Consider the following 57,671-nt stretch of genomic DNA (forward strand, 5'->3'; position numbering starts at 1 on the left):
TAACCAATTTAAAATATGTATCTAAAATTATCTATTTTGAGTCGTATACACAAAGTGCTATTGCTGTCTGTTTGTTTGATTATTTCTACAAGTTGCTCAAGTGATGATGAATTAGACAGACCAACGCCTACAAATACGTCAACTCCAACAACTCCAGACCCGACGCCACCAGTTGTAAACTTTGCAGATATTGATTTTACAGATTGGAAAGTCACACTTCCTGTTGATGAAAACAACGACGGAAAACCTGACGAATATCAACCAAACGAATTAATAAACTTTGGCTATCAAACTTTAGCGCCTGTACAACCTTATATGTATGATGATGCAGATGATGAATCGGTAGTTTTCTACACGTTTCCAGAGGTTTCTACGACAAATAGTTCGTATTCGCGTACGGAATTACGAGAATTAATAAATCCTTCAAACTCAAGAGAAAATTGGACGTTGCTAGAAGGTGGAATTATGCAAGGTCGCTTAAAAGTGGTTGACGTTTCAGAAAATTCCAACTCAAGTGATACGTATCATAAAGTGATTGTGATGCAAATTCACGGAATCATTTCGGAAGCAGATATGGCAACACATGGTTTCTCATCAAACAATAGTCCGCCATTAATTAAAATCTATTGGAAAGACGGATATGTTTGGTCGCACAAAAAATCATTAATCGATGAAAGCACTTCTGGCGATGATTTACTAGAGACTTCAAACAGTACTTGGTACGACATTAAAGAAAATTTAGGGTATGTTGGTTATGATGCTTTCGATTTTAAAATTGAAGCTTCTGACGCAAAAATTACTGTTACACTCAATAATGAATCTCCTTTTATATATGAAGATGTGAGTCTGGACAAATGGCCATTTGAAAACTATTTCAAAGCAGGTAATTACTTAACAACAACAGATGCTAATGCATTTTCTTATGTAAAATATTATAATCTATATCTAACTCATTAAAATAAAAATAAAGGTACAGATATTAAAGATTTAGGAATTATTTCTAAAAACTAACTATGAAAATAAGACATAACACAATAGTAAAATTTGCAATAGTTGCGCTTGTTTTTACAATATTTTCTTGTGAAAAAGAAGCGGAGACTGTTTCTGACAATAAAAAATCAACTTCAACTTCACAACAACATCCTAATTTAATATTAACAGTTCAAGGTGTAAAAGACATTAGAGCGCAATTGGGTAACATTCCAATTTTTGATAACACCTTAAAAGTGGTTCAAGAAGAAATAGACGCAGAAATTGCAGCAGGAATAGAAACACCAATTCCAAAAGATTATTCAGGCGGTTACACTCATGTTCGTCACAAGCGCAACATGATAGTTTTACAAAAAGCAGGCGTTTTATATCAAATTTTAGACGACGAAAAATATGCCAAGTATGTAAAAGATATGTTGATGCAATACGAAGAAATGTACAAAACATTGCCATTGCATCCAAAAACTCGTTCGTATGCTAGAGGTAAATTATTTTGGCAATGCTTAAACGATTCCAATTGGTTGGTTTATGTGAGTCAAGCATACGATTGTATCTATAATTACTTATCGGAAGAAGAACGCAACAAGCTAGAAACCAACTTATTCAGACCATTTGCAGATCATATTTCCATAGACAGTCCGCAATTTTACCAAAGAGTACACAATCACAGTACTTGGGGAAATGCCGCTGTTGGTATGATTGGTTTGGTAATGAATGATGAAGAATTAATTGATCGTGCTTTATATGGAATTAAAGATTTAAAATTAGATACCAAAGAAAAAGATGATGATGGAGGATTTTTAAATAAAGACGGAAAAGCAGGTTTTCTAGCAAACATAGAAGAACCTTTTTCGCCAGATGGTTATTACAATGAAGGTCCATATTACCAACGATATGCAATGTATCCTTTTTTAGTTTTTGCGGAAGGATTACATAATGTAAAACCTGAATTGAAGATTTTTGAATACAAAGAAGGTGTACTTTTAAAATCGATTAATGCACTTTTAAACTTATCGGATGCAGATGGAGATTTTTTTCCGTTGAACGATGGTCAAAAAGGAATGTCCTATTACAACAGTGCTTTAGTGACTGCGGTAGATATTTCGTATCATTTTGGAGAACAAGATCCAGGATTATTAAGCATTGCAACAGCACAAGACCGCGTATTATTAGACGATTCTGGTTTGGCAGTTGCACTTGGTATAAAAAATAGGAAGGCAAAACCATTTGACAAAAAATCAATCAATCTATCCGATGGACCAAATGGAACACAAGGCGGCGTTGGGATCTTAAGAAATGAAGACATCGAACTTGTTTTCAAATATGCTGCACAAGGATCCAGTCATGGGCATTATGATAAATTATCGTATTCATTATTCGAAAAAGGAGAAGAAATACTTCAAGATTACGGATTGGCACGTTTTGTAAACATTGAGCAAAAAGGTGGCGGTAATTACTTAAAAGAAAACAAAACGTGGGCAAAACAAACTATTGCACACAATACACTAACTCAAAATGAAACTTCTCACTTTAATGCAAAATATGAAATAGGAAGTCAAAACCATTCCGTATTACATTACTTTTCTTCAGAAAATGAAAACGTTCAAGTTGCAAGTGCAAAAGAAGTAAACGCATATCCTGGAACCGAAATGCTTCGAACTATGGCAATCATTAAAGATGAAGATTTCGAAAAACCATACATGTTAGACATTATGAAAGTGGTTTCTAATAAAGCGAATCAATATGATTTTCCATATTACTTTTTAGGTCAAGTAGTAACTACCAATTTCGAATACAAAACACCAGAAACTTTAAAAACTTTAGGAAGCAAAAACGGATACCAACATTTATATGTAGAAGGAACAGCAAAAACTACTGCGGATAATACTAAATTTTCTTGGTTAAACAAGGGGAAATTTTACAGCTTAACAACGGTATCTAACACGAACGACGAAATACTATTTACAAGAATTGGTGCAAACGATCCAGCATTCAATCTAAGAAGAGAAGCTGCATTAATGGTAAGAAGGAAAAATACTAAAAACACACTTTTTGTTTCAACAATAGAAGCACATGGTAGTTACAGTCCGGTTTCAGAATCTGCGGTAAATTCAAACAGTAGTATCAAAGAATTAAAAGTTGTTGTTAATACTGAAGATTATACAGCAATTGCAATAACCAATGTAAATGGAATTACGAAACTATTTATAACTGCAAACAAAGATGCTTCAAAAGAAGCGACACATACATTAAAAATAAACGATGTAAACTATACTTGGAAAGGTGGATTTACATTTCAAAAAATCAATTAATCATAAAAAAATAAAAACAATGAATCGATTTAGTGAAAAGTATATCATTTCAAAAGATATGAAATGGGAAGAGCTTGGAGGAGGCGTATCAAGAAAGTTCTTAGGGTATGATAATCAAATTATGATGGTAAGAGTGAAATTTGACAAAGGAGCATTAGGTTCCCCACATCAACATTTTCACACACAAGCTACTTATTGTGTTTCTGGTAAATTTGAATTTGAAATTGATGGAGAAAAGCAACTTGTAGAAGCAGGAGATGGTGTATATATAGAACCTAATTTATTGCATAGTGCAGTTTGTTTAGAAGAAGGAGAACTAATTGACACATTTAGTCCTGTAAGAGAAGATTTCTTAAGTGGAGATGCGGTATCATATTTTGGAGATAAATCATAAGGAAAAAATCTGCTAGCCACTACGAGAAGTTGAAACAGTTTAGTTGATTATGGAAATTCAGTGTACATTCCACATCATATACTGCATGGAGCAGTTTGTACAGAAAAAAGAATCTTAATAGATGTGTTTAGTCCTATTAGAGAGGACTTTATGAAATAATTACATTAAACGGGTTAAAATTTAACGTTTTATTAATAAAATTCACGAAAACGTTGGAATTAACAAAATTTTATACATATATTTGGTTAACCAATCTGGTTAACCAATTCATTAATCATAAAAAAAGGATAGGTGCACGCCTATCCTTTTGGAATATTACTTCTTTGGAAGGGAAGTAAAATTATACATAATTGCTTAACGCAACTTGCATACCGCTAAAATACAAAAAAATAGTATGGTAGAATTGTAGCTTTGAGTAATTAGTCAAATATTAACTAATTTAAATAACCTATTATGAATTTAAAAAGTAAGCTGACCTGCATTGCAATGTTGCTCTTTTGCGTCACAATGTATGCGCAGGAATCTTTTACCCTAAAGGGGAAAGTCGTTGCCACATCGGACAGTCAACCTGTACCTGGTGTAAATGTGCTTAATGTAAAAACATCGAAAGGTACTGCAACAGACTTCGATGGACTTTATCAAATTGTTGTGACTCAAGGTGATGTTCTACAATTCTCGTCTATCGGATTTGTAACAAAAACGGTGACCATTACAGATCAAAAAACACTTAATGTTTCCTTAGAAGATGATGCTTCAGCACTTGATGAAGTTGTGATTGTTGGGTATGGTACACGTAAAAAATCACATCTTACAGGATCAGTAGCACAAATAAAGGGTAAGGATGTTGCAGCTGTACAAGCTACACGTGTTGATGAAGCACTAGCCGGTAAATTATCGGGTGTTTTGATTCAAAATACAAGTGGAGAGCCTGGTGCAGATTTAAAGATTCAAGTAAGGGCAGCTTCATCTATTTCAGGTGATTCAAGTCCGTTAATTGTTGTTGATGGGTTTCCAATTTCTGGAAATTTAGCAACTGTTAACCCAAACGATATTGAAAGTTTGGAAGTTTTAAAAGATGCTGCTTCTTCAGCTATTTATGGTTCTAGAGGTGCAAATGGTGTTATCTTGGTTACAACCAAAAAAGGTAAGACAGGTAAAACTACCTTTAGTTATAATACGTATTTTAGTACATCAAGTAAGTACCAAAGGGACAATCTAAATATGAATGCTAACAAATGGGCTAATACTATAGAGAGTAATATAGCCAACGGGAGTTTTGATGTTTCTGAGGTAGATCCGGCTTTATTAAATTATAGAATAAATGCTTATAGAAATTCACCTGGTGCTATAAGTCCAGAAGAATGGCTTTTTCAAAACGGTAATAGTACAAGTCATGACCTTAGTATGAGTGGTGGTAATGAAAATGTAAAATATTTTGCATCTATTGGTTATCAAGATACTGAAGGTATTGCAATTACTCAAGAGTTTGAAAGAATTAATGCGCGTTTGAATATCGATGCTAAATTGGGCGACAAGTTAAAAGCAGGATTAAGTTTTAATGGATTTAAATCTGATAGAGCAATACTTGCTCATGATCAAAGAGATCTTTTAAGAGCTTATGGAGTACATCCTATTTATCATACCGCAGAATCTATTGCATTCGTTCAACAATTGGATGTTGAAGCTCAAAATTTGGGGTTATCTCCATTTGACGATGGTTACAGAGGAGGTAGTTTAGGTGTTGATTTAGGTGTTAATAGTAGCATCTATACATTACAACCTGGTGATACTGCACAAGACTGGCATTATGGAAGATCTGGTAATGGTATTGGAGGATCAGGAGATGCAGGTCCTGCAACAAAGCTTGACAATGCAGAACGAACACAACGAACGTATTTCGCTAATGTTAATACGTATTTACAATACACTATTATAGAAGGGTTAAATATAAAAACTGTTTTAGGAGCAGATGTTAACGATACTCAAGACTATTATTACCAAGGACTTGAGGCAGATTCTAGATTACGTACTAATCAAACTGACTTAGATCAGACAGACGTAAAAAGATCTTCAATATTAAGTGTAACTACGTTAGATTATTCAAAACAAATAGGAAAGCATGATATAGCTGCTTTAGTTGGTGTAGAATTTCAAAATTTCTACATCGATGGAACTGCATTAAGAGGTACAAATGTCCCATATGGCGATATTGTTAACTATAATTTGTTAGATCCTGCAGATATTACTGTAACGGAAAGAGATGAGGAAATTAACAGACAGAGTATTTTTGGAAGAATTAACTATGCGTATGACAATCGTTATTTAGCATCTGTTTCAGTAAGAAGAGATGGTGATTCTCGTTTTGGAGCCAATGAAAAACATGCAACATTCCCAGCACTTTCTTTAGGATGGAATGTGCATAACGAATCTTTTTATGAGTCAGAACTTCTATCGCTATTAAAACTAAGATTTAGTATTGGTTCTCTAGGAACTACTGCTTTTTTAGGAGCTTATGATGCGTTAAGTCTTTTAAATTCTGGACCATCAGTATTTGGGAATGCATTTGGAATCCCTAATAATATTGCAAACCCAGATTTAACTTGGCAAACCAATACAGAGACCAACTTTGGTACTGATTTAGGGTTTGTAAATAATCGTTTTAGATTAAGTGTAGATTATTACACATCTAATATTGAAGACATCTTGCTTAGTAGAAGTGTTTCTGAAGTCTTAGGTACAACAAGTGTACTAATTAATTCAGGTGATGTTGAAAGTACTGGTTTGGAATTTGAACTAAGTGCAACTATCATAAATAATGATGACTTCTCTTGGAATGTTAGCGGTAACTTATCTACAGTTAATACAGAAATTAAAGACCTAGATGGTTTAGACGAATTACCACCAACTGTTTACGGTCAAAGTGGTAGAGGTCCAGAATTTAGAAACTATGTTGGTGGAGAAATAGGTGAAATGTGGGGATTAGAAACTACTGGAGAAATTGAAATGATTCATGTAGCAGATCCAACAAGAACCGTTGGTGCCACTAGTGGAGAATATTATGTAAAAGATCAAAATGGTGATGGTGTAATAAATAGAGACGATTATGTTAAAATAGGGCAAAATACACCAGATTTTTATTGGGGTTTCAATAGTCAAATGAAATATAAAGATTTTGATATGTCACTTCAATTTCAAGGATCACATGGAGCAGAAGTTTTCAATATTGACCCATTATATTGGCAATCACAATTTGGTGGAAGATTACGTGATAGTTTTGATGCTAATGACGATGGTATTGCTGATGCTAATGGACGCCATTTTACACGAGCAAGAGATCAAACAGATGCTGTGATACAAGATGCATCATATGTAGCATTAAGAAACCTAACTATTGGTTATACACTTGATAGTGATTTAACTAATAAATTTGGTATCAGTTCTCTTAGAGTTTATGCTGCAGCAACTAATTTATTATATTTCTGGTCAAGTGATTATACATCATTTAATCCAGAAGGTATAGAAACTACCAATGGAGGTTATTTAGGACCTACAACTTCTGGTGTTCAAGTAGGAGCAAGTCCAGTTGCACGAAGTTTTACTTTCGGTTTAAATGTTAACTTTTAAATAAAAAAAAATGAAAAATATATATTTATTATTAGGATCGTTGCTGTTTATAACAGCATGTTCATCAGATTTAGATCAAGTGCCACCTAATATCGCTAGTTCAGATTCTTTGACAGATTTTACCGGAGTTTTAAATGCTGCATATTTTTATCAGCTTGGATCTGTTACGCCAATGGCAGTAATGGGTGACTTCAGAGCCGATAACGCTTTAATGGATGAAGAACCATATCCTGCATTTGATAGATACAACGGTGATTTATTTGATGGAACTCTAAACAATCAATTTTTTCGCCCTTTCTATTCAGCTTTATACAAGTCAATATTAAGTGCTAATAATGTAATTGAAAATTCTTCAGATGCTACTCAAATAGCAGAAGCTAGATTCTTAAGAGCTTTATCTTATTTCAAATTAGTACAAATGTTTGGTGATGTTACTGTAAATTTATCTGCTGCACCAAGCGTAACAGATACCTCTATTTTAGTAAGACAACCAGCTACTGATGTTTATAACAATGTTATCATTCCTGATCTACTAGATGCAATAGCTGTTTTAGATAATTCTGGGTTAGCTAGTGGACGAGCGTCTTTAATTGCAACTCAAAGTTTATTAGGTAAAGTGTATGTGCACATGGGTAATTTTAATCTTGCGCAACCATATCTTGCAGATGCTGTAAGCCAAGCTTCTGGAGCAGGTGTTATTTTACAAAATAACTATGCTGATATTTTTGTTAATGATTTAAATTCAGAAATCATATTTGCAACTCAAGTATCAAGCTCTATACCAGATGAATATGGTTTTTCTGAGTTTTGGGAATGGTCTTTTGGATTGGATACAAAAGCGTTAGATCCATTAGATCCATCTCTAATCACTGCATTTAATGTTAGTGAAGCTGGTGGTAATACAGATTTAAGAAGAGTGGTAACTATTGATGAGGCAAATTCTTCATCTCCAAAATTCCCTCAAACAGGTGGCGCAGATCACGATTTTATAGAAATGAGATTAGCGGATGTCATATTATTATATGCGGAAGCATTAAATGAAAATACAAGTACACCTGCTGCCATCATACAATTAAATAAAGTTAGAACTAGAGCAGGTTTGCTAAACACAACTGCAACTACTCAAACTGCAGTAAGAACAGCAATTGCTAATGAAAGAAGATTAGAATTAGCTTTTGAAGGACACAGATGGTTTGATTTGGTTAGAACTGGTACTGCTACAACAGTATTAGGTTTTACAGATACTAACTATTATGTAGCACCTATTCCAATTTCAGAAATAACATCTAGCTTTGGAGCAATCACTCAAAATCCAGGATACTAATATTTGATATCTCTCTTTCTTTGTAAGTCGTCATATTTTGACAAGTACTTACAAAGAAAGAAATCAAATATCGACTTGAGTCATTGGAAAATAACTGTTCCAATAGCAAATAAAAAATGAAGAATCTTTGAAAACTATTTTCAATCACATGATGAAGGTTCATTTGCAAAAGTTCGGTATTACAATTTAGAAGTAACACATTAATATTTAATAAGTTAATTAATTTGAATAAATGCTTTTTGTTGAGTTTTACTGGTCTAATTTAGATCAGTAAGGTTCAATAATTTTTTTTCGAGTTTTAAGAGTGCATTCATCTATAATACTATAAATTTGATATACATAATTTGGTAAACCAATTAGAGAATTTAACGTATGAAATTAGATATCCTAACAAAGACAGAATCATTCGATGTTCAAAAAACGATTATTTCTAAAATAAGAGATTTAATCAATTTAAAAAACTTGGAACCTGGCGACAAACTTCCATCGGAACGTATGTTATCTGAAAAGTTTGAAGTCACGCGAAGTAATGTTAGAGAAGCTATTCAAAAACTTGAATTTTATGGATTACTAAAATCAATTCCGCAAAGTGGAACATTTGTAGCAAACATTGGAGTAACCGCATTAAATGGTATGATTGAAGACATTCTTCGTTTAGAAGAACCAGACTTTAAATCGTTAGTAGAAACCAGAATTTTACTTGAACTCAAAACAGCTCGATTAGCAGCATTGCGAAGAACAGATGAAGATCTTGTTAAAATGAAAGAAGCTTTAGATGCGTATTCTGAAAAAGTTAACAACGGCGAAGATGCCGTTCAAGAAGATTTACTATTTCACCTAGCCATCGCAAAAGCTTCTGGGAATAGCACGATGAACACATTCATGCTTATCATTACACCAGAAATCATTACAAACTTTGAAAAATATCATGTGTGTGATAAAAGTTTAGCGGAATTAGGAATTGTAGAACATCAAAGTATTTTTGATGCAATAAAAAAGCAAGATCCGCAATTAGCAAAACAAAAAATGAAAGAACATTTTAAAATATTATACCAATACTGTTATAATACTTAAATGAAAACAAAATATCCAATTTTGAAGATGCACGGCTTCAACATTGCAATACAAAATATACGAAGGGAAGTAATTTTATAGATAGAAACGTAACACACATTTCTTCAACATACAAATTACACACAAAATACACAGGAGCGAATTTGCTCAAAAATCATCGTACAATGCTTGTTCTCACAAGGATTTGTATCACTGATGCATAAAAATTATGAAATTAAAAGGATTAAGATGGTGGGTTATAGGGCTAATAGCTTTAGCAACTGTTATTAACTATATCGATAGGCAAGCTTTGGTAGTTTTATGGCCAAGTATTGCAGAAGATTTATATCCAGATAAATCTACAACGGAAAGAAAAGAAATTTATGCGCTAATTTCGGTAGTCTTTATGTTTTCATATGCATTTGGACAATCTATTTTTGGAAAAATATTCGATAAGGTTGGAACAAGAATAGGTTTTGTTTTATCCATTGGGTTTTGGTCAATATCTACCGCACTTCATGCCTTAGCTAATGGTGTATTAAGCTTTGCTTTCTTTAGATCAATACTAGGAATATCTGAGGCAGGAAACTGGCCAGGAGCAGCAAAAGGAAATGCAGAATGGTTTCCTTCAAACGAAAGAGCTTTTGCACAAGGATTGTTCAACTCTGGTGCCGCAATAGGAGGTATTATAGCGATACCAACCATTGCTTTTTTAACCGTTTATTTTAGTTGGCAAATGATATTTGTCATCGTAGGTCTCATTGGTTTACTCTGGTTAATTCCTTGGTTAATATTAGTAAAAGCACCGCCAAAAGAGCATCCTTGGTTAACAGCAGCTGAAAAAGCACATATTCTTGGTGGTCAAAAATTAAAAGAGAAAGAAGTAGCTATCGAAAAATTAGAAGAATACAATCCTTCTACAGGAGAATTACTTTCACGCAAACAAAGTTGGGGAGTTATTATTGCTTCTGCAGCAATAGATCCAATATGGTGGTTATTCGTATTTTGGATTCCAATATACTTATCAGAAGTATATGGTATGGACGTAAAAGCAATTGGTATTTACGGTTGGGTTCCTTATGTTGGCGCTATGTTAGGTGCTTGGTTTGGAGGTTTATATGCTCAAAACAGACTAAAAGCTGGATGGAATGTCAATAAAACTCGTAAAGTAGTGATAACGCTTGGGTGTATTATTATGCTTCCAGCTTTATTAGCCTTGTCAAGCCCAGGTTCACCTATTGCGGCAGTATTAATAATGGCTGTCGTTCTATTTGGTTTTCAAACAGCCATTGGAAATGTACAAACATTACCAAGTGATTTATATGGAAAGAAAACAGTAGGTACGCTTTCTGGTTTTGCAGGTACAGCAGCAAAATTATCTGGTGCAGGTTTAGTAGCTTTAGTACCAATGTTAACAGTTGGCGGTAATTATGCACCTGCTTTTATAATTGGAGCAGTATTAGCATTTATAGTAATAGCGAGCGTTTGGATTTTGATTCCTAAAATTGAACCATTAAAATCAAAAAGTTAACTAAAATATTTATTCAAAATAAAATAAAAATCAAAAAAAATTAATATGAGCAATAAAGGAAAAATAGCTGTAGTTACAGGAGCTACAGGAGGAATTGGATTTGAAGTAGCAAAAAGATTAGGGAATGACGGATATACAGTAGTTTTAAACGGTATTGACGACAAAGCAGGAGCAGAACGAGTTAAAGAACTTACTGACGCAGGAATCATTGCTGAATATCTAGGATTCGATGTTACAAAAGAAGATGCAGTAACCACAAACATTAAGAAAATAGGTGACAAATACGGTAAAATAGATGTGCTAGTAAACAATGCTGGAGGTTTAGGTGGAAGATCTCGATTTGAAGAAATGACAACTGAATTTTATAGATTTGTAATGGCACTCAACTTGGATTCTGTATTTTTTGCTTCAAGAGCAGCAATTCCATACCTTAAAAAAGGAGAACATCCTTCAATCATAAACTATACATCAAATGCAGGATGGACTGCTGGTGGACCAGGAGCAGGAATTTACGGAACATCAAAAGCGGGTGTGCATGCAATAACGAGAGCCTTAGCAAAAGATTTAGCTGAATACGGTATTCGAGTAAATGCAGTATCTCCAGGAACAATTGATACGCCATTTCATGCACAAATTAAGGCAACGAAGCCAGAAGTTTTTGCTTCGTGGGCAAACAATATTATGTTAGGTAGATTAGGTCAGCCAGAAGATGTAGCCGGCGTTATCTCTTTCTTAGCAAGTAAAGATGCATCATTTATCACGGCGGAAACTATCCAAATTGGTGGCGGACAAGCATTAGGAATATAAAAAATATTTCATTTTTTGATAGTAATTTGTAACTATCAAAAAAGTCAAAATTTCGTCAAGCCGAACTTGATTCGGTTTCTCATCATTATTGAAAATCAGTATAATGAGATTCTGAATCAAGTTCAGAATGACGCCTTGTAAAGTTTTTTTGGTAGCAAGTAAGCGTTATTGTTTTTAAACAGTAACGCTTATTTTTTTTGAGAAGAATCGCGTTCAATCAATTCTGCATCTAAAATAATTTTATTTAAGGTCTGTTTTACAGTATCCATCTTAACACGTTCCAAAAAAGTTTGAGCTGCCAATTGACCAATTTGGGCACTATGTTGATTAATACTTGTAAGCGTTGGAGTTACCAAAGATGTAAAAGGTTCGTTACCAAAACCAACCAAGCAAATATCATTTGGAACACTAATATTGTTTTCTTTCAACAATTGCAACGCTCCTAAAGCGGCATAATCACTAGCGATATAAACAGCATCTGGCGGATTTTTCAATGCTAATAATTCTTGCATTTTCAAGCGTCCATCTTCCAACGTTAAACTACTTTCAATTAGTAAATCATCTTCATGAGGTAAGTCATATTTATGAATTGCATCAATATAACCTCTAATTCTATTATTAAAAATTCGAGTATGTCTAAAACCGCCAATATGTGCGATACGTTTGCATCCTTTTGAGATTAAATGCTCTACAATCATAAAACTACTATCATAATCGTTTATTCCAATATAATCAACATTCAAGTCGTTTTCACCTCTATCAAATAATATCAATGGAATGCCTTTAGATTTTATTTTTTCATAATAGGAAAGATCAACAGTTTCATTCGCCATAGAAGCAATAATTCCATCAACTTGCGTAAAAAGTAACGTATCAATACTGCTACATTCTTTTTTAAAAGACTCGTTAGATTGTGTAATAATAATATTATAACCTTCTTTCGTAAGTACTTCTTCTATATTTTGAATGACCGAGGAAAAAAAATTGCTACTAGTTCTAGGCACAATTACACCCACTAAATTACTTTTTCCACTTCGCAATGCACTTGCCAAGTGATTTGGTTGATAATTCAATTCCTTAGCAACACGCTTAACAGCAGCCTTCGTTTTTGCACTTATTCTAGAATCATCATGAAGCGCTTTTGAAACAGCCGCCGGAGAAATATTCAAAACATTTGCAATGTCTTTTATAGTAGTTCTTTTTTTATTCACTTAGTTTTTATATATTTGCTTAATCGTTTAAGCAAAAATAGCATTTTACGCCACAAAATCAAAACATAGTTGTTTTGATTTATTTTTAACAATCTGCTTAAACGTTTAACCAAAAAGATATTTAACCAATTTAAGACCTATAAAAGATGAGTAAAGTAGTCACTTTCGGAGAAATTATGCTTCGTTTAGCACCTCCAGGATTTTTAAGATTTTCGCAAACAAATAACTTCGATGTAGTATATGGTGGAGGAGAATCTAATGTAGCTGTTTCTTTAGCTAATTATGGAGTTTCAGTTGATTTTGTAACAAGATTGCCCAACAACGATATCGGACAATGCGCGATGATGGAAATGCGGAAACGTGGTGTTGGCGTTGATAAAATTGTTTATGGTGGAGATCGTTTAGGAATCTATTTCTTAGAAACTGGTGCCGTAAGTAGAGGAAGTAAAGTTGTCTATGACAGAGCGCATTCAGCTATAGCTGAAGTTGAATCTGGAATGATTGATTGGGATTCAGTTTTTGAAGGCGTAGAATGGTTTCATTGGACAGGAATTACACCTGCAATATCGCAAGGAGCAGCAGACGTATGTTTAGAAGCAGTAAAAGCAGCAAGTGCAAAAGGAATTACAATTTCGACAGATTTAAATTACAGAGCAAAACTTTGGAATTACGGCGGAGATCGTGAAGCAATTATGACGGAATTAACGTCGTATTGTGACATTATCTTAGGAAATGAAGAAGATGCAGAAAAGCATTTCGGAATTCATCCAGAAGGTTTAGATGTTCATAAACACGGACATGATGTAAAAGCAGAAGCTTTCTTATCAGTTTGTAAACAAATGATGGAAAAATTCCCAAGAGCTAAAAAAGTAATTACAACGTTAAGAGGTTCTATTTCTGCTTCACACAATACGTGGGCAGGCGTTTTATATGATGGTTCAAAAATGTATGAAACACGCCAATACCAAATTACAGATATTGTAGATAGAGTTGGTGGTGGAGATTCATTTATGGGCGGATTAATCTACGGATTGCTAAAATACCCAGAAGATGACCAAAATGCACTAGATTTTGCAGTTGCAGCATCTTGCCTGAAACATACAATAAAAGGAGACGCGAATTTAGCAACCATAGCTGAAGTAGAGAAATTAATGGGCGGAGACGCTTCTGGAAGAGTCGCGAGATAAAACATCGATTTATTTATTTAACGAATAAACAAATAAACGATTCAACAAACACACATTTATAAATGGCACAATATTCAAGAATAGAAGTAGCACACGTAATGAAGGAAACAGGATTGGTTCCTCTATTTTTTCACAATGATTTAGAAGTAAGTAAAAAAGTGCTAAAAGCATGTTATAATGGTGGCGCGCGTTTACTAGAATTTACAGCGCGTGGCGATTTTGCACATGAAGTTTTTGGAGAATTAACTAAATATGCCGTTGCCGAATTACCGGGAATGATTATGGGCGTTGGTTCTGTAACTGATGCAGCGTCTGCTTCAAGATTCATGGCTTTAGGAGCTAATTTTATTGTAACACCAGTATTACGAGAAGACATTGCAATTGTTTGTAACCGACGAAAAGTATTATGGTCACCAGGTTGCGGATCGTTAACAGAAATTGCAAGAGCGGAAGAATTAGGTTGCGAAATTGTTAAATTATTCCCTGGTGGAATTTATGGACCCAATTTTATCAAAGCCATCAAAGGGCCACAACCTTGGACAAGCATTATGCCAACAGGCGGCGTTTCTCCAACGAAAGAAAATTTAGAAGCTTGGTTTAATGCTGGCGCAACATGTGTCGGAATGGGTTCAAAATTAATTCAGAAAAAGGAAAACGGCGACTTTGATTTAGAGAAAATTGAATCTTTAACTAGAGAAGCACTTCAGATTATAAAATCACTACGAATATGAATCTTACGCAATCTGCCATTACGTTAAAGGAATTATCGCAACTATCGGGTTTTTCAATTTCTACGGTTTCAAAAGCGTTGAATAACAAATTTGATATCAGTTTAAATACGCGAAAGGCAATTCAGAAAATTGCATTGAAACATGAATATGTTCCTAACAACTATGCGGTTGCATTGCGTAAAAAACAAACAAAAGCCATCGCGATTATTATTCCGCAAGTAAATACTACATTTTACAGTTGTTTTTTGCATAATATAGAAAAAGTCGCATCAAAATTTGGCTATCGCATTGTGTTGTTTCAATCCTTTGAAAAGCGCGAACGCGAGCAGGAATGTTTAAAAATGATCAATGATGGAAGTGTAGATGGCGCAATTGTTTTATCGTCTAATTGCTTAAAAAACGAAACTTCTGGCAGAACAAATCAGTTACCAATTCAGTGCATTCAAATTTCAGACGAACTTCAAAATGAAGCACTTAAAAAAGAATGTGTTTTAAGTTTTAGTAAATTACTAAATCGTATTAAATAATTATAGAGAAAGTAGCTAATGTAGTAAACCAGTTGAGATACTAATTAGTAGCTATAAGTAATTAAAAACCAATAACTAAGATATTTTCTAGTTGTTGGTTTTTTTTGTTCACTGATACTATTGATGAAAGAAAAAATCTTTTATCATATAAAAAAAATAGTAAACTTCATGAATACTTTAAGACAAACGGGAAGTAATTACCACAAAAAATTTCTGAATAATAGCTAAAAATTGGTCAGAAAGTATAAAAATGACTAATTTTGTACTAAGTAGGATTACTTCACAAATGTCCTAAAATAATTTGTTAGATTTAGGGAATGACCTTGGATTTGTGAACAATATCAACAGAAAAAAGGATTAATATTTTGAATTCTAAAGAACAAAACTCTGCAAATCTTCAATCATTAAATGATTTAATCACTGCTCTTTGCGAAGAGGAGAGGACAAATTATGATAATATTATACGTTCTGCGAATTTGCCAAATGGCGATTTTACTGACTATAGCTCATGGTCTGATGAATGTTACGCCCGAAATTGTATTATTGAAAACGAAGAGTTTGAACTGATTCTATTATGTTGGGAAGCAGGACAAAAAACAGCGATTCACGATCATGGTGGAGAAGAATGTTGGGTGAAAATTATTCAAGGTGAATTTAAAGAAACAAGATACGAAAAAGACGAAACTGGTGCGCTAATCAGTACTTCTTCACTAATTTCAAAAGCAAATAATGTTACCTATATGATAGATTTTATGGGCTATCATTGCTTAGAAAATATCTCCAAAAAAAGAAGCATGTCTCTTCATCTATATGCAAAACCAATACGTAATTGCAATGTATTTGATGAAAAATCAAGCCAATTCATAAGTAAGAATTTGTCTTATGATACGTTTCCTTGTGATTAGCAAAAAACTTAAAAAAAAATGAATGTCTGATATAAATAGTGATATTACTTTGTTTAATGAGCTTATTGAAATCTTATTAAAAGAAGAAGAAAATAACCCAGTTGCTGACCGAATTGAAGCAAATAAACTATACGATGCTGTTGATTTATCACTAAATGATTCAGCAATGATGGATGATGAGTTTAAGGTTGCGCTTCAAAACGTTCTGATAGCTACTCCAAAAACGGCAACAAATTTATTTTTTAATCAATTATTTGGTGGAAGACAAAGCAAAGCTGTTTTAGGTGATTTACTTGCCGTAATGCTAAATAACAGCATGTATACATACAAAGTTGCGGGTCCTCAAGTTGGTATTGAGCAGGAAATTATCAGAAAATCTTGCGAGTTAATTGGGTATGGAACGCAAAGTAATGGAACATTTCCAACAGGCGGATCTATGAGTAATTACATGGCGTTGGTTATGGCGCGAGATGCTAAAGATCCTGAGTGTAGATCAAAAGGAATGTCCAAGCCAATGGTCATATACACTTCCAAAGAATCACACTATTCGAATGCAAAAAATACAAGTTTTACAGGAATAGGAAGAAATAATATTCGCCACATAGAAGCCGATTCAAAAGGACGAATGATTCCAGAAAAATTAGAAGCGCAAATCATTGCCGATCTGAATGATGGATATGTGCCAACATATGTGAATGCTACGGCAGGAACAACCGTTTTAGGTGCTTTTGATCCGATAGACAAAATTGCTACGATCACAGAAAAATATGATATTTGGCTACATGTTGATGGCGCATATTGTGGAAGTGTAATTTTTAGCGAACACTATAAACATCTTGTAAAAGGAATGGAAAAATCTAATTCATTCAGTTACAATGCACACAAAATGCTTGGAACGCCTTTAACGTGTTCTATTATATTAGTCAACGATAAAAAACATTTACACAATTCGTTTAGTATTGAAGCCGATTACTTGTATCAAACAGACGGAGATGATTTTAACCTAGGTAAAACTTCGTTTCAATGCGGAAGAAGAAATGATGCCTTGAAGTTTTGGACACTCTGGAAATCTGTTGGAACACTTGGTTTAAAGCAAATTGTTGATCATCAATTTGATTTGGCAGCTACTGCACGCGATTACATCAAAAATAATTCTGATTACACTTTATATAGTTTTGATGACTCAATTTCTATCTGTTTCAATTACAAAAACATTGATCCAACAATACTCTGCACTGCACTATATGAGCATCAAATTACTGTTGTAGGCTTCGGATCTTTCAATGCCGACACTTTCGTGAGATTGGTCACTGTAAATGCAAACAATACCAAACAAGACATACTAAACTTCTTTAAAGTACTTGAAACATTCGTTGAGGAAAACCCAGCTCTTATTGCTAAGTAACTATTGAAAAACTTTAAATCAGTTCAATTATCTAATTACAATTGAAAGTACTAAATTCATCGAAAAATTTGACACTCAAACATTCTCTGAAAATCTAATTTTCCCTTATAAAACAACCAACGTGCTTGTAATGAGTCAAATAAAAGTGTACGAATTGTGACGAATGTTTTACAAAAAATAATCAAATTCATTAATTAATGTAAAATAATCAGTATATTCCTTGATAATTTAACCATAAAAACTAAAATCATGAAAAAATCACTTTTAAATTTGAAAGGCGTTCAAGAATTATCTAAAAATGAGCAAAAAAATATTGCTGGAGGTTGGCATTTAATCCGTAGATGTGGCGGAGATGGTTCATTTATATTCGTTGATGGGAAAAAAGTTTGTTGTTATGTACCATGGAGTGGTTACTATCTTTGCTAACATTTTTTCAATTAAATTTTTATATCAAACCGCTTTAAAACTATTTTAAAGCGGTTTTTTATATAGGATACATTCTCCGTTAATTTAACTTAACGTAAATCCTGTTATGTAAATAAGCGACTAATCAGTTCCTACATGATGTTTTATAGCTAAAATACTTTACTAATTATCAATAAGATGAACAGCTTTTTTATTTTAAATCATATTGCACAACAGATAGATTATACATATATTTACATGAATAATAAGTAAATAATTTTGCTTTCTATAAATTCTCTATATAGCTAAAATAATAATAAAACTGATTTACTTTCAGAAGATTCTATAGCTGCAATTTCTTAAATGACTGCATATCAATATTTAGTAGCGGCTTCGTCATTTGTATGTTGTATGTAGTAAAACTGCAAACCCTTAAAAATTACTTCATTTAACAGTTCTAAACTACATGTTTTTTAATGAATTTTTTTTGTTCAAATTCTGAATCATCGCTAGTATTTATATTTTTTATTAATTCAAAATAATAATAAGTGACCTCATAATAATTTTTGTGTCTTAGTAGTTGTCGTTATAATCTATGAAAATGGACTATTTAGACTTTAACAATATCAAAATGGAATTTTTAAAATGATTAAAGAAATAACTAAATCTCAAGAACTCTTCGAAAGAAGAAAAAACGCTGTGGCAAATGGCGTTGGTGTTTTTAATACAGCGACTGTAAAAGAGGCAAAAGGAGCTATCATTATAGATGCTGACGGACGCGAACTTATCGATTTTGCAGGAGGTATTGGAGTAGTGAATGCAGGTCACTGTCCAGAGTCAGTTGTAGCTGCCATACGTGAGCAAGCAGGGAAATATCTACATACCAGTTTTAACGTAGTTACGTATGAACCTTACATAGCTTTATGTGAAGAACTTGCAGAAATTTTACCTCATGGTGAAAAAACAAAAGTCATGTTGGTTAGTACGGGTGCTGAAGCTGTAGAAAATGCTATAAAAATAGCGCGTCAAGCAACAAAAAGACCCGCAATACTTTGCTTTACAGGAGCGTATCATGGTCGTTCCTTAATGGCTATGACGTTAACTAGCAAAATTAGCTATAAGTATGATTGTGGACCATTTGCGCCTGAAGTATATCGTCTTCCTTTTCCGAATTTTTATAGATATCACGGAAAACGAACTATGGATGAATTTGTGGAAGACGAACTCAAACGACTTCATGAAAGTGCGCTGAATCTTGTAGATGTAAAAAGCGTAGCTGCCGTAATTTTAGAACCTATTCAAGGTGAAGGCGGATTTAATGCCATTCCTAAAAAGTACCTAGAAGGATTGCGAGATTTTTGCGACTTGCATGGTATTGTCTTAATAATGGATGAAGTGCAAAGTGGATTCTGTCGTACAGGACATTGGGCAAGTTGGCAGCATTACGGTGTACAACCCGATATTAGTACGTACGCCAAATCTATGGGTTCTGGATTACCTATTGGCGCAGTCATTGGGAAAGCAGAAATAATGGATGCTGCAGCTATTGGTTCCATTGGTGGAACTTACATTGGAAGTCCTATATGCTGTGTTGCTGCATCTGCTACCATTAAATACATGAAAGAAATTGATTTGAATGAAAAAGCAGTCAAAGTTGGTCAAGTCATTATGGCTAGATTGCAAAAATTAATGAAACAACATTCGATAATCGGTGATGTAAGAGGTGTTGGAGCAATGATAGCCATTGAGTTTGTTAATAACGGAGATCCAACACAGCCCAATTCCGAAATATGCCCTCAAATAGTAAGAGGTTGTGCCGATAATGGTTTAGTAGTAATAAGTGCAGGAACTTATAAAAATGTACTACGAATTTTATCACCTTTAGTAATTACAGACGAACAATTAGAAAAAGGGTTATTCATTTTGGAAACCGAAATTAAGAAAGCAATACACAATATATGAAACCATTCGCAATAGCAGGAATACAAATGAAAGTATCAGCTGTCGTTTCTAACGTAGAAATGATGAAGTTGAAAATTGATATTACCATGAATCTTTATCCGTGGACACAAATGATTGTGTTTAGTGAATTATGTGCTTTCGGACCGCTAACACATGCAGCACAAGCAATACCTAATAACTTTGAAGCAGAAATGCGAGCAAAAGCGAAAGAATATGGAATATGGTTACTACCTGGTTCTATATTTGAGAAAAGTGAAGGTAAAATTTATAATACCGCAACAGTTATCAATCCAAAAGGGAAGATTATAAAAAGATATCGCAAAATGTTCCCATTCTATCCGTACGAAACAGGAATAACACCTGGGAATGAATATTGTGTATTTGATGTGCCAAAAGTAGGAAGATTTGGTATTTCTATTTGTTATGATATGTGGTTTCCAGAAACGATTCGTACCTTAACCACTATGGGAGCAGAAGTTATTTTGCATCCAACGATGACAGGAACTATTGATCGCGAGATTGAATTATCGATCGTTAGAGCAATGGCTTCTGTAAATCAATGTTATTTCTTTGATGTCAATGGATTGGATACAGGAGGTTGTGGTCGTTCTATTGTTTGTGGACCAGATGGTCGTGTACTACATCAATCTGAAGGAACGGAAGAAATTATTCCATTAGAGTTAAATATTGATCGTGTAAAAAGAAGTCGCGAACTAGGTATTTTACGCTTAGGACAACCGCTAAAAAGTTTCCGTGACCATATTAAGAGCGGTAAATTTGCAATTTATCAACCCAATATACCAACACCTTACTTAGATTCTTTAGGGCCGTTGATAAAGCCAACACGATTAGATAAACTAGCCGAATTAAAAATTAAGGAAACTACGTTAGAAAAGCAAACTGCTCCAATTCACTATAAAGGAGATACAATTAAATAAAAAATAAAAACAAATGGGTGATCTAAGATCAGGCAAAAAAGCAGAAAAAATAAAAAATTATATAAGTTGGTTTGAAATACCTGCAATAGACTTTAAGGAAGCAGTTAACTTCTATCAATATATTTTTGGAATTACCATGCAACAGAATATTACAGCTTCTAATGCAATGGCATATTTCCCTACAACCACAGGTATTGGCGGTGCTGTTGTGGCTGGTTCAGGGTATGTGCCTAGTGATTCTGGTTCCTTGATTTATTTGAATGGTGGTGTGAATCTAAGTTTAGTTCTTGATAAAGTAGAGCCAGCTGGAGGACGTATCATTATGCCAAAAACATTAATATCTGAAGAAGCTGGATACTTCGCTGTCTTTATTGATTCTCAAGGAAATAAACTAGCATTACATTCTAAAAATTAAAAACCATATCAAAAAAATAATGTTCAAGTTCATACTAGGTTTCCTTCTCTTTTTTCTTTTCCAAAAAGGAACGGGCACGTTTACCTTTGCTTATGAATTTTGTTGACTTCTGCTAGTTTAAAATTTATACCATTTATTGTTTTAACTTACTGTAAAAGAGAATAACTAATGGTATTACTTAATAAATTAATTTCATCCTCATTTTATTTAATAAGATGAACTATAAGAACATCAATGACAAAAAACCAAGGAATATTAAACACCAAATTAAAAAGCTCACCTTATTATAACATTGGTCAGTTACGAGTAGACTACTGGAATAAATTGAAAATTGAAAGTTCAGAGTTAGCGCGTTGTAATAAAGGTTCAGCAAATGAAAAAGCACACAAGGAATCAGTAAAAAATTTGATCAAGGACTTAAAAGGAGTCGAATGTTATTTTGCTTCGCCAGGAATTGGGCGTATGCTAAAATTAGAAAATTCACTTTCTAATCATGAACATACTTCGTTATCAAATCTAATAGCTGAAACTACCAAAGATTTAGTAGGTGATAGTTACAGAAGCAATCCTGATTATATAGATTATGATGAGCATAGTATTGAATCTGTCGAAGAACATGAACAACAGAACAGTGTTCGGAAAAATCATTTTGAGGTATTATTTATAGATGACATTTCTGAAAAAGAAGAAAGTAGTTTAAAACGTAGCCTTATGTCATTACGGGCAGCGAATGACAAATTTACGTATGGAGTCGTTGTACAACGATCTTTTCAAGATGCGCTGATTGCCTTGCACTTTAATCACAATATCCAAGCAGTTGTAGTACGATATGCGCCGCCGTATCGTTCTAAAGAAATTTCACCGCTCATAAAACCATACATTCAACCTGTTACAAACCTTAATTTTTCTTCAAAATCTGAAACTGATCTTGGGCCATTAATAGGAGAACTAATTGATCGATTCAGACCAGAATTAGATGCCTATTATGTAACTGACACATCACTTGGACATTTAAAAGACAGTACGATCAAGCGTTTCAAGCGTATCTTTTATCAAACAGAAGACATACTAGAACTCCATCTAACAATTCTTCAAGGTATTGAGGAACGATTTGAAACTCCTTTCTTTTCTGCTTTAGTCGAATACAGCAAAAAGCCAACTGGTGTTTTTCACGCGATGCCAATATCAAGAGGAAATTCGGTTTTCAAATCGAGATGGATTAACGACTTTGGCGATTTCTATGGTAGAAACATGTTTTTGGCAGAAACATCTGCAACAACTGGTGGTTTAGATTCTTTATTACAACCAACTGGGCCACTTAAAAAGGCGCAAGAAATGGCGAGAGATGCCTACGGTTCGCAATACACTTATTTTGTGACCAATGGAACTTCAACAGCAAACAAAATTGTGATGCAGGCACTTGTTGAGCCCGGAAACGTAGTGCTTATTGATAGAGATTGTCATAAATCGCACCATTACGGATTGGTTTTAGTAGGCGCTTATCCAGTATATTTAGATTCATATCCAATAGAAAAATATTCAATGTATGGAGCTGTGCCTTTAGGACAAATTAAAGGTAGATTATTACAATTAAAAGAAGCAGGCAGACTGGATAAAGTGAAAATGTTATTGCTTACCAACTGTACGTTTGACGGAATGGTGTATAATGTGGAGCGCGTTATGGAAGAAGTCTTAGCTATAAAACCAGACATGATATTTTTATGGGATGAAGCTTGGTTTGCCTTTGCAGGATTTGCAAATAATTACAAACAACGTACGGGAATGTATGTTGCTAAAAAACTCTACGAAAAATACAATAGTAGTGGCTACAGAAAAAAATATGCTGAATACACAAAAGGGTTAAAAGAGGATGAAACTTCTTTACTACCAGATCCTGATAAAGTACGTATACGAGTATACGCCACACAAAGTACGCATAAAACACTGAGTAGTTTCAGACAAGGTTCTATGATCCATATTTGGGATCAGGATTTTCGTAGAAAAAGTGAAACCACATTTTTAGAAGCGTACATGACACATACGTCTACATCGCCAAATTATCAAATGTTAGCTTCATTAGATGTTGGAAGGCGTCAAGTTCAACTAGAAGGGTTTGAGTTGGTAGAAAAAAGTATTGAAATGGCAATGGTTTTTCGTGCAAAAGTGAATAACAATCCGCAATTGAGTAAGTACTTTGATATATTAACGGTACATGATTTTATTCCAAACAAATACCGACAAACTGGACTGAAAGAATATTATACCAAACATGAAGGTTGGAATCTTATGGATGATGCTTGGGAACAAGACGAGTTTGTACTCGATCCAACAAAAATAACCTTACATATTGGTAAAACTGGTGTTGATGGTGATACGTTTAAGAACAAATACTTGATGGATAAATTCAATATCCAAATCAATAAAACATCTAGAAATACGGTATTATTCTTAACGAATATAGGAACCACCAAAGGAAGTATTACGTACTTAACCAACGCACTATTAAAAATTGCAGATGAACTGGATGAAGAGTTTAAGTCATTAAGTGCTAAGGAAATGGAAATTAGGCAAAACCGAATTCATTCCTTAACAAAAGAAGTGCCTCCACTACCAGATTTCAGCTACTTTCATCACTCATTTCAAGCGGTTCCTGGAGTTCCAGGAGGCGATTTGCGTGCCGCTTATTTCTTGGCATACAAAGAAGAAAACTATGAGTACATTCCATTAAACGATTGTTTAGATGCGATGCAAAATGATAAAGTTTTAGTAGCTTCTACTTTCGTAATTCCATATCCTCCAGGATTTCCAGTGCTAGTTCCTGGTCAAGTAGTAAGTGAAGAAATCATCAATTTCATGACTGCGTTAGATGTGAGTGAAATTCACGGATATCGTGCCGATTTAGGATTGAGAATCTTCAAAGAAAGCGTATTAAACAGGCATAAAACAGCAACGTCTTTTGGCGGAATGAATATCAAAAATAATAATTAACCATTAATTAAAACAAAATAAATAGTATGGCTACTAAAAAAACAACACCAACTAAAAAAGCTGCGTCAGCTAAAAAGGCAGTACCAACTAAAAAAAGAACAACAGCAAAAAAAAGTAAAACTGTTGAGGTACTTGACGGCGTTCCAGATATAAGACGTTTCTTTTACAAAAATGAAATTCCATTATACTTTATCAGTGCGACTAATTTTAATATGTTAGGAACAGATGAATGGATTAAAGGATTCAAATTTATCTGTAACATCGAATGTTTTGACGGACAACACCCAAATGTTTTTTCTCCAAAAGAAGAAATTCCTCATGACGATTTTACGTGTATCGAAGACATCAATAACTACTTATTACAACATCCAGAAGTACAGGATTACTTAAAAACAAGAAGTACTGGCAAAAAAGCAGGGAAAGCAATGTTTCTAATGTTCAATGAAGAAACCGAAAAGCTTGCTAAAAAATTGGGCTTAGAAATAATGTTCCCAAGTGCAAAAATGAGAACTTTTCTAGATAACAAGGTCAATACCAATCGTATTGCGGAAAGAGCAGGAGTTCCATGTGTGCCTTATGTGCTTTCTCGTGTAAAAGACTATGCTCATTTATGTGAAGTTTCAAAAGTATTAGGAAAAGATCTTGTGATACAAACACCTTTTGGAGATTCTGGTCACACCACGTTTTTCATCACGAATGAAGAAGAATTCAAAAAACATGAAGAAGAGATTATAAAAGAGAAGGAAGTAAAAATCATGAAACGGATCAACTGTAAAGGTTCTGCAATTGAAGCGTGCGTTACAAGACATGGAACTCTTGTGGCACCTTTAATGACAGAATTGGTTGGTTTTAAAGAAATGACACCATACAAAGGTGGTTGGTGTGGTAATGAAATCTATCCAGATGCATTTAGTCCACAATTAAGAAAGAAAGCAGCAAAGTACACGCAATTATTTGGAAATCAACTAAGAGAAGAAGGATACAAAGGATATTTTGAATTAGATTTTCTGATAGATCAAGACAATGGCGAAATCTATTTAGGTGAATTAAATCCACGAGTTACAGGCGCAAGTTCAATTACAAATCACGCCGTTTTCGCTTTGGCAGATGCACCACTTTCTATATTCCACATTATGGAATGGATGGATGTTGACTACAAACTAAATGTAAACGCAATAAACAGACGTTGGGCAAAACAAGCAAACATTGATAGTTGGAGTCAACTAATCATAAAGCACACAGAAGATACTGTTGAATATATCTCTGAAGCTCCAAAATCAGGAATCTACAAAATGTTTGATAACGGACACATTCAATTTGACCGTTTAGATACGCACAGAAGAGCTGTGGAAACGGAACAAGAAGCGTTCTTTTTACACATTTCTAAAAAAGGAGATTACTTATATGAAGGTGCAGACATCGGAATTTTAGTATCAAGAGGTCGTATGATGACGGATGATTTCAAACTAAACGATCGCGCTAAGCAATGGATAAAAGTTATCCGAAGTAAATACGTATCTCAAATGGTAGAAGACAAAAGAGTACCAGTTGGACTTACAGGTAGCTTAACAAAATAAAATAATTGAGTTATACACTTAAGTAATTGTATAAAGTTATAATTATCAGACACTTAATTTTGCTTAATGCCATTTAAAGGATAATCTTTATAAGAGTTTAGCTTTTTAAGCATGGAATATGCAGTTAACCATTTGATTATCAATAAAGAACTAAGTGTATAACTCAATAAAATAAATAGTATTTGCTCATAAATAGTATTCAAATTAGGCTGTCTAAAAAGTCAAAATTTCGTCAAACCGAACCTTTAGACTGTCGCTCAAGACAGGCTTGATTCGGTTTCTCATCATCATTGAAAATCAGTGTAATGAGATTCTGAATCAAGTTCAGAATGACGCTTTTAAAACTTTTAAGACAGCTTTAAAATTAAAAAAAACAATGCAATTAAATTTTAAGACGGTTTCAGAACCTACAATAGCAGGAGCCAAATGGAAAGGATTATTTGATACCTATTGGGCAGGATACAAAACGTGGTTTTTGTCAAAAGACACGGTAAATACACCAGATTTAAAGACTTCACAAGATGCGCTAAAAAAATACATGCCTAAAATGTGGTCAACGTATGAGCATCTGTGTGCACTAACCAATGCTGATCCAGTTAAAGCTCGTTTTCTAACAGGATTTCAGCCGCCAGCATACATAAGTGCTTGTGCGCAAGCAATTATAAAAGCAGATGAAATTCAACTAGTTCGCAATTATGATTATCATCCAGACTTACTCGAAGGCACAATACTGCTCAGTAAATGGAATGATCAGAAAGTTATGGGAACTTCCGATTGTCTCATTGGAATTGTAGATGGTATGAACGATTCAGGACTTTGTGTTTCTCTAACTTTTGGTGGCAGAAAAGAAGTTGGTTACGGATTCGGGATTCCTTTCATTCTAAGATATGTGTTAGAATTTTGCAAAACCACAGCTCAGGCAGTAAAGGAATTAAAAAAAATTCCGTCGCATATGTCATATAACGTGACTGTGGTTGACAAAAAGGGAGCTTCCAAAACAGTAATGTTAGCTCCTGACAAAAAACCATTAGTTACAAATGATGCGTTCGCTACAAATCATCAAGGTGAAATAGATTGGCCTGAAAATGCGCAGTTCAATCAAACAATAAAGCGTTACAACTTCATTAAAAATTACTTAAAATCGAAAAATATCAGTGCTAATGAATTAGCGAAAGCTTTCTTACATTATCCTTTATATAACACAAAATTTACAGAAGGGTTTGGAACGTTATATACCTCAGTGTATCAGCCAGAAAAGTTAATCATGAAAGTTCTTTGGCCCAATGTAGCCATAGAAAGAAGTTTTGATGATTTTGCTGAAGAAAATATCCTGATTAACTACAGCACTATTAGTCAGCCAGTGATTTCTGAGAATGCGTGGGAACCAGTTACAGCAGAAACCCCAGATTACAGATGGCAAGATGCAGTTGTAGATTCGCTAGTGAAGAGTATGGCCGAACAGAAGACAAAAAAGAAACAAAAAGAGCTTCGGGATCGTTTAATGCCTGGAGGCGAAATAGCTTGGGAAGTATTAGTAGATTACTGGAACGAGCCTGTCAAATATTAATTTGGTGTATTTAATTGTATAAACTATGGAATTCAAAAGTATCAATCCTTACAATGGTGAGGAAGTTGGGTCGTATACTGCGCTGTCTGAAGATGAATTAAATGAAAAGCTAAACAGAAGCCAAATTGCTTTTAAATCTTGGAAAAACGTTTCCATTACTGAACGTTGTCAGCTTATAAAAAAAGCAGGTCAAGTATTGCGTGATAATGTAGAAGAATATGCCAAAATGATTACACTGGAAATGGGGAAACCTATTTCAGAATCTCGCGGGGAAGTGAATAAATGTGCTTTGGTTTGTGATTATTATGCCGATAACGCGAAATCTTTTTTAGCTGATGAAATCATCGAAACAGATGCATCACTTAGCTTTGTAAAACACGATCCAATAGGAACTGTTTTAGCAATAATGCCCTGGAATTTTCCTTTTTGGCAAGTATTTAGATACGCAGCGCCAACATTAATTGCGGGAAATACAGGTTTATTAAAACACGCACCTAATGTATTTGGTAGTGCCAAATTAATAGAAGAAGTATTTACAAAAGCTGGTGTACCAAAAGATGTTTTTCAAAACCTAATTGTTCACCACGACCAAACAGAGAACATAATTTCGCATGATGCTGTACGAGCAGTTACGCTAACAGGAAGTGAAAGAGCAGGTTCGGCTGTTGCCGAAATTGCAGGGAAACATATCAAAAAAACACTGTTGGAACTTGGTGGAAATAATGCTTTTATTGTTTGGGAAGATGCAGATATTGACAGTGCTGTAAAAACGGCTATCACTGCGCGCATGCTAAACTGTGGGCAAAGTTGTATTGCAGCCAAACGTTTTATCTTACTAGAAGCTATATATGATGAATTCGTCACAAAATTCACCAAAGCGGTACGTGATTTAACATCAGGAGATCCTTTAGATGAAACTACAAAAGTTGGTCCATTGGCACGTAAAGATTTAGCAGATGAACTCAACAAACAAGTTAAAAAATCTATAAAATTAGGTGCTGAATTACTCCTTGGCGGAAATCAAAAAGACTGTTACCACGAACCTACAATTCTTGGGAATGTAACACCTGGAATGCCAGCTTTTGATGAAGAAACTTTTGGTCCGGTAGCGGCTATGATAAAAGCAAAAGATATTGAACACGCTTTTGCACTTTCAGAACAATCCAAATACGGACTTGGTGTTACGGTCTGCACAAAAAATATAGAAAAGGCTATTGAGTATGCTGATAAAGTTAGTGATGGCGCTTATTTTATTAACGAATTGGTAAAATCGGATCCGAGATTGCCTTTCGGCGGAACAAAAAAATCAGGTTACGGACGTGAATTGTCAAAAGATGGTATTCTTGAATTTGTCAATAGAAAAACGGTCTACGTGAAAAAATAAATAGAAGTGTTTTTCAATAACCAATGAAGACATAAAAACCGCTTTAAAAATAGTTTTAAAGCGGTTTTTTTAGTGTCACATTTGTAACAGTTATATAGACATTAAATCAAACCAAAGGAAATTTTAACTCCTTGAATAATCATACCTGTACCAATAATAGCTATAATAAGTCCCATTATTTTTCCTATTACAGAAATTACGTTATTACCAACTATTCTTACAATGAGATCACTCAATCTAAAAGTGAAATAAGTCAATAAACTCATAAATCCAAATATAAGAATTACTAAAATTATATGTATCGTTTCAACATTGGACACAAAATTCATTGCGGTAACAATAGTTCCTGGTCCTGCTAAAATTGGAATTGCCAATGGTGATACCGCAATATTTTCATCAACATTTACATTATCAATACTTTTTACACTAGATGTTTTTGACTGTAACATATCAAAACCGATGAAAAAGATTAAGATACCTCCTGTAATTTTAAATGCAGGAATACTGATATTAAATAATTCGAAAATATATTTACCTATAAGTACAAAAATGGCAACAATGATAAAAGCTATTATGTTAGCTCGTTTGTTGATGTCTTCTTTTGTTTTTTTATCAGCACCTTGTGTTAAGGATACAAAAACGGTCATATTTGATATTGGATTGGTTATTGCAAAAAACGCCGTAAATACGGTAATTGAAAATGTAATTAAGTTATCCATTTGTATTAAAATTTAAATCTTGAAAAATCAGGCAAAATTACTTCTTTATTTCCAAAATAATTTTAATTTTTTGGAATATTTTATTAGATGATTTAATATAATAAATACGGAAACTAATTTTTACTAATCACAGCATTCAAAGTTAATAAAACAAAAAACTCAAGATTAAGTTCAATCCTGAGTTTTAAAACTTACAAAGTTTATGAGGTAGTGCCGTAAATTCAAATCAATAACAATTACGTTGGAAACTTAGCTCTAATAGCATCCAAACACAAATTATGAATACTACCAACATGCGTATGTTTTTTAGACATATCTGGTTTATAAGTTCCATCTTGGATTTCACCACCAATTTTTTGATACGCATCTCTAAAAGAAACGCCATCTACTACTAAATTATTAATGCTATCCACGGTAAAAAGGTATTGATATTTTTCATTTGTTAGATCAATGTCTTTCACGCGAACTTGCTGAATGGAATGATTAAATATTGCCAAAATATCTTTTACGTCTTCAAATGCCGCGATTATATTTTCTTTTAACAATTGAAAATCACGATGATAACCACTTGGTAAATTATTTGTAATCAAAATCATCTCAGTTTGCAAAGCTTGAATCTTATTACATTTACCTCGAATCAATTCAAAAACATCAGGATTCTTCTTATGTGGCATAATGCTACTTCCCGTAGTTAATTCATCGGGAAAAGTAATAAAATCAAAATTCTGACTCATATACAAGCAAATATCCATGGCAAATCGTGACAACGTATTACACAAACTTCCCAAAGCTGCGGAAATAGTTCGTTCACTTTTTCCACGACTCATTTGTGCAGCAACTACATTATACTTTAGGGTGCTAAAGCCTAATTCTTGTGTTGTAAAATTTCTATCAATAGGAAATGAACTTCCATATCCAGCGGCTGAACCGAGCGGATTTTGATCTACAGTTTTCAATGCGGCATTCAATACATATACGTCATCAATTAGCAATTCGGCATACGCCGAAAACCACAATCCGAAAGAAGAAGGCATCGCGACTTGCAAGTGTGTATAACCAGGTAATAACGCTTCTTTATGCGTTTCTGCGAGTGCTAAAAGTGTGTCAAAAAAAGTTTTTGTATCAGCAATAATCAATTGTAAATTTTCTTTATAAAATAACTGTAATGCTACCAAAACTTGATCATTTCGAGAGCGCGCTGTATGAATCTTTTTTCCAACATCGCCGTACTTTTTAGTAAGTTCAAACTCAATTTTAGAATGTGAATCTTCAAATTGCGATTCTATCACAAAAGTTCCGTTGGTTACTTGCAATTGAAGTTCCTCTAAACCTTCTAACAATTGTTGGAGTTCTTCCGAAGAAATAATACGAATCTTTTCCAACATTTTTGCATGCGCTACTGAAGCTTGAATATCATATTTCGCAATATGAATATCAATTTCCCGATCGTTTCCAACCGTAAATGCTTCTATTTTCTTATCAATACTAATTCCTTTATCCCAGAGTTTCATAAATTTTTCTTCTTTTTCATTCCTGCGCGCTCACTGAGTTTATCGAAGTGAAGGCAGGAATATTTTTTATTTAAAATCAAAATCAAAATCAAAATCGCTTCGCTTTCAGAAACTAGACTTTTCACTTTCAACTTTTCACTTTTAGTTTTCACTTTTTACTCTCAACTTCTCACAATATTTCTCTCAACAACCTAACATACAAATCAATACCTTCCTCAATTTCCCGAACATAAATAAACTCATCGGCTGTGTGCGAACGCGTACTATCGCCAGGACCTAATTTCAAAGACGGACACGACAATACTGCCTGGTCCGATAAAGTTGGCGAACCATACGTTTCTCTACCCAAAGCAATTCCGGCTTGTACCAAAGCATGTTCCACAGGAATTGAAGATGAATTCAATTTAATGCTTCTCGGAATAATACTGTCGCAAGGCGATTCTTTCTGAAGAATTTCAACAATATCAGTGTTCGAATATGCATCATTCACACGAACATCTACGACCAATTCTACATTCGCAGGAACGGCATTATGTTGTTTTCCAGCATTAATTTGTGTAACGGTCATTTTCACATCGCCCAAAGCGGAAGATGTCTTTTCAAACGTATAATCTTGAAACCATTTCAACACATCAATCGTATTATAAATAGCATTATTCGTATTTGGATGTGCGGCGTGGCTCGGCGTTCCTTTCACAACAGCATCAAAAACCACCAATCCTTTTTCGGCAACCGCCAATTGCATCAATGTTGGCTCTCCGACAATAGCGACATCAATTTTTGGAATGATGGAAAGCATACTATTCAGTCCATCTTTTCCGCTGCTTTCTTCTTCTGCGGAAGCGACGATAAGCAAATTATATTTTAAGTTTTGTTGATTATAAAAGTGTGTAAATGTAGCAATCAATGAAACCAAACAACCGCCAGCGTCATTGCTTCCCAAACCGTACAATTTCCCGTCTTCAACAATCGCTTCAAACGGATCTTTTGTATAGCCATTATTTGGTTTTACGGTATCGTGATGCGAGTTTAATAACAACGTTGGCTTACTTTCATCGAAATGTAAATTGGTTGCCCAAACGTTATTTTTAGTTCGTGTAAAAGGAATTTCATACTGCTGAAACCAATTTTCTATCAATTTTGCAGTAGCGTCTTCTTCCGAAGAAAAAGAAGGCGTTTCAATAAGATGTTGCAGCAAAGCAATTGCATCACTTGTTAGTTGTTGAATGTTCATTTTTGAATAGTTGTGTGCGTTATATTTTCATTGAAAAGCATTGCTGGTTTTCCAATGCAAATTTTTTGTACTTGATGTTCTAGTGCGTAAAAACAATTTTTGAGTTTGGGCAACATTCCATCTGAAATAGTGCCATCTTTTAATAAAGTTTGATAGGTTTCTGTGTTGATGTTTTCAATTACTGAATCATCGTCATTAATATCTTTTAATACACCATTTTTTTCGAAACAATAATACAATTCGGTGCGATACGCTTTCGCGAAAGCAATTGCTAATTCAGAAGCAATCGTATCTCCATTTGTGTTTAATAATTGCCCATTTTCATCATGTGTAATAGCCGAAAAAACAGGTGTAATTCCGTTATCTAGTAAAACTTGAATAATTGGTGTATTTACTTTTTTTACATCGCCAACAAAACCGTAATCAACTTCTTGAATCGGGCGTTTTTCAGAAACAATACTATTTCCGTCAGCTCCAGAAAAACCAACGGAATTACAGTTGTTTGCTTGTAATTTAGCAACAATTGTTTTATTCACTTTTCCTGCATACACCATGGTGATAATGTCTAAAGTTTTCGCATCCGTAATTCGTCTTCCTTCATTCATTACAACTTCAACGTTCATTTCTTGCGCTAATTTGGTTGCTAATTTTCCGCCACCATGAATCAATATTTTTGGAGATTTTAGTTGCGCAAAATCTTCTAAAAAAGAATTCAATGCATCTTCATCATCAATAATATTCCCACCTATTTTTATGACTTTCAATGTTTGCATAACTATAAATTTTCTAAGATTTTCTTCAACACAATTTGTGCTGCATACGTTCTATTATTTGCTTGTTGAATAACTATAGAATTATTGGAATCTAACACTGCATCTTCCACAACAACATTTCTTCTCACTGGCAAGCAATGCATAAATTTTGCAGTTTTTATTTTTTCCTGCGTAAGCATCCAATTTGCATCTTGGCTTAAAATTTCCCCATAATTGGAATAACTACTCCAGTTTTTTGCATACACAAAATCGGCATCTTTCAACGCTTCCGCTTGATTGTAATTAATTTGTGTTTCCAACGTAATTTCAGGATTCAATTCGTATCCTTTTGGATGTGTAATGCAAAAATCAACGTCTATATTCTCCATCATTTCTACAAACGAATTTGCAACTGCTTGCGGCAATGCTTTCGGATGTGGCGCCCAAGTCAGCACTACTTTTGGTTTTTTAATAGTTTTTAATTCTTCAATAGTGATCGCATCTGCCAATGCTTGCAACGGATGCATTGTAGCACTTTCCATATTAATAATAGGAACCGTTGCGTGTTTTGTAAAACGATTCAAAATCCACTCGGAAGCATCTTTTTCTTTATTTGTCAAACTTGGAAAAGCTCTAATTGCAATAATATCTGCGTATTGCGAAATGACTTGTGCAGCTTCTTTCACATGTTCCGTCGTATTGAAATTCATCACAGTTCCATCTTCAAATTCTAGATTCCAAGTATCATTCACATTCAAAATCATGACTTGCATTCCTAGGTTTTTTGCAGCTTTTTCGGTGCTCAATCGTGTGCGCAAACTGGCATTGAAAAATAACATGACTAAGGTTTTATGTTTCCCTAAATTTTCATGTGCAAAAGGATTTTTCTTTAAGTGAATTGCTTCCTGTATGATTTCAGGAATGTTAGAAATATCATATATGTTGGTGTATTTTTTCATAATCATTTCCCACGAAAGTGGAAACATTTTTAATTAGACTTTATGCTATTTTAATTCCTCTTTTAATGCTTCAAAAAAATGATCAATATGTTTTTTGGTAACTGTTAAAGGTGGAAGAATTCGTAATACATTTGGATTTTTGGCACTTCCTGTAAAAATGTGATGTGTGTGAATGAGCTTTTTTCGCAACTCAGCAATGGGAAAATCAAATTCCAATCCGAGCATTAAACCTCTTCCTTTTATATTTTTTATTTGAAAAATTTCAATTGATTTCTCTTTGAAATACTCAGAAATCATTCGCGAATTTTGCATGAGTTTTTCTTCTACCAAAACTTCCAAAACTGCTAAAGAAGCAACACAAGCCAAATGATTGCCGCCAAATGTAGTGCCGAGCAAACCAAAAGAAGCTTTAATTGTTGGGTGAATCAAAATTCCGCCAATAGGAAATCCGTTGCCCATTCCTTTTGCAATTGAAATTATATCGGGCGTAATTTTATGTTTTTGAAACGAAAAGAAATCGCCGGTTCTTCCAAAACCTGCTTGTACTTCATCGGCAATTAATACTGTATTGTACGTTTTGCATAATGTTGATAATCCTTGGTAAAATTCGGTGGTACTTTCGTCCAATCCGCCAACACCTTGAATACATTCTATAATAACGGCGCAGGTTTTGTCTTCTTTCAAAATAGTTTCAACTACTTCTAAATCGCCCAATGCTACAAAATCTACTTTTTGTTGTGCATTAATTGGCGCAACAATTTTTGGATTATCTGTTGCGGCAACTGCGGCAGAAGTTCGTCCATGAAAAGAATTATGAAACGAAAGTATCTTTGATTTATTGGTGTGAAATGAAGCTAATTTTAAGGCGTTTTCATTAGCTTCTGCACCAGAATTGCACAAAAATAATTGATAGTCTTGGCAACCTGACAACCTAGTTAATTTATCTGCTAATTTTATCTGCAACGGATTCTGAACAGCATTGCTATAAAACCCTATTTTTTGAACCTGATTGGTAATTGCAGCCACATAAGTTGGATGCGAATGTCCGATAGAAATCACTGCGTGACCGCCATAAAGATCTAAATATTCAGTATTATTTTCATCGTACACATACACATCTTTTGCGGAAACTGGTGTAATATTGAATAGTGGATATACATTAAATAAACTCATGATTTTCGGTGTTAAAAAAAGTTGGCTTTTAGTTGTAATCCTTCAGTTTCGTCAAAACCAAACAACAAATTCATATTCTGAACTGCCTGGCCAGAAGCACCTTTTAAAAGGTTATCAATAATACTTGTAATTAGTAATTTGTCTTCGTGTTTGTGCAAATGAAGCAAGCATTTATTAGTGTTTACTACTTGTTTTAAATGGATTTCTTCATCGCTCACGAAAGTGAATTTTGCATCTTTATAAAAATCTGAATACAGTTTTTTAGCTTCTTCCAAATTTCCTTCAAATTTTGTGTATGCTGTTGCGAAAATTCCTCTACTAAAATTCCCTCTATTTGGCATAAAGTTGATTTCGGAATTAAAATCAGTTTGCAATTGTTGTACAGTTTGATGAATTTCTCCTAAATGTTGATGTGTAAAAGGTTTGTAATGCGAAAAATTAGTGTCTCTCCACGTAAAATGTGTCGTTTTCGATAACGAAGTTCCTGCGCCAGTTGCGCCAGTAACCGCATTTATATGAACATCATTTTTCAACAATTCATGATGTGCTAAAGGCAATAGTGCAAGTTGAATTGCGGAAGCAAAACAACCTGGATTTGCAATATAGTGTGCTTTTTTAATCGCTTCTTTTTGCAATTCTGGCAATCCGTACACAAAGATTTTGTCTTTAAAAATTGCATCTTTTTGCAATCTAAAATCATTACTGAGATCGATGATTTTAGTAGTTTCTGAAAATGTATGTTTTGCTAAGAATGCTTTCGAATTTCCATGTCCTAAACATAGAAAAAGCACATCAATAGTTGTGTCAATTGAATTGGAAAAAATCATTTCTGTATCTCCAACTAAATCTTGATGCACACTACTAATTTTGTTGCCAGCATTGGAAGTACTGAACACAAAGTTGATGTTGACTTTTGAATGATGCAACAATAATCTAATCAATTCTCCAGCCGTATATCCTGCGCCGCCAATAATTCCTGCTTGTATCATGATTCAGCGTTTACTTGTTGATAAATTTTATTTTGATTCCCAATAATCTTGATAAATCCTTTTGCTTCATCGGCGGTCCAGCCAGAATTTACTTCGCCATAACTTCCAAATTTGGCATTCATTAAATCGTGTTTTGATTCAATTCCGTCTAATGTAAAATGATACGGTTTGAGTGTTATAAAAACATCGCCAGAAACTTTTGCTTGACTACTTTGTAAAAAAGCTTCCATATCTCGCATTACAGGATCTAAATAGTGTCCTTCGTGCAAATGCATTCCATAAAAATTAGCCAGATAATCCTTGTGTTGCAATTGCCATTTGGTCAACGTATGTTTTTCTAATAAATGATGCGCTTTTATGCTAATAATCGCTGCGGCAGCTTCAAATCCGACTCTTCCTTTTATGCCAACAATTGTGTCACCAACATGAATATCTCTTCCTATAGCAAAACCTGAAGCAATTGTATTCAAGGTTTCGATGTTGATTTCAGGCGCATTTTTTTGATTATTTACAGCAACCAATTCTCCTTGTAAAAAGGTAAGTTTTACTTTTTCTTCTCCTTGTTTTTCCAATTGCGAAGGATACGCTTCTTCTGGCAAAGACTTTTCAGAAGTTAAGGTTTCTTCGCCGCCAACACTTGTTCCCCAAAGTCCTTTGTTAACGGAATATTTTGATTTTTCCCAAGATGCGTCAACTCCATTTTCTTTCAAGTAATTGATTTCTTCTTGACGTGTTAATTTTTGATCTCTTATTGGTGTAATAATTTCAATTTCTGGTGCCAACGTTTGAAAAATCATATCAAAACGCACCTGATCGTTTCCTGCGCCAGTACTTCCGTGTGCAATGTATTTTGCATTAATACTTTTTGCATATTCTATAATTTCAATGGCTTGAATAATACGTTCGGCACTTACCGATAAAGGATAGGTGTTATTTTTTAAAACATTTCCAAAAATTAAATACTTTACTACTTTTTGATAGAAAGTGGAAATCGCATCAATATTTTTAGAGGTTGAAACGCCCATTTTATAAGCGTTCGCTTCAATAGTTTTGATTTCTTTTTGAGTAAAACCTCCAGTGTTTACACTGACTGCGTGTACATCAAAGTTTTTGTCTTTGGTTAAATGTACCGTGCAATACGAAGTATCTAAACCGCCACTATACGCAAGCACTAATTTTTTTGAAGTCTTCATTTTTTATCTTTTTTTAGAAATAAGTTTTGTTTGATGCTTTTCAATCTGTTAAAAACCTTCTCTTTTATTTTTACCTCTTTTTTTGAATCTTTTGAATTTGGATCGAACAACATTCCAGTACACAAGCACATTTTTTGTTGTGTACGTTTTAACACATCAAAGTTTTTACAAGTTTGACAACCATTCCAAAATGATTGATCTTCAGTTAATTCTGAAAATGTGACAGGTTTGTAGCCTAAATCACTATTGAGTTTCATAACGGCTAATCCGGTAGTAATACTAAATACTTTTGCCGTTGGAAATTTGACTCTGGAATGTTCAAATACTTTTTGCTTAATTTTTTTGGCAATTCCTTGTCCTCTATAATCAGGATGAACTATGAGTCCAGAATTTGCGACAAATTTTCCGTGACTCCACGCTTCTATATAGCAAAAACCGACAAATTTTTCTCCGTCTAAAGCGATGACAGCGTTGCCTTGTTCCATTTTTGAAATAATGTATGCAGGTTGCCGTTTGGCAATTCCTGTGCCTCTAACTTGAGCGGCTTCTAAGATCGTTTCGCAAATAGTATCTGCATATGTACGGTGCGAATTGTTAGCAATAACAATATCCATTGAGCTAATTTAAAATGATTAAAATTCTAGTAGTAAGTATGTTGGAAATGAAGAACTGGACTCACCTAAGTTCCTAAATGAAATGTACCCTTACGGGCGACGAGGAAAAAAGCGGCGCACAGGAATGCTGTTATTTAAAAAAATAACTAGATTTTGAAAAGATGCTATGTGAATTAAATGATTCAAGAAAAATAAAATAAAATTACAGAATAGAGTAGATGCTTGCTAAATGTAGAATTAGCGGCGGCGATTGCGCAAGCGCAAACTGGGTTTTCTATTGTGTATGTTATTTTGAAAAATCATTGGGTAAACCTACAAATTTTAGTTTTAGGTTGTGTTGTAAAAAATGATTTTCTGTAAAATTTTATGAATATCTTAAAAAATGGCTTTCAAATTATTAATATGTCATTTTAGTAATGTGCTTAATCAAAAAGAACTCATAATTAAGAAAGAAATAAACTTAGGTTTTTTTTCTCCTTTATTCATTCTTAACAATTAAAAACAATTATTTCTGTTTGATTTACGGATTCCCGTAAAAACTATGGAAATTAAAATGTTATCATTCGGAAAACAGATAAAATATAATATCGTAAATACGTTATGGCATTAGCGTAAAAAAAAACAAGTGAGCGTAAAATAATTAAAATTAATGTGTAATTTCCCAAAGCGTTGATTGATTTAAATCTTTTGCAATAAAAAGTAGCACAGGATAGAAAAGAAATTGATAACTGTCTGAAAGATGTAGTAAAAGATAATATTGTTATCAACTTGTCCAATATTAATTTTATAGTATAATATTCATTAGATAAAAATTTGATTTATGATTAAAATTACATTAAAAGAGATATACGAATTACTTAATAAAACTTATGAAGAATTCGATAATATAACTTCTTATGATAAATATGAATATTTCAAACAAAAGAGTGAAGAAGATAATATCAATATATTTAACTTTAAAAAACGGTATAAAGAGATAGTTATTTATGAAAAAAGAAAAATAGAAGATATTTGGGTTCTTGATACTTATGAAAAAGAAAAAATTGACACTTCTAATTTGAATGATTTTGATTTAATTTACATAAAATTTTATACAACTGAGGCTTTTAAATATTGGTTTGAGTTTAGTGAATTGAGTAATAATAAGATTGACTATATAAATAAAGTAAGTATTCATTCTGATAAAATGATAGTCCGTTATTTTTACAAAGATTTTAAAGATTTTAAATCATACAAGAAAGGAGATTATTTGAATATCAATGCGACATTTCCAGATCCTAATATAAAACATATCAGTTATAAAGGGTTTCCTCTCCTTAACGATGAAAATTATTTGAACACTAAAAATTCTAGACTGAAAGCAATTGAAGAAGAAGATAGGAAAAATAAAAAAAGAGAGCGCCTTGTACTTTTTTTATTATTTTTAATAATTATAATTATTATATACAGATGGATTTTTTGAAAAGCCTACTACTAACAACATCTACAATTAACTGTTTGTACAAACCAAATAGAAAATCAATCATCTTTTTACATTAACTATAATTATACATGGAAGTAATAAATTCATTCTTCAGTAATATAAAAAACAAGCTTACCAACCCATTTTTTGGAACATTAACACTAATCCTTCTTTTTCATCATTGGGAATTAATTTACTCAATTTTTATTTTTGATGAAGATTGTAATATGGATGATAAATTACTTATAATTCAAAATTATTTATCTGCAAACGTTACAGTTAAGTCTTTCCTGTTAGATGTTATATATGCCGTAGTTATAATGTTTGTAGGTTATTTAATAATTGTTTTTACCAGAATTATGGTAATTTGGATAGAGCATAATGTAATGCCTTATTTTACAGGTAAAATTGTAAGTAAAAATGTAGTATTAAAAACTATTAATGAAGAAGTTGTAAAAGAAAGAGATGAAAATTTTATAAAATACGAAGAACAACGAGATAAAGTTAGAGAGTATTCTAAACTAATTGATGAGCAACAAGATCAGATTAAGGAAAAAGATGAAAATATTTCAAATTTAAACGAAAAGATAATAAAAAAAGATAATCAGTTTTCCGAAAAAATAGATATTCATCAACTAGATTTAAAGAAACTTAAAGAAGATCATTTATTAGAAGTTGATAAAGTTAAAAATAATCTAATTGTAGATTATGATTTACAGATACAGGGTCTTGAGAATATTAAAAACGAATACGAGAATATTTTTTTAACTGTAGAAACTAGGCAATTTTATAGTGATTCAAAAGAAAAAATTCCACCAGTAATATCTAATGCTGTGAATATTTTAATCGATGATAATTTGTTTACCACATTTATACAGTTTGTAGAACTTTCAAAAAGAGTTAAATTAGAAAAATTAAGCGCATCATATAATAAAGAAATGTTAGAAAAATTTTATGAACTGGGTTTATTTTATAAAAATATTTTGGATATTGATTTAGAATTGACAGTTTTAGGTAATATTATATATGAATACAGAAATATTTTTATGTAAGCTTGTAATATTTGCTTTTCCCCACCAGCATTATAACTAGGCTTAATCCCATTTTCATCCAGAACCTTTTACACCTATGTGAGCGAGATTTTGAATAAACAAGTCAAAACCTTTATCATTTTCTATAAACAACTTTTCATTGTCCATTATTGCCGAACTCACACTTGAAAGCTTACATAAATGACCGTCACTCTTATATGTTTATTATTATACTAATGTATATCTAATTTTATTTTTAGTTGCATTCTCATTCGAGTTTATTAACGTTTTTTATATAACTCAATTACGATATTCAAATCAGTTGTTTTGTTTATTTCATAAAAATAATTCAGTTGCCATTTTTGAGTTCGCGCTGCTTGTTTACTTTTTGTTTCATCCCAATTTGGATACACTCTAAACGCTCTTTTTCCTTCTTTTTTATCTGTCGAAATGATTCCTTTTTCAATCAATACAGCTATCGGAAAAACAAACTGTCCAAACTTATGTTCCGTTTGAACGTTTACAATAAAAAAATCAATTGCATCTTGTTCGTGAAATGGTTCAATAGGTTGATGCTCGTTTCTTTTCCAAAATGTTGCAAATTGCCCAACTTTCTTAGGCGTTATTTTTGCGTTTCTACATACAATATACAATCCGTTCAGATTAAATTGGCATGCATCATATTCTTTACTTTCAGTTTCTATTCTAAAATTAGAAACTTTCAGCCCGCATATATCGTAGATTTCTGTTTTAATTCTTTTTAATAGATTATTCATTTCGTGACACTTCTATAAATTACACAACATTTTAAAATCAAAATCAATACGTATATTAGTAGGCACAATTCAGAATTATAAACAAACAAATTATCGAATAAACAAATAAACGAACCAACCAACCATGAGCGAAAAACAAAAACACGCATCCGCATATTGGAAACAAAATATAAAATACTTAATCATTTTACTATCAATATGGTTTATTGTTTCCTATGGTTGCGGAATTTTATTTAGAGAAGAACTCAATCAGTTCAGGCTTGGCGGCTTCAAACTAGGCTTTTGGTTTGCACAACAAGGTTCTATATATGTATTTGTAATCTTAATTTTCGTATACGTCCGATTAATGAATAAATTGGATAAAAAATACGGTTTCGACGAGTAATACCAAATAAAATTTGAAATAACAAAAAAAAACTATGAGTGTACACACGTGGACTTGGATCTTAGTAGGAATTACTTTTACGCTATATTTCGGAATTGCAATTTGGGCGCGAGCAGGTTCAACAAAAGAATTCTATGTGGCTGGCGGAGACGTTTCTCCCTTAGCAAATGGTATGGCAACTGCCGCCGATTGGATGAGCGCAGCATCATTTATAAGCATGGCAGGACTCATCTCTTTTATGGGATATGATGGCTCTGTATTCCTAATGGGTTGGACAGGCGGATATGTGTTACTAGCGTTACTATTAGCGCCATATTTACGGAAATTTGGAAAATTTACAGTTCCCGATTTTATCGGAGATCGATACTACTCAAACACCGCAAGAACCGTAGCCGTAATTTGCGCCTTAATTGTATCATTTACCTATGTTGCCGGACAAATGCGCGGTGTCGGAATTGTATTTTCTCAGTTTTTACAAGTAGATATAAATATTGGCGTTATCATCGGAATGACGGTAGTTTTAATTTTTGCCTTTTTAGGCGGAATGAAAGGAATTACCTATACGCAAGTTGCACAATACTGTGTGTTAATCTTCGCGTTTATGGTGCCAGCATTTTTCATTTCCATGCAAATGACAGGAAACATTATTCCACAAATAGGAATGGGAGGAAAGGTTGAAGGCGGCGCTTTTCTGCTCGATAAACTCGATACTTTACATACAGAACTCGGTTTCACTGAATATACTAGTGGAACCAAATCAACTTGGGATGTATTTGCAATTACACTTGCCTTAATGGTTGGTACGGCAGGATTGCCACATGTTATTGTGCGTTTCTTCACAGTTCCGAAAGTGAAAGATGCACGTAAATCTGCTGGATTGGCATTGCTTTTCATTGCAATTTTATACACAACTGCGCCAGCAATTGCAGTATTTTCTCGAACAAATTTAATAGAAACGGTTAGCGAACAAGAATATAAAGAAATTCCTAGTTGGTTCAAAAATTGGGAAAACACAGGTTTAATTGCTTGGGCAGATAAAAATGGAGACGGAAAAATTCAATATGTTGCAGGAGACGCTTTAAGCGGAAAAAAACCTGTTTATACAGACGCTAGAGGAATAAACGGAGAACGCTTAATCTCCAACGCAAGTACCGAAAAAAACGAATTATATGTAGATAGAGATATCATGGTTTTGGCAAATCCTGAAATTGCGAAACTTCCAAACTGGGTAATTGCCTTAGTTGCCGCTGGCGGATTAGCCGCAGCATTATCAACAGCAGCAGGTTTGTTATTAGTAATCTCAACATCAATCTCTCACGATTTAATCAAAAAGCAATTAAAGCCAACTATCTCAGACAAAGGAGAATTATTAGCTGCGCGAATTTCCATTTTAGTAGCAATCATTATCGCGGGATTATTCGGAATTTATCCGCCAGGATTTGTCGCCGCCGTGGTCGCCTTAGCATTTGGTTTGGCGGCTGCATCATTTTTTCCAGCAATTATTTTAGGAATCTTTGACAAGCGAATGAACAAAGAAGGCGCCATTGCAGGAATGATTGTCGGAATCGTATTAATGCTTTTCTACATGATTCGATACAAAACAGGACTCATTGGCGTAATGGAAGCAAGACCAGCAAGCGAATGGTGGTTTGGAACATCGCCAGAAGGTTTCGGAACCATTGCCATGATTGTAAATGTGGTTGTTTCCGTAGTTGTTTCAAGATTAACGCCTGCGCCTCCAAAAGATGTGCAAGAAATGGTAGAAAACATCAGAATACCTTCTGGAGCAGGAGAAGCTTCAAGTCATTAATTAGTATTAATTTGAAGCATATCATACAAGAATAAATATGAAAAGACTAAATTTAATCCTATTATTATTTCTAATTTCAAAATTAAGTTTTGCCCAATCTGTTGACTTTGATTTAGTCAAATATAAAGGACTAAATTTTCATGCTACTAAATCTGAAATAATCAAAAAACTTGGAGAACCAGAAAAGACTTATGACCCAAATTATGAATGTGGATTTTTATCAACTGAGTCTCAAAATGGTACGTATTTGACTCTTGATTATGGAAAAATAAAATTCACTGGAAATGAAAAAGAATTATATGTTTTAGAACAAGTCAATCTCGAAAATGATAGTTCAATTAATATAGAATATGGTAGTCGAAATTTGACTTGCGAAACGAATTTATCCGAATTGACTGAAATATTTGGAGATGAATTGGCTAAACATTTTGGAAACGAATTAGAAGGGGCAATCGTTCTCTTTCGCAAAAATGCTGAAGACGGAATACGGATTAGCATAAAAAACGGAAAATTAATCCGATTTGAATATTGGTCTCCTTGTTAAAAATAATACTGAAAGGCTTAATTGCTGTTTAAATTGATACTGAAAAAAATATTTGTAAATTATCCAATAATTAAAAAACCATTTTTTAACGGGCAAAAAGTGAAAACAAAGACCAATCATGAGTAATTATCATATAAAACACTTAGAAGAATACTATCAAGTATATCGAAAATCTGTTCGAAATCCTGAAATATTTTGGGAAGAAATTGCGGAAGAACACTTCATGTGGCGAAAAAAGTGGGACAATGTGTTAAGTTGGGATTTTACAAAACCCGAAGTCAAATGGTTTGAAGGTGCACAACTCAACATTACCGAAAACTGCATTGATCGTCATTTATATACGCGTGGCGATAAAACTGCAATTATTTTCGAACCAAACAATCCAGAAGAAGAAGCACAACATATTTCATACCGACAATTGCACGAAAAAGTATGTCGTTTTGCCAATGTATTAAAAGAAAAAGGCATTCAAAAAGGTGATCGTGTGTGTATTTATTTACCAATGATTCCTGAATTGGCAATTTCCGTTTTAGCGTGCGCGCGAATTGGAGCAATTCATTCTGTTGTCTTCGCAGGATTCTCTTCCATAGCTTTATCAACACGAATAAATGATTCCAACTGTAAAATGGTGATTACGAGTGATGGTTCTTTTCGTGGCGCAAAAACCATCGATCTCAAAGGAATTGTAGATGATGCTTTAGAAGATTGTGATGGTATAGAATCGGTGTTGGTTGCCAAAAGAATCAACTCAGAAATACACATGAAAGAAGGTCGCGATCATTGGTTGCAACCATTATTAGACGAAGCATATCACGATTGTGTTCCAGAAATTATGGACGCAGAAGATCCGTTATTTATTCTTTATACTTCTGGCTCGACAGGAAAACCAAAAGGAATGGTGCATACAACGGCAGGTTATATGGTTTTTACCGCATATACGTTTAAAAATGTGTTCCAATACCGCGAAAAAGATGTGTATTGGTGTACGGCAGATATCGGTTGGATTACAGGACATAGTTATATTTTATACGGTCCGTTATGTAATGGCGCAACAACTGTAATGTTTGAAGGCGTTCCAAGTTATCCCGATTTTGGACGTTTTTGGGAAATTATAGAAAAACACAAAGTCAATCAATTTTATACAGCGCCAACTGCCATTCGCGCGTTAGCGAAAGAAGGTGTAAAACATGTAGAAAAACACGATTTATCATCGATAAAAGTTCTGGGAACTGTTGGCGAACCTATTAATGAAGAAGCGTGGCATTGGTATGATGATAACATAGGAAAACGAAAAGCACCAATTGTAGATACGTGGTGGCAAACGGAAACTGGCGGAATTATGATTACGCCAATCGCTTTTTGTACACCAACAAAACCGACCTATGCAACGTTGCCATTTATAGGAATTCAACCAGCGTTAATGGACGAAAACGGTAAAGAAATCAAAGGAAATCAAGTAGATGGACGTTTATGTATTAAATTTCCGTGGCCAAGTATGGCGCGAACTATTTGGGGAAATCACCAGCGATATAAAGACACCTATTTTTCTGCGTATGAAAATAAATATTTTACTGGTGATGGTGCTTTGCGCGATGAAGTTGGGTATTACCGAATTACAGGTAGAGTAGATGATGTCATTATTGTTTCGGGTCATAATCTAGGAACTGCGCCAATTGAAGATGCAATCAACGAACATCCAGCAGTTGCAGAATCGGCAATTGTAGGTTTTCCACACGATATTAAAGGAAATGCATTGTACGGATTTGTAACGCTTAAAGAATCTGGCGAAAGCCGAAATCATGATAATGTACGTAAAGAAATTAATCAGATTATTACGGAACAAATTGGACCAATTGCCAAACTAGATAAAGTACAATTTACCAATGGCTTGCCGAAAACACGTTCGGGAAAAATTATGCGACGTATTTTGAGAAAAATTGCTGGAAAAGAAACGAGTAATTTGGGTGATACAAGTACATTACTGAATCCAGAAGTTGTGCAGGATATTATGGATAATGTTTTGTAGAAAATATATAATTTAAAATTATGAAACTCCTTGAAAGTAATTTTGAGGAGTTTTTATCAATCTAGATCATTCGGATCAATACTTGTTCCAATAGAGTCGCATCGTTTTTTCAAATCTTCACTTGTCAAAAGTCCAATTCTATAGCAACGTGCAAGAAAAAAATAGGCTGCATCAACAAGTTCTCTTCTCGAATCAATCTTCTCACTTTTATATTTTAGTTTGGGCAATGTTGGTTTTCCATCACTAAATTCGCATCTACCATTACAAATCTGGCAGTATCCATGTACAATAGTTCCATGTTCTTCCGTCCAATATTTTTGAGTATTATATATATTGTCAAATCTTTTTTTATGTTCATCAATAGCTTTTAACGCTTCGATAACTTCATGAATCCAAAAGTCAATATTAGCAAAATGTCCAACTACGTGATGTGTGTATCCAGTTGTGAATTTTCTTAATTGTTCAGTTATCAAGTATGCTTTTTCAATTGTATACATTAGTATCGGTTTAGTCCTTCAAATTTTATTTATATCAATTTTATCATATTCTAAGTTCAAAGCGAATTTTACGAATTCCGTGATCCGTATTCCATTGTTTTACTTCTTTGAAGCCAAATTTCTTGTATAATTTAGTTGCAGGTTCATTTTCAACGCCAGTTTCAACTATAAACAGCTTTGAATCAAATATATTAAAGACGAATTCTATTAGACTTTTTCCAATACCTTGTCGGAAGAATTTTGGAGCTACCACCAAACTTTGAATATGTGTAAAATTCGTAGTGTGATTAATTTCAATAACGCCTGCGAGTGCTGTGTTTTTAAAATATCCGAAAAATGTGGTGTTACTGTTTATATAGTTTTCTAGTGGTCTTTTTAAAGGAGGAAAATCAGTTGCGTTTAATAACTTGGCTTCAACTGCGTATGAAACTTGAAACACATCACGAATATCAGTAGCTGTTTTTATGTTTGTGTGTTGGAGTTTTTTGATCATTGTATGGTTGTAATCTATTTAAATTGAGTAAAATAGATGATATTTTTTTAATAATCTTGAACTAAAACGTCCGTTGGAATATGAAGCGTGGTATTTAACTTTCTAATCATATCTAAGGTTAGTTTGCGTTTTTTACTTAAAATTTCACTTACTCTGCTATTAAACCCAATAACTGTTGCCAAGTCTTTCTGCTTCATTCCCATCTGTTCCATTCGAAATTTTATTGCTTCAATTGGGTCAGGCATTCCAATAGGAAAGTTTTCGTTTTCGTATTGATCAATTAAGATGGAAAGAATCTCAAGTTCGTCTCCTTGTTCAGTTCCTTTTTTTGCATCAAAAATCAGCTCAAGTCGGTTAAGTGCATTTTGATAGTCTTTTTCGTTTCTAATCGGAGTTATATTCATAATCAGATGGTATTTGCGTCAATTTTGTCATATTCCGCGTGCGTTCCTATAAATCGTATCCAACATATTTGGTATTCAAAGTTGAACTTTACAATCAAACGATAATTATTTCCTTTGATGTTGTAAACAATTCTATTGTCTTTTAAGATACTTGCGCTAGGATATTCACTTTTCAATTCATTAATAGTACTCCATTCGGATTTTTCGGTTTCTCTGTACCAAGCTTTTAGCTGTTCAGAGCAGTCAGCATGTTTTTCCCAAAAATCTCGTAAAGTTCGTTTTGCAATGACTCTCACATTATTGTTGTTTTATACAAATGTACTAAAAAGTTACCAAATTGGTAATTAATTTTATTGCTCAGTTCTTTTTTAAGTAATTAGTCGTCTTAATGTTTTTACGTAGTATTTAATTCTAATGCCATTTTTATAAAATTGGATATACTTTTTCCTAGAATTGCCATTCCTGCATCGTGCGGGTTTTCTAGTTTATAGCGTCCTTTCGCTGAACCATTCAAAGCATAGTCAAATCCGTCTATTGTTACAATACACCAATGACTTTGTCTGCACTCAATAATAACTTTGTCTGCATAAAAAGGCCAGTCGCCATTATATTCCGATTTCAAGATCTTCTTTGATTTGAATTCAGGATTTATATTTCGCTGAATGTCGTCAAGTATTGTTCTTTTGTGGACTTTTTTTGGCGTTTCTTTATATTTCGTAGTTTGACTTCGGTAATCCTTTTTACCAAAATCCTTTTCACATAACATTCCAAAATCGAAAAATGTTGATGCTGATAATTGTATGCCTTTTTGTCCCAAACACTTAAAAATAAATTGTCTTGAAATTGCTGAAATAAACTTTTCAAATACTACAATTATGTAAGTGGATATTTTATTATAAACTTCATGACTTAAATTAAAATCCATCAGTTTTTCATAATCTTTTGAGTTAAGAACTTTGTTTTCAAACGCTTCCCACAATTGTGTTGTATTAACTCCAATTTTTGCATTATCCGTGATTAAATCAAAATTGTGATATCTAGCTAATTTTCCGAATTCTGAAAGTATAAAAAGAAGTTCTTTTAAATCCGAATCTGTTTGGATAAATTCATTATCTAAATTAAATTGAGACCTATTAAAATCTCGGTAATAATTCTCGATTATTTCCTTCAATAATTTCTCTAAATCGTGTCCTAAATTTTTAATATATTTAGAGTTTGGAAGTTTTTCGTGTTTATGAAGGTGACCTAAACAGATATAGGCTTTCATAAATCTCTCAAATCCTTGCGATAAAAGTTGAAAAGGAAGAAAGTAAAAACCATTGCTGAGATTGATATTTTGTAACTCACCAAAACCTAACTTAATCAACTTATGAGAGGTTTCAAATTCCTCTAAAAGCGCAAAATATTTTATGTTCTCAATTTCTGGCATTTTTTTTCGCTAATGTTAAAACTAAACTTTCGTTCCAAATTCCTATTGTTTGAATTAATACTTATTTTATGTATTAGATATAGTTGAATTTCTCAACCAACCCCAAAAACCAAATCCTTCCCAACCTTAGTCTCCAACAACACCTTCCGCAAAATACGTTGCACATCTACATTGTCTTTTTGTTTGATGAGATGATGTTCCAATTCGTCGGTGTGATTTATTTGTACATCCAAATCCACAAATCCGTAGCCTAAATACAAACCGTTTTTGACTAACACAAACGCTTCTTCGTTGGCGTTTCGTCCTTTTTGTTTAATGACCACATTTTGAGAAGCTTCTAGCGAATGCGAAATTGCCAAATCAACACGTTCATTGTAGACTTCGACAGCTTCTTCTTTTTTGCAAACTCCTTTACAGGATTGAATCAAAAAGTGCGAACATTCCCGAACATTTTCTTGCAAATGACAATACTTCGGACACAATTCAAATTGCATACATAAACGTTCCAAATACGTTCTACAATCGCGAATATTGTAAAAAGTAATCAACGGATTCTGAATGATTTTGGCATCATTAAACGCCAAATGTTTCACGCCGCCACGATCGGAATACTCAAAAATCGCATAACTTTTTGTCTTTCGTTTAGAAGCACTATTATATATTGGATAATGATGTTTTATTGCTGAATCTTCCATCAATAAAGCAACCAATTCACTTCCTGATAATTCAAAATCAATATCTGCGGTTTCTCTACACAAATCAAGTTCTTTTTTAGATTTATTATAAAAATGACTCAACACACGTTTTTGTATATTTTTTGCTTTTCCAACATAAATAATCTTACCTTTTTTATTCTTAAAATAATACACGCCTGCTTGTATTGGCAAGGCTTCAAAAATTTTACTTGGTAAATGTGGTGGAAGTGTCGCTTCCTTAGAACTCGGTTTTAAAAACTTCTGAAAAGTTGCTTCTGCGGCTTCTTGTTCTAACAATAATTCAAACAAAAGTACGGTTGCTGCTGCGTCGCCTCTAGCTCGGTGTCTGTCCGAAAGTGGAATTTCCAACGACTTGCATAATTTCCCTAAACTATAAGATTTATGTCCAGGAAGTAACGCGCGCGATAACCGAACTGTACACAGTTTTTTGCTTCTAAAATCAATTTCGATTGCTTTAAATTCATTGCGAATTACGTTGTAATCAAAATTGACATTATGCGCTACAAAAATCGTGTCTTTCGTAATGCTTAACACTTCTTCTGCGATTTCTGCAAACGTTGGCGCATTGGCAACGAGCGCATTGTCAATTCCTGTCAACGTTGTAATATACGGAGGAATGAGCGCGTTCGGATTCACCAAAGAAGTAAACTCGTCCACAACTTTAGTTCCATCAAACTTAAAAATAGAAATCTCCGTGATTTGATTGCTACGTCCTGTAGTTTCAACATCAATTATGGTATACATTTGGGTTTTAGACATACAATTACGACATTTTGCTAACAGCTTCTAGTTCCACTTGCAATTCTCTAAACATGGACATAATACTGCTTAGTTTCAATTCTTTTTCATCATATTCTTGCGTATTAATGCAACACGTAAACGCCCAAATTTCCAAAATTTCTTCCATCGGAACATGATATTCCTTATATGCTTTATTGTCACTGCTTAATAACAATGCAAGTCCTGTAAAGTGCTTATACACACGTTTGTACACTAATCCATCATTTTTCGTCAAGACAATATACGTACGTCCATCTTTTACATCAGTAAAATCATCTACAAACTTTGCAACAATGTACGAGCCATCTTTTACAGGCAACATAGAATCTCCTTTTATGGGAAATGCACGATGTGTTCCTGTTGGTAAAAACGGTAATTTTATTTTCTGTAATTGTTCAATATATTCAGGATCTGCATACCCTGCCAAATATCCAGCGGAAGCTTTTGTTGGAATAATCTCTATGAGTTCTTCATCATTTTCATCTACCGTAATCGGAAATAACAAGCGTTGATTTCCTAGTTGCATAAACGAACTATCTTTGGCTTGTGTGAGATCGTTTTTGACGAGAATATCAATCGGTAAATTGAAATAGTTTGAAACATCAATCAAGCGATCAATTGGCGGTTCGGAACGACCTTCTTCATACGAGCCAACCATTGAACGCGACCAACCTAATTCTTCTGCAAAGCGTTCCTGAGAGAAACCTTTGAGCGCTCGCAAATGTTTAATGTTTCCTTGAATATTTTTCATGTGTTAGCATATATTGTTTTTCAACGGTCACATGCAGTTCGCTATTAATCATTACTTTAAATGATAATATTTAGACATGCTCGTTTCATAACGATTGGGTTTATAATCCTACGTTACTACAAATATAAGGAATTGTTGCTACAAATGGAAGTTTTTTATTTTGTTGCTAGTTGCTAGTTGCTAGTTGCTAGTTGCTAGTTGCTAGTTGCTAGTTATTTTAACTTTTTAACTTTTAGTTTTTCACTTTTCACTTTTTGATTTTTTGTTGATTTGTTTGTTCGTGTATTCGTTAATTTGTTTATTCAACTCATAATTCATAACTCATAACTGAAAAACCGACAACTGAAACCTACTTCTTTTTATTCCGCATGTTATAATTCTTATCGCCTCGAGTTTTCGGCTTTTTATATTTCCTTTCGATTTCTTTTCGGTACGAACCACCTTGATTGGTTTTCTTATTCTTGTCTTTCTTTTCGTGAAAACCTGGTGCCAATCCTGAAGTTTTTGAAGGATTGTTATTTTCGTGAATCTTCGTTTGCTCTTCTGGCGCTAAAACTGTCGAAATCGCAACTTCTTCGGGAAACTCCAATTCAGGAATTTCGTAATTCATTAACGTTTCAATCGTTTCTTTATCTTCTCTTTCTTTTTCTGTGTAGAATAAAATCGAATTTCCTTTCGCTTCCGCTCGTCCCGATCGACCAATTCGGTGCATGTAATTTTCAGGATAGTTTGGCGTGTTAAAGTTGATAACGTGCGTAATCATATCTAAATCCAATCCACGTGCCATTACGTCTGTTGCGACTAAAATTCGGTTCTGACCTTCGTTGAATTGACTGATAGAACGTAAACGGTAATTTTGAGTTTTGTTGGAATGAATCACGCAAGCTTCTTCTCCGAAATCAGGTTTCAAACAATCAAACAATCTATCTGCGATTCTTTTATTCGAGATAAAAACCAGCACTTTACTATAGGTTTCTTTATCTTTTAAAAGATGAATTAGTAAGTTCACTTTCGTGTAAAAGTTCTCAACAGGATAACATGTTTGCGAAATATTTTCTAATGGTGTTCCGCTTACTGCGATAGAAATTTTGTGTGGCGCAGAAAAGAAATCATCAATCAAATCACTTACATCATCTGTCATTGTTGCCGAAAACATAATGTTTTGACGTTGTTCAGGAAGTAATTCGAGAATGTTTGTAATCTGGTATCGGAAACCTAAATCCAACATCACATCTACTTCATCAATCACTAATTTTTTGATAGATTTTAATTGCAAAGCTCTACCCAAAACCAAATCGTATAATCGTCCTGGAGTTGCTACGACAATATCTACGCCTTGTGCTAAAATTTGCATTTGCGCATTCATATTAACGCCTCCATAAACGCCAAGAGTTCGGATATTGATATATTTTGCAAACAATTGAATTTGATCTACCACTTGAACCACCAATTCTCTCGTTGGAACGATGACTAAAACTCGCGGATTTACTTGTTTCGAGAATTTCAAATCGCGCAATATTGGCAACATGTAAGCAAATGTTTTTCCTGTTCCTGTTTGCGCAATTCCCACAACATCTTTTCCACCACGAATTACTGAGAACGATTGTTCTTGAATTGGCGTTGGCGTTGTAAAACCTAAGTCTTCAATGGCAAATTGCAATTGATTTGATAAGTCAAATTCCTGAAAAGTAGACATAACTGTGTAAATTTTGCGCAAAGGTAGTGTATTTCATCGCTTTAGCGTGATGAATGTTGATTTTTTAGCGTTTTATGACGATTCCATCTTTCAGTTCTTCATCAGTTGGAATTTCAAACCAAGTTTCCATAAAATCAAAATTTTCGCGGGTAACTTCAAATTCAAATGTGTTGCCTTTTTCCTCGTTTCTAGTTGAGATACGTTTCCAGCGCGTTTCCGCAGAAAGATCTAAAAAGTGAAGTTTGATGTTTAAATTATTTGCTTGTGCGAATGTTCTAAACTTTTCTCGATGTTCGTATTTTGACAAACCTAAATCTAAAATTGAATCTGTGTTTGAAGCTTCAAGTTGCGCCACCAAATTTTGAATGATTGATTCTACACGTTCAATACGTTCTAAAAACCAATCGAGTCCATCAGTTGGTTTCTTATCAGGTATAAAAAGTGTATGATTCCAAGTATCAATAGAAAAAATAATAGCTTTTGTTTCTTCTTTTAATTGATTGGAATACGTTGTTTTTCCTGCGCCAGTATTTCCGACGATTAAATGTATCATGTGTGTTTTATTCTTTGTAATTCAACTCGTAAACAAAATAGTTATCCAAACAATCGTTTCCAAAAAGACTTTTTTTCTTTTCTTTGGTTTGATGGCTTTTCGGAAACATTGGTCGTTTTCGGTATTTCTGCTTCTTCGGTTGTTGAAGCGTTTGACATTTTCTCGCCACTTGTTTTATCGGCGGAAGCCAAGAAAAAATCTCCAGCATCAGACATTCCAATAGGAAATTGTGTGCGTTGTTTCCATTCATCTTCATTTAAAAAAACGTTCGGTTTCATTTGTAGTTTCTTGTCAAAACTTTCACGCCCTTTTTTGATAACATTTTCTTCAATATTTGATTTGGTTCCGCTAAAAACAGGTGTAAATTTTTCATCAAAATGAAGCAATAGAATTTGAGTTTGCGCGCCAATTTTGTAAATATCCAACACTTTATAATGAGATGATGACTGAATAATGCAAAAACCATATTTTTTGACATTTGGATTTATTTGTGTCAAATCTCTAGCTTTGTTGGAAGCAATTGCATAACGTAAATTTGTGCTAAGTCCTTCCGCAAAAGTGGAAACATCTGTAAATCCTCTTTCCTGCAAAATTTGATTCTTTGTGTATTTTGAAATGAAATAAGGATTCAGTTCGCAATCTCTGTAAAACATGGTAAGTCCACCAAAAGTTTCATTATACGCTTCTTCTATTTTTGAATGTTCCATTGTTTTATTTGTATTGTTTTAACCAAGTTCAAAAGTAGTAATTCCAAAAATTTTGTTGACATCAACTTTTGGCGGATTTCCTAAATACATACGCGCACATTCAAAAATATACGTTGCTTCATGCTTTTTTACAAGTGCTTTTGCATCTTCATTAATCATCGGAATATCAATATAAAGCAATTCTCCAGAAACAGCATTTAAACACGCTTTATAAAGTTCGTCAGCGGTTTTTAGATTATCAGCAAATAGCGGACAAATTTTATAGCCAATCGTCGCTTTCCGAACAATTGCAAATCCTTTTAACTCGCCATTTTCAACATATTTGAATGTTTTATTCAGCGGAAGCTGTAACCAAGGTTTTAAAAATTGTGGACGCGAAAATCCAAAACATTGTTTGTCATATGCCAAGATATTTTCAAAATCGGTAGCTTCAATAGAAGAAATATTTGAGTCAATAGTAAAAGCAGTTCCTTTTTTCTCGTACCGAACATCTCTAAAAGCAATTTCAAAACCACCTTTTTGATAAAACGATTGCATTGCGACAACTCCATCCATTCCGATTGCGGCATTTTTGTTTAATCGCGAAAGCAACATGTCACGCCTTTGATACCATAATTTTCTGCCAATTCCGTGCGCTCTGTAGTTGGGTTTTACAATGAAAAATCCCATAAAGCCAAATTCGCCATTATAGGAAACAATAGATCCGCCAGCAATAAGTTCGCTGTTGTAATGAAAACCATAAAAACCATCAGGATCAGTGGTAAAATAGACTTCTACATCGTGCGCACCAACATTCCAACCTTCTTGTTGCGCCCAATTTGCTAAGGTTTTTACATCAGAAAAATCTAATTTTTCAAATTTTAATTCGTCTATATTCATGTGTTTCAAAGATGAAAATGCTAGACTATTTTAGCAACCACAAACGCCAAACGTGTTGATATCTATATGTACAGTTCCGTCTTTTGAGGTAAGTTGCATCGTGCCAGCATATTCTTGACTTTCAGTTTCGGGTTCTCCATTTCTAAAGGCAATAATTTTTAAATCGTACGTATCATTGTAATAATGTGCATGATAATCACCGCGTTTATAATCGGGATTTTTTACTTTTTTACTTTTTAAAAGGATGTTTTTTCCATCAATTCTAATTGCGGCAAACGCTTTTGGAGCTTCTTCAATTGTACTAAAAAAGATGACTGTTTCATAGTCTTTCGGATGCGTTCTAAACGTACAACTACAACCACTATCAATATCAACTTCTTTTGGTAAAGACACAAAATCACTAATAATTTGTAAAGGTTTTGCAAATGCTATTTTGCTCTCATCTATCAAGGCAGTTTCTTCCCAATTGCCGTTTACCATTTCTGGTCTGGCGTTTAATTGCATAAAATGTTTGGTAAGCATTTGTTTGCGCGCATATTGTTTTTTATTGGTAAAATTTTTCACGACTTCAGTCAATTCCATCATAGTTCCTGTGTCTCCCATACCAGCTTCAAAACTAAATTTTCGTTCTTTTTGAAGCGTATTTTTTGCATCCATCAATCTGTAGGTATAATAATAGCCATATTCGCCAACATCCGTTTTTTCAATTTCCAGAATTTGATTGTCTTTCATATATCGATATGTAGAAGTTTCTGCGTCGCCACCTTGTGTTTTTGTAACGCCTAAATCTGTCCAAGAATTGAGATCAAAACTCCCAAAGTGTGGAAAGTCAAATTTCTCATTTGTAATAATTCCATTTCCTTTTATTTCGTCTTCATGTTTTACAGCGCCACCAAAAACCCAACCTTCTTTGTTGTCTTTTGTAGTGATTTTTAGCCAATTATCATTATACGCAACACCTCTAAGTGTAATAATATCTTTATGATCAGATTTGACTCCTGTAAATTCTAATGCATCTTCAGCGCTATACGTTCCAACAACTTTTCCTTTCGTATTTGAAGCATCTCTAACGTTAATATTATCAACCCAAGAATAATAAGTAGTGTCTTCTTTTGGAGTTTCCGCAGTTGTATCGGAAGCTTCTGAAGTGGTTTCAGTTGTTGTCTCAGGGTTTTCTTGCTTTGTTTTATCTCCACAAGAAATTAGAAAAATAACAGCGAAAAACATACTGAATTTTGAAGTAAGGGAATTGATTTTCATTTGATTGTTAGTTGGTTAGAATTGTTTTCAATTTAAGAAATATTATTGCTTCATCTCCAAAAAAGATTGAATATACTTCATAAAAAAACGTTCGCGAGAAAATTCAAGCGAACGTTTTATATATATTGGTAAATTTTACTTTTTATACGAAATCGTTTTATCAATCAATTCAATAGTATCTTTTCCTTCATCGGTTGGATTTCCATAATCGTCATTAGAATCTTGAAACGCGATAATTCGAGTTTGTCCGTCTTTCATTTTGATTTCCAATAAATCTAAAGTCAATTTTTCGCCCATCAAATTTACATTGATTCTTTTTCCGTCTAACATTCTTTTACCAAGTTGCAACGATTTCTGTTCTATTTTGCAATTCGATTTTCCAAAACGTCCTGAAATTTCATCAACAAAGCTATCCAACGTATTTTCTTCTGAGATTTCAAAGTACATAATCACAAAATTATTCCCGTCAAAAGTCCAGTTTTTGTATCCAATAGATTCTTCATATTCGAAAGCAAAACTTGTTGGATACTCAAAAGAAATCGTTCCGTTGTTAAAGGTTTTCGATGCTGAAAGTGTTACAGAAACCGTAGTTCCATCTTGCTTTATTTCATCGCCTTCAGAAACTGTATGTTCTTTTCCATTAATCGTTACAATAATTGCCGCTTTTGGTTCTTGAGTCGGATCTGATTTTTGTGCTTGCGCGAAATATATATTTCCAACAAGAAACAATGATAATAGTGTAAAAGTAAATCTCATAAGTGTTTAAAATAATGTGTAATTAAACGTAAAACTACAATTTTCATTTCAATTTTAAGAAGTTAAAACCATTCGTTTCCTCTGTAAATATTCTTTTTCAAGAGAATTTGTAACCGTTTTTAACGCCAAATCAAGATGTATGATAGCTTTTTCTATGTTTTCTGTAGAATGATAATAATCTGAAAGTGTTCCATAATACAAATAACTTCGTTGTTCAAAATCGGAAGCTTCAAGTTGATCTAAATAGTTTTTTGCTTTAGCGAATTTTGAATCCTGCAAACACACAACCGCCATTGTCAATACGTGAATCGGAATTGGTTGCATTTCGTACAAAA

General features: G+C 33.6%; 52 protein-coding genes and 1 pseudogene (1 of these 53 only partly in view). 28 read left to right on the top strand and 25 right to left on the bottom strand.

The annotated features are described in order from the left end of the window. Positions 1-36 precede the first annotated feature (36 nt). The 9 genes and pseudogenes from IMCC3317_RS18515 to IMCC3317_RS18550 all read left to right on the top strand — a co-directional run bounded on the left by IMCC3317_RS18515 (position 37) and on the right by IMCC3317_RS18550 (position 12,035). Entirely contained in the window at positions 37-957 is a 921-nt protein-coding gene (locus IMCC3317_RS18515; protein WP_228054844.1) for a polysaccharide lyase family 7 protein, read from the top strand. A gap of 56 nt (positions 958-1,013) precedes the next feature. Continuing rightward, positions 1,014-3,302: a heparinase II/III domain-containing protein gene (locus tag IMCC3317_RS18520; protein WP_160130970.1), complete on the top strand. Its 2,289-nt coding sequence runs from the start codon at positions 1,014-1,016 to the stop codon at positions 3,300-3,302. 19 nt (positions 3,303-3,321) lie between these two features. Next, positions 3,322-3,696, top strand: a complete 375-nt coding sequence (locus IMCC3317_RS18525) for a cupin domain-containing protein (RefSeq protein WP_160130971.1) — start codon at positions 3,322-3,324, stop codon at positions 3,694-3,696. A 51-nt stretch (positions 3,697-3,747) separates the two neighbouring features. Beyond that, positions 3,748-3,855, top strand: a pseudogene (locus IMCC3317_RS23920) (cupin domain-containing protein); the annotation flags it as partial. 327 nt (positions 3,856-4,182) lie between these two features. Further along, the gene (locus tag IMCC3317_RS18530) at positions 4,183-7,320 is read left to right on the top strand and encodes a SusC/RagA family TonB-linked outer membrane protein (RefSeq protein WP_228054846.1); all 3,138 of its coding nucleotides are present in this window, start codon (positions 4,183-4,185) and stop codon (positions 7,318-7,320) included. A 79-nt stretch (positions 7,321-7,399) separates the two neighbouring features. Further along, entirely contained in the window at positions 7,400-8,644 is a 1,245-nt protein-coding gene (locus tag IMCC3317_RS18535; protein WP_228054848.1) for a RagB/SusD family nutrient uptake outer membrane protein, read from the top strand. Positions 8,645-9,016: 372 nt separating this feature from the next. Then, the gene (locus IMCC3317_RS18540) at positions 9,017-9,718 is read left to right on the top strand and encodes a FadR/GntR family transcriptional regulator (RefSeq protein WP_160130974.1); all 702 of its coding nucleotides are present in this window, start codon (positions 9,017-9,019) and stop codon (positions 9,716-9,718) included. 208 nt (positions 9,719-9,926) lie between these two features. Then, positions 9,927-11,228 (top strand): MFS transporter, encoded by a 1,302-nt coding sequence (locus tag IMCC3317_RS18545; protein WP_160130975.1) that lies wholly within the window; start codon positions 9,927-9,929, stop codon positions 11,226-11,228. Between the two features lie 45 nt (positions 11,229-11,273). After that, complete coding sequence (locus IMCC3317_RS18550) at positions 11,274-12,035, top strand: SDR family NAD(P)-dependent oxidoreductase (protein ID WP_160130976.1); 762 nt, start codon at positions 11,274-11,276, stop codon at positions 12,033-12,035. 188 nt (positions 12,036-12,223) lie between these two features. Here IMCC3317_RS18550 and IMCC3317_RS18555 read toward each other — a convergent pair whose 3' ends face one another. After that, positions 12,224-13,246, bottom strand: coding sequence for a LacI family DNA-binding transcriptional regulator (locus IMCC3317_RS18555; protein ID WP_160130977.1), 1,023 nt, complete (start codon positions 13,244-13,246; stop codon positions 12,224-12,226). Positions 13,247-13,392: 146 nt separating this feature from the next. On the opposite strand from IMCC3317_RS18555, the gene IMCC3317_RS18560 reads away from it, so the two are divergent. From IMCC3317_RS18560 to IMCC3317_RS18620, 13 genes are all read left to right on the top strand, one after another. Beyond that, the gene (locus IMCC3317_RS18560) at positions 13,393-14,433 is read left to right on the top strand and encodes a sugar kinase (protein WP_160130978.1); all 1,041 of its coding nucleotides are present in this window, start codon (positions 13,393-13,395) and stop codon (positions 14,431-14,433) included. Between the two features lie 62 nt (positions 14,434-14,495). After that, complete coding sequence (locus IMCC3317_RS18565) at positions 14,496-15,164, top strand: bifunctional 4-hydroxy-2-oxoglutarate aldolase/2-dehydro-3-deoxy-phosphogluconate aldolase (protein ID WP_160130979.1); 669 nt, start codon at positions 14,496-14,498, stop codon at positions 15,162-15,164. Then, complete coding sequence (locus IMCC3317_RS18570; protein WP_160130980.1) at positions 15,161-15,691, top strand: LacI family DNA-binding transcriptional regulator; 531 nt, start codon at positions 15,161-15,163, stop codon at positions 15,689-15,691. Before IMCC3317_RS18565 ends, IMCC3317_RS18570 begins: the two co-directional genes overlap by 4 nt. A gap of 365 nt (positions 15,692-16,056) precedes the next feature. Beyond that, complete coding sequence (locus IMCC3317_RS18575) at positions 16,057-16,596, top strand: cysteine dioxygenase (protein WP_160130981.1); 540 nt, start codon at positions 16,057-16,059, stop codon at positions 16,594-16,596. 22 nt (positions 16,597-16,618) lie between these two features. Then, on the top strand, positions 16,619-18,001 hold the full coding sequence (locus IMCC3317_RS18580) for a pyridoxal phosphate-dependent decarboxylase family protein (protein ID WP_160130982.1): 1,383 nt from the start codon (positions 16,619-16,621) through the stop codon (positions 17,999-18,001). Positions 18,002-18,250: 249 nt separating this feature from the next. Further along, a complete protein-coding gene (locus IMCC3317_RS18585) occupies positions 18,251-18,427 on the top strand; it encodes a hypothetical protein (RefSeq protein ID WP_160130983.1) in 177 nt (58 codons plus the stop codon). A 624-nt stretch (positions 18,428-19,051) separates the two neighbouring features. Further along, complete coding sequence (locus IMCC3317_RS18590; RefSeq protein WP_160130984.1) at positions 19,052-20,368, top strand: aspartate aminotransferase family protein; 1,317 nt, start codon at positions 19,052-19,054, stop codon at positions 20,366-20,368. Beyond that, the gene (locus tag IMCC3317_RS18595; RefSeq protein ID WP_160130985.1) at positions 20,365-21,306 is read left to right on the top strand and encodes a carbon-nitrogen hydrolase family protein; all 942 of its coding nucleotides are present in this window, start codon (positions 20,365-20,367) and stop codon (positions 21,304-21,306) included. The genes IMCC3317_RS18590 and IMCC3317_RS18595 overlap by 4 nt, the downstream gene beginning before the upstream one ends. 13 nt (positions 21,307-21,319) lie before the next feature. Continuing rightward, positions 21,320-21,721: a VOC family protein gene (locus IMCC3317_RS18600; protein ID WP_160130986.1), complete on the top strand. Its 402-nt coding sequence runs from the start codon at positions 21,320-21,322 to the stop codon at positions 21,719-21,721. A 234-nt stretch (positions 21,722-21,955) separates the two neighbouring features. Then, positions 21,956-24,709, top strand: coding sequence for an aminotransferase class I/II-fold pyridoxal phosphate-dependent enzyme (locus IMCC3317_RS18605; RefSeq protein WP_160130987.1), 2,754 nt, complete (start codon positions 21,956-21,958; stop codon positions 24,707-24,709). A 26-nt stretch (positions 24,710-24,735) separates the two neighbouring features. Further along, positions 24,736-26,286 (top strand): biotin carboxylase, encoded by a 1,551-nt coding sequence (locus IMCC3317_RS18610; RefSeq protein WP_160130988.1) that lies wholly within the window; start codon positions 24,736-24,738, stop codon positions 26,284-26,286. Positions 26,287-26,662: 376 nt separating this feature from the next. Then, entirely contained in the window at positions 26,663-27,853 is a 1,191-nt protein-coding gene (locus tag IMCC3317_RS18615) for a C45 family autoproteolytic acyltransferase/hydolase (RefSeq protein WP_160130989.1), read from the top strand. A gap of 25 nt (positions 27,854-27,878) precedes the next feature. Further along, on the top strand, positions 27,879-29,237 hold the full coding sequence (locus tag IMCC3317_RS18620) for an NAD-dependent succinate-semialdehyde dehydrogenase (protein ID WP_160130990.1): 1,359 nt from the start codon (positions 27,879-27,881) through the stop codon (positions 29,235-29,237). Positions 29,238-29,338: 101 nt separating this feature from the next. On the opposite strand, the gene IMCC3317_RS18625 is transcribed toward IMCC3317_RS18620, so the two are convergent. The 9 genes from IMCC3317_RS18625 to IMCC3317_RS18665 all read right to left on the bottom strand — a co-directional run bounded on the left by IMCC3317_RS18625 (position 29,339) and on the right by IMCC3317_RS18665 (position 38,381). Next, positions 29,339-29,956, bottom strand: a complete 618-nt coding sequence (locus IMCC3317_RS18625) for a MarC family protein (RefSeq protein ID WP_160130991.1) — start codon at positions 29,954-29,956, stop codon at positions 29,339-29,341. A 236-nt stretch (positions 29,957-30,192) separates the two neighbouring features. Continuing rightward, complete coding sequence (gene argH, locus IMCC3317_RS18630; protein ID WP_160130992.1) at positions 30,193-31,467, bottom strand: argininosuccinate lyase; 1,275 nt, start codon at positions 31,465-31,467, stop codon at positions 30,193-30,195. 169 nt (positions 31,468-31,636) lie between these two features. Continuing rightward, positions 31,637-32,701: a M20 family metallo-hydrolase gene (locus IMCC3317_RS18635; protein WP_160130993.1), complete on the bottom strand. Its 1,065-nt coding sequence runs from the start codon at positions 32,699-32,701 to the stop codon at positions 31,637-31,639. Continuing rightward, positions 32,698-33,474: an acetylglutamate kinase gene (argB, locus tag IMCC3317_RS18640; protein ID WP_174805960.1), complete on the bottom strand. Its 777-nt coding sequence runs from the start codon at positions 33,472-33,474 to the stop codon at positions 32,698-32,700. The genes IMCC3317_RS18635 and argB overlap by 4 nt, the downstream gene beginning before the upstream one ends. Positions 33,475-33,476: 2 nt before the next feature. Next, positions 33,477-34,412, bottom strand: coding sequence for an N-acetylornithine carbamoyltransferase (locus IMCC3317_RS18645; RefSeq protein ID WP_160130994.1), 936 nt, complete (start codon positions 34,410-34,412; stop codon positions 33,477-33,479). 45 nt (positions 34,413-34,457) lie between these two features. Further along, on the bottom strand, positions 34,458-35,585 hold the full coding sequence (locus tag IMCC3317_RS18650; protein ID WP_160130995.1) for an aspartate aminotransferase family protein: 1,128 nt from the start codon (positions 35,583-35,585) through the stop codon (positions 34,458-34,460). Between the two features lie 11 nt (positions 35,586-35,596). After that, the gene (argC, locus tag IMCC3317_RS18655) at positions 35,597-36,574 is read right to left on the bottom strand and encodes an N-acetyl-gamma-glutamyl-phosphate reductase (protein WP_160130996.1); all 978 of its coding nucleotides are present in this window, start codon (positions 36,572-36,574) and stop codon (positions 35,597-35,599) included. Continuing rightward, positions 36,571-37,767, bottom strand: a complete 1,197-nt coding sequence (locus IMCC3317_RS18660; RefSeq protein ID WP_160130997.1) for an argininosuccinate synthase — start codon at positions 37,765-37,767, stop codon at positions 36,571-36,573. The genes argC and IMCC3317_RS18660 overlap by 4 nt, the downstream gene beginning before the upstream one ends. Beyond that, positions 37,764-38,381 (bottom strand): GNAT family N-acetyltransferase, encoded by a 618-nt coding sequence (locus tag IMCC3317_RS18665; protein ID WP_160130998.1) that lies wholly within the window; start codon positions 38,379-38,381, stop codon positions 37,764-37,766. The genes IMCC3317_RS18660 and IMCC3317_RS18665 overlap by 4 nt, the downstream gene beginning before the upstream one ends. Before the next feature lie 820 nt (positions 38,382-39,201). Here IMCC3317_RS18665 and IMCC3317_RS18670 point away from each other — a divergent pair. Continuing rightward, complete coding sequence (locus IMCC3317_RS18670; RefSeq protein WP_160130999.1) at positions 39,202-39,843, top strand: hypothetical protein; 642 nt, start codon at positions 39,202-39,204, stop codon at positions 39,841-39,843. Between the two features lie 89 nt (positions 39,844-39,932). Continuing rightward, positions 39,933-40,895 carry a hypothetical protein gene (locus tag IMCC3317_RS18675; protein ID WP_160131000.1) on the top strand — a complete coding sequence of 321 codons (963 nt, stop codon included), beginning with the start codon at positions 39,933-39,935 and terminating at the stop codon, positions 40,893-40,895. A 260-nt stretch (positions 40,896-41,155) separates the two neighbouring features. Here IMCC3317_RS18675 and IMCC3317_RS18680 read toward each other — a convergent pair whose 3' ends face one another. After that, the gene (locus IMCC3317_RS18680; protein WP_160131001.1) at positions 41,156-41,650 is read right to left on the bottom strand and encodes a MepB family protein; all 495 of its coding nucleotides are present in this window, start codon (positions 41,648-41,650) and stop codon (positions 41,156-41,158) included. Positions 41,651-41,774: 124 nt separating this feature from the next. Here IMCC3317_RS18680 and IMCC3317_RS18685 point away from each other — a divergent pair, with 124 nt between their 5' ends. From IMCC3317_RS18685 to acs, 4 genes are all read left to right on the top strand, one after another. After that, positions 41,775-42,035 carry a DUF4212 domain-containing protein gene (locus IMCC3317_RS18685; protein ID WP_160131002.1) on the top strand — a complete coding sequence of 87 codons (261 nt, stop codon included), beginning with the start codon at positions 41,775-41,777 and terminating at the stop codon, positions 42,033-42,035. Between the two features lie 34 nt (positions 42,036-42,069). Next, positions 42,070-43,845 (top strand): sodium:solute symporter family protein, encoded by a 1,776-nt coding sequence (locus IMCC3317_RS18690; protein ID WP_160131003.1) that lies wholly within the window; start codon positions 42,070-42,072, stop codon positions 43,843-43,845. Between the two features lie 37 nt (positions 43,846-43,882). Continuing rightward, positions 43,883-44,389: a hypothetical protein gene (locus tag IMCC3317_RS18695; RefSeq protein WP_160131004.1), complete on the top strand. Its 507-nt coding sequence runs from the start codon at positions 43,883-43,885 to the stop codon at positions 44,387-44,389. 118 nt (positions 44,390-44,507) lie between these two features. After that, positions 44,508-46,415 (top strand): acetate--CoA ligase, encoded by a 1,908-nt coding sequence (gene acs, locus IMCC3317_RS18700; protein ID WP_160131005.1) that lies wholly within the window; start codon positions 44,508-44,510, stop codon positions 46,413-46,415. A 56-nt stretch (positions 46,416-46,471) separates the two neighbouring features. On the opposite strand, the gene IMCC3317_RS18705 is transcribed toward acs, so the two are convergent. From IMCC3317_RS18705 to IMCC3317_RS18770, 14 genes are all read right to left on the bottom strand, one after another. Then, positions 46,472-46,912, bottom strand: coding sequence for a hypothetical protein (locus tag IMCC3317_RS18705; RefSeq protein ID WP_160131006.1), 441 nt, complete (start codon positions 46,910-46,912; stop codon positions 46,472-46,474). A 43-nt stretch (positions 46,913-46,955) separates the two neighbouring features. Beyond that, complete coding sequence (locus IMCC3317_RS18710; RefSeq protein ID WP_160131007.1) at positions 46,956-47,405, bottom strand: GNAT family N-acetyltransferase; 450 nt, start codon at positions 47,403-47,405, stop codon at positions 46,956-46,958. 47 nt (positions 47,406-47,452) lie between these two features. Then, positions 47,453-47,809, bottom strand: coding sequence for a helix-turn-helix domain-containing protein (locus tag IMCC3317_RS18715; RefSeq protein ID WP_160131008.1), 357 nt, complete (start codon positions 47,807-47,809; stop codon positions 47,453-47,455). 2 nt (positions 47,810-47,811) lie between these two features. Further along, positions 47,812-48,105 (bottom strand): type II toxin-antitoxin system HigB family toxin, encoded by a 294-nt coding sequence (locus tag IMCC3317_RS18720; protein WP_160131009.1) that lies wholly within the window; start codon positions 48,103-48,105, stop codon positions 47,812-47,814. A gap of 98 nt (positions 48,106-48,203) precedes the next feature. Next, on the bottom strand, positions 48,204-49,238 hold the full coding sequence (locus IMCC3317_RS18725; protein ID WP_160131010.1) for a hypothetical protein: 1,035 nt from the start codon (positions 49,236-49,238) through the stop codon (positions 48,204-48,206). 92 nt (positions 49,239-49,330) lie between these two features. Then, positions 49,331-50,713, bottom strand: coding sequence for an exonuclease domain-containing protein (locus IMCC3317_RS18730; RefSeq protein ID WP_160131011.1), 1,383 nt, complete (start codon positions 50,711-50,713; stop codon positions 49,331-49,333). A gap of 4 nt (positions 50,714-50,717) precedes the next feature. After that, positions 50,718-51,485 carry an XRE family transcriptional regulator gene (locus tag IMCC3317_RS18735; RefSeq protein WP_160131012.1) on the bottom strand — a complete coding sequence of 256 codons (768 nt, stop codon included), beginning with the start codon at positions 51,483-51,485 and terminating at the stop codon, positions 50,718-50,720. Between the two features lie 349 nt (positions 51,486-51,834). Continuing rightward, a complete protein-coding gene (locus IMCC3317_RS18740; RefSeq protein ID WP_160131013.1) occupies positions 51,835-53,181 on the bottom strand; it encodes a DEAD/DEAH box helicase in 1,347 nt (448 codons plus the stop codon). Between the two features lie 64 nt (positions 53,182-53,245). Beyond that, on the bottom strand, positions 53,246-53,734 hold the full coding sequence (locus IMCC3317_RS18745; protein ID WP_160131014.1) for an AAA family ATPase: 489 nt from the start codon (positions 53,732-53,734) through the stop codon (positions 53,246-53,248). 41 nt (positions 53,735-53,775) lie between these two features. Then, entirely contained in the window at positions 53,776-54,441 is a 666-nt protein-coding gene (locus IMCC3317_RS18750) for a hypothetical protein (RefSeq protein WP_174805961.1), read from the bottom strand. Positions 54,442-54,459: 18 nt separating this feature from the next. After that, positions 54,460-55,320, bottom strand: a complete 861-nt coding sequence (locus IMCC3317_RS18755) for a GNAT family N-acetyltransferase (RefSeq protein WP_160131015.1) — start codon at positions 55,318-55,320, stop codon at positions 54,460-54,462. Between the two features lie 30 nt (positions 55,321-55,350). Then, positions 55,351-56,580 carry an SH3 domain-containing protein gene (locus IMCC3317_RS18760; protein WP_160131016.1) on the bottom strand — a complete coding sequence of 410 codons (1,230 nt, stop codon included), beginning with the start codon at positions 56,578-56,580 and terminating at the stop codon, positions 55,351-55,353. A gap of 135 nt (positions 56,581-56,715) precedes the next feature. Then, the gene (locus tag IMCC3317_RS18765; protein ID WP_160131017.1) at positions 56,716-57,336 is read right to left on the bottom strand and encodes a hypothetical protein; all 621 of its coding nucleotides are present in this window, start codon (positions 57,334-57,336) and stop codon (positions 56,716-56,718) included. A 54-nt stretch (positions 57,337-57,390) separates the two neighbouring features. After that, positions 57,391-57,671, bottom strand: partial view of an RNA polymerase sigma factor gene (locus tag IMCC3317_RS18770; protein ID WP_160131018.1) — the 3' end only. The gene runs 958 nt beyond the window's last position; 281 of the gene's 1,239 nt are visible here — the last part of the coding sequence; its start codon lies off the right edge, out of view; its stop codon occupies positions 57,391-57,393.

Origin of the sequence: Kordia antarctica (assembly GCF_009901525.1) — a bacterium.
GTDB lineage: Bacteria > Bacteroidota > Bacteroidia > Flavobacteriales > Flavobacteriaceae > Kordia > Kordia antarctica.

Bases quoted from the DNA above. Each gene is read 5' to 3' on its own strand.
- IMCC3317_RS18600 (WP_160130986.1), top strand. From the start codon at position 21,320: ATGGGTGATCTAAGATCAGGCAAAAAAGCAGAAAAAATAAAAAATTAT.
- IMCC3317_RS18730 (WP_160131011.1), bottom strand. From the start codon at position 50,713: ATGTCTAAAACCCAAATGTATACCATAATTGATGTTGAAACTACAGGA.
- IMCC3317_RS18565 (WP_160130979.1), top strand. From the start codon at position 14,496: ATGGCACAATATTCAAGAATAGAAGTAGCACACGTAATGAAGGAAACA.
- IMCC3317_RS18680 (WP_160131001.1), bottom strand. From the start codon at position 41,650: ATGAATAATCTATTAAAAAGAATTAAAACAGAAATCTACGATATATGC.
- IMCC3317_RS18765 (WP_160131017.1), bottom strand. From the start codon at position 57,336: ATGAGATTTACTTTTACACTATTATCATTGTTTCTTGTTGGAAATATA.
- IMCC3317_RS18520 (WP_160130970.1), top strand. From the start codon at position 1,014: ATGAAAATAAGACATAACACAATAGTAAAATTTGCAATAGTTGCGCTT.
- IMCC3317_RS18530 (WP_228054846.1), top strand. From the start codon at position 4,183: ATGTTGCTCTTTTGCGTCACAATGTATGCGCAGGAATCTTTTACCCTA.
- argB (WP_174805960.1), bottom strand. From the start codon at position 33,474: ATGCAAACATTGAAAGTCATAAAAATAGGTGGGAATATTATTGATGAT.
- IMCC3317_RS18590 (WP_160130984.1), top strand. From the start codon at position 19,052: ATGATTAAAGAAATAACTAAATCTCAAGAACTCTTCGAAAGAAGAAAA.
- IMCC3317_RS18645 (WP_160130994.1), bottom strand. From the start codon at position 34,412: ATGAAAAAATACACCAACATATATGATATTTCTAACATTCCTGAAATC.
- IMCC3317_RS18550 (WP_160130976.1), top strand. From the start codon at position 11,274: ATGAGCAATAAAGGAAAAATAGCTGTAGTTACAGGAGCTACAGGAGGA.
- IMCC3317_RS18715 (WP_160131008.1), bottom strand. From the start codon at position 47,809: ATGAATATAACTCCGATTAGAAACGAAAAAGACTATCAAAATGCACTT.
- IMCC3317_RS18635 (WP_160130993.1), bottom strand. From the start codon at position 32,701: ATGAACATTCAACAACTAACAAGTGATGCAATTGCTTTGCTGCAACAT.
- IMCC3317_RS18710 (WP_160131007.1), bottom strand. From the start codon at position 47,405: ATGATCAAAAAACTCCAACACACAAACATAAAAACAGCTACTGATATT.
- IMCC3317_RS18695 (WP_160131004.1), top strand. From the start codon at position 43,883: ATGAAAAGACTAAATTTAATCCTATTATTATTTCTAATTTCAAAATTA.
- IMCC3317_RS18540 (WP_160130974.1), top strand. From the start codon at position 9,017: ATGAAATTAGATATCCTAACAAAGACAGAATCATTCGATGTTCAAAAA.
- IMCC3317_RS18585 (WP_160130983.1), top strand. From the start codon at position 18,251: ATGAAAAAATCACTTTTAAATTTGAAAGGCGTTCAAGAATTATCTAAA.
- argC (WP_160130996.1), bottom strand. From the start codon at position 36,574: ATGATACAAGCAGGAATTATTGGCGGCGCAGGATATACGGCTGGAGAA.
- IMCC3317_RS18705 (WP_160131006.1), bottom strand. From the start codon at position 46,912: ATGTATACAATTGAAAAAGCATACTTGATAACTGAACAATTAAGAAAA.
- IMCC3317_RS18755 (WP_160131015.1), bottom strand. From the start codon at position 55,320: ATGAATATAGACGAATTAAAATTTGAAAAATTAGATTTTTCTGATGTA.
- IMCC3317_RS18740 (WP_160131013.1), bottom strand. From the start codon at position 53,181: ATGTCTACTTTTCAGGAATTTGACTTATCAAATCAATTGCAATTTGCC.
- IMCC3317_RS18735 (WP_160131012.1), bottom strand. From the start codon at position 51,485: ATGAAAAATATTCAAGGAAACATTAAACATTTGCGAGCGCTCAAAGGT.
- IMCC3317_RS18525 (WP_160130971.1), top strand. From the start codon at position 3,322: ATGAATCGATTTAGTGAAAAGTATATCATTTCAAAAGATATGAAATGG.
- IMCC3317_RS18760 (WP_160131016.1), bottom strand. From the start codon at position 56,580: ATGAAAATCAATTCCCTTACTTCAAAATTCAGTATGTTTTTCGCTGTT.
- IMCC3317_RS18750 (WP_174805961.1), bottom strand. From the start codon at position 54,441: ATGGAACATTCAAAAATAGAAGAAGCGTATAATGAAACTTTTGGTGGA.
- IMCC3317_RS18605 (WP_160130987.1), top strand. From the start codon at position 21,956: ATGACAAAAAACCAAGGAATATTAAACACCAAATTAAAAAGCTCACCT.
- IMCC3317_RS18610 (WP_160130988.1), top strand. From the start codon at position 24,736: ATGGCTACTAAAAAAACAACACCAACTAAAAAAGCTGCGTCAGCTAAA.
- IMCC3317_RS18745 (WP_160131014.1), bottom strand. From the start codon at position 53,734: ATGATACATTTAATCGTCGGAAATACTGGCGCAGGAAAAACAACGTAT.
- IMCC3317_RS18560 (WP_160130978.1), top strand. From the start codon at position 13,393: ATGAGTAAAGTAGTCACTTTCGGAGAAATTATGCTTCGTTTAGCACCT.
- argH (WP_160130992.1), bottom strand. From the start codon at position 31,467: ATGAAACTCTGGGATAAAGGAATTAGTATTGATAAGAAAATAGAAGCA.
- IMCC3317_RS18665 (WP_160130998.1), bottom strand. From the start codon at position 38,381: ATGGATATTGTTATTGCTAACAATTCGCACCGTACATATGCAGATACT.
- IMCC3317_RS18690 (WP_160131003.1), top strand. From the start codon at position 42,070: ATGAGTGTACACACGTGGACTTGGATCTTAGTAGGAATTACTTTTACG.
- IMCC3317_RS18670 (WP_160130999.1), top strand. From the start codon at position 39,202: ATGATTAAAATTACATTAAAAGAGATATACGAATTACTTAATAAAACT.
- IMCC3317_RS18650 (WP_160130995.1), bottom strand. From the start codon at position 35,585: ATGAGTTTATTTAATGTATATCCACTATTCAATATTACACCAGTTTCC.
- IMCC3317_RS18725 (WP_160131010.1), bottom strand. From the start codon at position 49,238: ATGCCAGAAATTGAGAACATAAAATATTTTGCGCTTTTAGAGGAATTT.
- IMCC3317_RS18685 (WP_160131002.1), top strand. From the start codon at position 41,775: ATGAGCGAAAAACAAAAACACGCATCCGCATATTGGAAACAAAATATA.
- acs (WP_160131005.1), top strand. From the start codon at position 44,508: ATGAGTAATTATCATATAAAACACTTAGAAGAATACTATCAAGTATAT.
- IMCC3317_RS18595 (WP_160130985.1), top strand. From the start codon at position 20,365: ATGAAACCATTCGCAATAGCAGGAATACAAATGAAAGTATCAGCTGTC.
- IMCC3317_RS18545 (WP_160130975.1), top strand. From the start codon at position 9,927: ATGAAATTAAAAGGATTAAGATGGTGGGTTATAGGGCTAATAGCTTTA.
- IMCC3317_RS18625 (WP_160130991.1), bottom strand. From the start codon at position 29,956: ATGGATAACTTAATTACATTTTCAATTACCGTATTTACGGCGTTTTTT.
- IMCC3317_RS18570 (WP_160130980.1), top strand. From the start codon at position 15,161: ATGAATCTTACGCAATCTGCCATTACGTTAAAGGAATTATCGCAACTA.
- IMCC3317_RS18615 (WP_160130989.1), top strand. From the start codon at position 26,663: ATGCAATTAAATTTTAAGACGGTTTCAGAACCTACAATAGCAGGAGCC.
- IMCC3317_RS18620 (WP_160130990.1), top strand. From the start codon at position 27,879: ATGGAATTCAAAAGTATCAATCCTTACAATGGTGAGGAAGTTGGGTCG.
- IMCC3317_RS18580 (WP_160130982.1), top strand. From the start codon at position 16,619: ATGTCTGATATAAATAGTGATATTACTTTGTTTAATGAGCTTATTGAA.
- IMCC3317_RS18675 (WP_160131000.1), top strand. From the start codon at position 39,933: ATGGAAGTAATAAATTCATTCTTCAGTAATATAAAAAACAAGCTTACC.
- IMCC3317_RS18660 (WP_160130997.1), bottom strand. From the start codon at position 37,767: ATGAAGACTTCAAAAAAATTAGTGCTTGCGTATAGTGGCGGTTTAGAT.